Here is a 57671-nt window from a genome sequence, read left to right as displayed (position 1 = left end):
GCCGCTGCACCCCCGATCGACCGCCTGGTCGTGGCGCACGGCGACGCGTGTGCCCCGAACACGCTCATCGACTCTCGAGGGCGCTTCCTTGCGACGGTGGATCTCGGGCGTCTCGGTCTCGCGGATCGTTGGGCGGACCTCGCCGTCGTGACGATGTCGTTCGCGTGGAACTACGACCACTTCTCCGAGGAGCTTTTCTGGCGAACCTATGGCGTGGAGCCCGATGCTGAGCGCATCGCCTTCTATCGGGCGCTCTGGGACGCGACGTAGCAACCGGTCGACCGGCTCGCCGGCTCGCCCGCTCAGAACGGGTGACGGGTGTCATCGGTGTCGCGCGGGTGGCGCCTGAATTTCACGCGGCTGCGGCGCCGTGCGCTTGAGCCTGGCGGGCCCGTGTCGGAGCCGTCGTCTCGCGGTCGGTGCACCGTCGGCGATGTGGGCCGGTCGTGGATGACGGCGCCGAGCGGGGTGGTCCACCGGATCTCCCCATCGGGGTCCAGACGCATGCGGATGCCGGCGTGGTGCTTGTTCGTGTGGTGGTGCCTGCACAAGGCAGTGAGGTTGTCGGTGGAGGTGGGCCCTCCGTGCGCGGCGTCGAGCGTGTGGTCGAGGTCTCCGCGATGCGCAGGAACGGTGCACCCGGGTGCCCGGCAGTGCTGGTCCCTGGCATGGATGAACCGCGTGATCTCCGCCGAGGGCCGGTAGCGGTCGACGGCGAGCACCTGTCCGGTGGTGGGGTGGCAGCTGATCCGGTCCCAGCCCGCCTGGAGGTCGGTGAGCAGCCGTGCCGTCGTCGGGTGGATCGGCCCGTAGCCGGCGAGCGTGGCCGCCCCCTGGAGTCCTGCAGTCCTCAGGTCGCGGCGAGGCCGGTGATCATCGTCGGGGATCAGCGTGAGCACGGGCACCGTCACCTGGATGCGTGCCCGTATACCCGCGAGGTCGATGGTCCCCTCCGCATGGCCGGTGACGCGGTGCTCGTCGGTGTTCGCCGGAGTTCCGTTGAGCAGCAGGTTCGTGGCGATGTCCGCGCGGATCTGCGCCAGCGGGCGCACCAGGGGCAGATCCGCATCGGCCTGCTCTCGCCGAGCGGCATCGAGTGCGGCGCGTTCGGCGTCCTGGACGAGGCGCGCCTGCCGGCGGACGCGGTCGTCGATCGCGAGAGCGTATGCGGCGTCCATGATGACTCGGTACTCGGCGACGCCGTCGTCGAGTGGGGTGAGCGTGGTTCCGCGACGGGCGAGCGCGTCCGCTTGCCGGTCGGCCCGAGTGGCGTCCGCGTACTTGTGGGCGAGGATCTTCGCGAGATGCCAGGTGCGGCCGACGGTCTCGTGCATGGCGATCTCGAGGATCTCGCGCGTATACGCGGTTCGGGCCTCGTCTTCGGTCACGTCGGTGCCGTGGTGGAGGATCGCGTGCGCGTGGCCGCCGGCGATCGACCCCGCAGTCATAGCGGCGTGGACGCTGGGATAGTCGGCGATGAGCGAGGCGGCGTGCGCGAGAAGCCCGGCCGCGGCGCGATCAGAAGTCGCGAGTGCGTGCCCGGTCTCGATGGCAGCGGCGCGCCGCGGCATCGCTTCGGAGCGGCTATCAGTCGCGAACCGGTCGGCTTCGGCGGCGGCGAGCTGATCGATCTCTGCCAGGACTGACAGTCGATCAGCTTCGATGCGCCTGGCCTCACGGTCGAGAGAGCGGAGCCGATCGACCGCGCGCTGCAGCGCCGCCCGCTGGGGGCTGCGTGCATCGAACGGAAGATCTCTCATGCCCCTATTCTTCCCGGCACCTCTGACATTCCGACCAATGTTGTTCAATTATTTGCGTGCGGGATCGGAACACCGCCTCACCTGCGAGAATCACTGCATGACCGCCCTGTCCGCTCCGTCCGATCCGGCCGCGCCGTCCGACCGCGCCGCCCTCGTGACGATGCGCCGGGTGCGCGACCGGATCGACCGCGAGTTCGCCTCGCCGCTCAATCTCGAGGAGCTGGCGCGCGGCGTTCACGTGTCGGCGGGACACCTGAGCCGAGAGTTCCGCCGGGTCTACGGGGAATCGCCATACTCGTACCTCATGACCCGTCGCATCGAGCGCGCCATGACCCTGCTGCGCCGCGGCGACCTCTCCGTCACCGAGGTCTGCTTCGCAGTCGGGTTCTCCTCGCTCGGCACCTTCAGCACACGGTTCTCCGAACTCGCCGGAGTGTCTCCGAGCGCATACCGCCGCAACCCCGGTCACGTCGTCGAGGGGATCCCGCCGTGCCTCGCGAAGCAGATCACGAGACCGATCAGGAATCGAGAAGTGGGCGGGGAATCATCGGCGTAGCGTGATCCTCATGGACATCAGCATTCACTACACCTTCCTGCCGCACACCGACGCCGAAGCCGCCCTGCGGTTCTACCGCGACCTGCTCGGATTCGAGGTCCGCCAGGACGTCGGGTACGAGAACATGCGCTGGCTCACGGTCGGGCCCGCGGATCGCGCCGAAACCGCCATCGTGCTGCACCCGCCTGCGGTGGATCCCGGCATCACGGACGAGGAGCGGGAGACGATCCTGAACCTCATCGCCAAGGGCGCCTACGGCGCCATCACGCTCGCCTCGGACGACCTCGACGCAGTCTTCGCGAAACTCGAGGGGGCGGGTGCCGATGTCGTGCAGGAGCCCACCGACCAGGACTACGGAGTGCGAGACTGCGCGTTCCGCGACCCCTCCGGCAACCTCGTGCGGATGAATCAGCGCTGAGAGGTCACCCCCGCGAGGTACACGCCCGCGACCACGATGAGCGGGTCGGCATACAGGACGGAGAGCGAAACCATGCACGAAAGCCTGGGGGTGGTGTGGCGTGCTGCTGCAACCGGGGGTACTGCGCTCGTCTGCTGTGAGAGACGCACTAACTATGCTGGGCGCATGGGATCAGGGAGCGTCGATCACGTCTGGATCGTGTGCCACGATGAGACTCCAGACGATACTGTTCTCGGCGTATTTCTCACTGAGGACGAGGCGAGCGCGTACGCCGAGGAGATTCAAGATCAGTTCGAGGATGGTGTGATTTATTCAGCATTCCCCATCGGCTACCGCCACATCGACCAGGCGAGCCGCTACTTCACATACATCCCAGATGAGTGACGATACCGACGTGGTGGAGTTCCTCCGCGAACTGCACCGGCAATCGCGTATGGAGGATATGTTTCCGTTCCCGCTGATCGCGACCGCTGTGACCGGGGACGGGACGGCGATCGTTGTGTTCCGAGCAGATGAGGACGCACCGCTGGTGGGACGCATGTACGACTACACCGCGTTCGCCGCGCTGTTCGACCCTCGCACGCCCGCCGACATCGCCGACGCGGTGATCGTCAACGAGATCATCGGCCCCTCAGGGCCTGGGCAGATTCGAAACTACCCGTGGGAGCGAACATTGACGGGACTGGAGGAGCCGGTGGGATGGTTGGATCCACCGTGGCACCCGATCACCGAGATTCATCCGGTCGTCTGTGATTGAATCACTGCCCGTCGGGCCGAGAGCCAGTCTCCATATATTGTGCGCGAGGGGGGACTTGAACCCCCACGTCCGAGGACACTGGAACTAGTATCTCCGGCCCCGCACCAGTGCGGGTTGCAGGCTCGACGGTGTGGCTCTGGCGCACTACGGGGCTCTGGGCCTCGGCCCGGTGATCCCTGCTCGAGCTATTCAGTTCTCAGTGAACGAATGTTCGCACACGCCCTGTCGATAAGTTGGGCACTCGCGCGCGGACTCTTCGCGTGCCCGTTCGTTCCCCACGTCGAGCGGACCCAGCGGCCGCGGAACTCGGCGGACGCTGTAAGAGCTAGAGCGTGCCTCCATGCTTGGATCCGCCTATCGGACATACTGAACTCATGCGCATATTGATCGTCGGAGCCAGCGCCGGACTGGGACGAGCGTTCATCGATGGTCTACATGCCGACGGTCACGAGGTGATCGGGGTGTCGCGTCGAGTTCCCGCCGAACTGCCTGTTCCATGGATCTCCGCCGACTTCTCCGACCCGGTCGCAGGTACAGCGGCGCTGCGTGCACGCGTGCCCGAATCGCTAGACGTGGTGATCTGGAATTTGGGTGTTTGGGAGCCGACGGCATTCACCGCGGACTACGATTTCGCAGCGCAGTCCGACGCCCTCACCGAGTCGATGGTGGCGACGAATGTAACGGGTCCGCTGCTCGCGTTGCGAGCGCTTGTACCGCGACTATTCCGCTCCTCCGCACCGAAGGTGATTCTCACGGGATCCACCTCCGCGTTGGCACGCAGCGGACGGCCTGAGGTAGCCTTCGGGGCGACCAAGATGGCCTTGAACGGTATCGCTGACGCGCTTCGAGAGCAGTATCGTGATCAGCGACTCGCGGTGACGGTTCTGCAGCTCGGCGATCTCAACACGGATGATGCGCTCGCCGTGCCTCGAGAACAGGCCGCCAGGAATGGGGACGGGGCTCTCATCCCAGTTCATGACGTCGTCGACACCGTCAGGTTCGTGCTCGCGATCTCAGATGCATCGTTCGTGCGCGAGATCGTACTCCCCCCGATCGCCGACGAACGCTTCTAATCGGCGATGGCCCTCACAGAGCGAGCAAGCTCGGCGGCCTCAATTCGTCGCTTCGCTTTCGCGGATCCGAGATTCACTGTCGCGAGCTCACCTGTCGTGATCCGGTCGTAGACCCAGTCCCTGGACCTACCCAGCAGGCGGACGATTTCGGTAATCGGAAGCAGCCTGCCCCCGGGAGAACCTCGGTCGACACTACGAGTACGCGAGGCGTTTTCGGAGGCTCGGGGCAGCGCGCGCGTGAGCGGGCGACCTCTTTCTCAGCGAGTCGCCTGATCGCGGAGGTGATTGAATCGTCCATGCTGCGATGGTGGCAGAGGGTAGGAGGCGGTTGAGGAACTTGCGCGGGAGAGCAAGCTCGTCCCCGTCCTCTCGACTCGAAACAAATCTTGAGGTGCAAGATAAGGGTGCACCGGCAGAGAAGCGAGGGAACCGTATCGCCCTCCTGGCCTTTGTCTATCTACCGTGCGCGAGGGGGGACTTGAACCCCCACGTCCGAGGACACTGGAACCTAAATCCAGCGCGTCTGCCAATTCCGCCACTCGCGCGTGACGGCCGTTGCGGCCGGATATCAGCTTAGCGGGCCCACGGGGTGACACGGCACCTCCCGCGCCCCTCGGCGGAGTAGGCTGGTGGGGTACGCGGCAGAGACGCATGGACAGCACACGAGGAGCATCAGTGACCCGCACGATCAAGCTTGCAGTGATTCCCGGTGACGGGATCGGACCCGAGGTGATCGCGGAGGCGAATCGCGTGCTCGACGCGGCGCTCGTCGGCAGTGATGTCGCGCTGGAGCGTACGGAGTTCAAGCTCGGCGCCGACCGGTTCCTCGAGACGGGGGAGACGCTGCCCGAGATCGAGCAGGCGGCCATCGCCGAGCACGACGCGATCCTGTTCGGTGCGGTCGGGGGCGTTCCCGGTGACCCGCGCCTCGCGGGTGCGAACATCGAGCGCGGGCTGCTGCTGAAGCTGCGCTTTGACTTCGAGCACTACGCCAACGTCCGCCCGTGCACACTCTTCCCCGGGGTGGAGTCGACGCTCCGCGATCCCGGCGAGGTCGACTTCGTGGTCGTCCGTGAGGGCACCGAGGGGCCGTACGCCGGCAACGGCGGTCGCCTCCGCGCGGGCACGCCCGCCGAGGTCGCGACCGAGGTGTCGGTGAACACGGCGTTCGGGATCGAGCGGGTCGTGCGCTACGCCTTCGAGACGGCGCAGCACCGCGAGCGTCAGAAGCTCACGTGGGTGCACAAGACGAACGTGCTCGTCCACTCGGGGGCGACGTGGCAGGGCATCGTGCAGGCGGTCGCTGCTGAGTATCCCGATGTGACGGTCGACTACATGCACGTCGACGCGGCGACGATCTACATGGTGCAGGATCCCGCTCGCTTCGACGTCATCGTGACTGATAACCTGTTTGGCGATATCCTCACGGACCTGGCCGGCGCTATCGGCGGCGGCATCGGGCTCGCGGCGTCAGGGAACATCAATCCCGACGGTGCGTTCCCGAGCATGTTCGAGCCCGTTCACGGTTCTGCTCCCGACATCGCGGGGAAGCAGAAGGCGGACCCGACCGCGGCGATTCTCTCGGCCGCGATCATGCTCGATCACCTCTCACTCACCGCTGAGGCGGAAAGGGTGCGCGACGCGGTACGGGCCGATCTGGTCGACCGCGGTGCCGATCGGCGATCCACCGCTGAGATCGGTGACCGCATCATCGCCCACCTCTCCGCCGGAAGCGACCGGGATTCCCGGAACGACTAGGAAGCACGACACATGACCGACCTCGCATTCACCCGCACCGAAGCCTCGCGCCTGCCGGCCGAGGATCGGCAGCGCATCCTCGCCGACCCCGGCTTCGGCACCCACTTCACCGATCACATGGTCTCGATCACCTGGACCGAGGAGGACGGCTGGCACGATGCGCAGGTCCTGCCATACGGGCCGCTGCAGATCGACCCCGCCTCGTCCGTGCTGCACTACGGGCAGGAGATCTTCGAGGGGCTGAAGGCGTACCGACGCCCTGACGGCTCGATCGTGACCTTCCGGCCGGAGGCGAATGCCCAGCGCCTCAACGACTCGGCGAGGCGGCTCGCGCTGCCCGAGCTGCCGCAGGAGCTGTTCGTGCGCTCCGTCCAGGAGCTCGTCGCGATCGACGCAGACTGGGTGCCGACGGCAGCCGACCAGAGCCTCTACCTGCGTCCATTCATGATCGCTGACGAGGTGTTCCTCGGGGTGCGCTCGGCACGGCGGGCCCGGTTCCTCGTGATCGCGAGCCCGGCAGGACCGTACTTCACCGGTGGGGTCAAGCCCGTGTCGATCTGGCTGTCCGAGCACTGGGCGCGCGCCGGACACGGCGGCACCGGTGCCGCCAAGTGCGGTGGCAACTACGCCGCTTCGCTGCTGCCGCAGAACGAGGCCGCAGAGCACGGCTGCGCCCAGGTGCTCTTCACCGACTCGGAGACCGATGACACGATCGACGAGCTGGGGGGCATGAACCTCTTCCTGGTGCGCTCCGACGGGACGCTCGTGACCCCGGAGCTGAACGGGAACATCCTCGCCGGCATCACCCGCAAGAGCCTGATCGAGCTCGCTCAGGATCGCGGCCACGCGATCGAAGAGCGCCCCCTCACCGTGTCCGAGTGGCGCGAGGGCGTGGCCCAGGGCACCATCACCGAGGCGTTCGCGTGCGGTACCGCCGCGGTCATCACACCGATCGGGCAGCTCCGCACCGCCGACGGCAGGGACATCGACTTCGGTGACCACGCACCCGGTTCGCTCACCATGTCGCTGCGCGAGGAGCTCACCGGCATCCAGTTCGGCACCCGGCCCGATCGCTTCGGCTGGTTGACCGAGATCGTTCCAGCACTCGAGGGGAGCCCCGCACGATGAAGGTCGCACGATTCCAGATCGACGACGAGATCTCATACGGCGTTCTGGACGCCGCCGAGAGCGGAGACGGCATCGAGGTCGTCGAGCTCACGGGCGACCCGATGATGGCCGGGTACGAGACGACCGGCCGGAGGCTCCCGCTCGAGCAGGTGCGCCTGCTCGCTCCGGTGATCCCGCGTTCGAAGATCGTGTGCGTCGGCAAGAATTACGCCGATCACGTCGCCGAGATGGCGGGGCAGACGGGCGACGGCACTGCGCCGCCCGAGCCGCTGCTCTTCCTCAAGCCGAACACCTCGATCATCGGCCCGGACGACGCGATCGTGCGGCCCGAGATCTCTGAGCGCGTCGAATTCGAGGGCGAGCTCGCCGTCGTCATCGGTGCGGTGACGAAGAACGTCTCAGAGGAGGATGCGCTCAGTCGCGTCTTCGGTTTCACCTGCGCGAACGATGTGACGGCTCGCGATCTGCAGTTCTCCGACGGCCAGTGGGCGCGCGCAAAGGGATTCGACACCTTCTGCCCGCTAGGGCCGGTCATCGAGACGGATCTCGACCTCGCAGACGTGGAGCTCGCGACGCGGGTGAACGGCGACGAGAAGCAGCGGACGTCGACTGCGCTCTTCATCCACGACATCCCGAAGATCATCGCGCACGCGTCGCAGGCGTTCACGCTGCTGCCGGGCGACGTGATCCTCACGGGCACCCCGGCCGGTGTCGGCAGGCTCGAAGCGGGAGACTCGGTCGAAGTGGAGATCGAGGGGATCGGGATCCTGCGCAACCCCGTGCGGTAACCCCGCGCGACGGGCGGCCCAGGTTCGTCGCGGTCGGCGTGAGAGAATATCGGGGTGGATCCCTCGAGACTGAATCACCCGGACGGCGACCGCGGCGATCGCGCCGGCGAGCAACCGCGCCTCATCAAGACGCGTCCCGGCGCAGCTAAAACGCGCCCGCAGGTGCGTCCGAAGGCCGAGGGCTGGCAGCAGATCACCAACCCGGACGGTCGGCCGACGCTCCAGTTCGCCTCGCCGCGGGTGAAGCAGCCGGCGACGCATCTCGCCGACCTCACGCTCGCCGAGCGCGAGGCGAAGGTCGTCGAAATGGGGCTCCCGAAGTTCCGCGCGCGACAGATCTCGAAGCACTACTTCGAGCACCACACCACCGACCCCGAGGCGATGACCGACCTGCCGAAGGACCGGCGCGACGAGATCGCCGAGACGTTCTTCCCGCCGCTCCTCTCCGAGGTGAAGCGACTCGTGACGGACGACGGCGCGACCATCAAGTTCCTGTGGCGCCTGTTCGACGGGGCCCTGGTCGAGTCGGTGCTCATGCGGTATCCCGGGCGCATCACGCTGTGCGTGTCGAGTCAGTGCGGGTGCGGCATGAACTGCCCGTTCTGTGCAACGGGTCAGGCCGGCCTCACGCGGAATATGTCGACGGCCGAGATCCTCGACCAGGTGGTGCAGGCAAACCGCGTCATCGCAGAGGGCGGTCTCGGGCACCAGCGCACCGTCGGCAACGGAGCGGAGCCCGAGCGCGTGAACAACATCGTGTTCATGGGCATGGGCGAGCCGCTCGCCAACTACAAGCGCGTGATGAACGCCGTCCACCGGATGATCGATCCGGCGCCCGAGGGGCTCGGCATGTCGGCCCGCGGCATCACGGTGTCAACGGTCGGCCTCGCCCCGGCGATCCGGAAGCTCGCTGACGAGGACATCCCGATCACCTTCGCGCTCTCGCTGCACGCTCCAGACGATGAGCTCCGCAACGACCTGATCCCGGTGAACAGTCGCTGGAAGGTCGACGAGGTGCTCGACGCGGCGTATCACTACTACGAGACGACCGGCAGACGGGTCTCGATCGAGTACGCCCTCATCAAAGACATGAATGATCACGCGTGGCGCGCTGACCTGCTCGCGCAGCGGCTCAACGAACGCGGCCGCGGCTGGGTGCACGTGAACCCGATCCCGCTGAACCCGACGCCGGGTTCCATTTGGACGTCTTCGACGCGCGAGGTGACCCGCGAGTTCGTCGACCGGTTGAACGCGGCCGGGGTGCCGACGACGCTCCGCGATACTCGCGGCAAGGAGATCGACGGAGCCTGCGGCCAGCTCGTGGCGACCGAAGAGGACAAGCGCGAGGCCGAGGCCTACGCCGAGGTCCACTAGCCCCGCGGGCGAGGGGCGCTCAGCGTCGCAGCGCCTCCGCGAGCATGTCGACATCTTCGAGAGTGTTCCAGAGGTGGAACGCGACTCTCGCGTTCCCGGCGCGCCCGGACGCGACGATCCCGTGCGCGCGCATCGCCGCGAGATCGGCGCCCTCGGGATCGGACCAGGTGAGAATCGCGGAATCCCGCCGCGGGAGTTCGAGCGCGTCGCTCGCGGCGTGAGAGAGCGCGATGGCGTGCGCGTGGGCCGCGCGGGGGTCGAGCTCGGCGAAGAGGCGAAGCGCTGGTTCGGTGCCCGCGACGGCCTGCCAGGCCGGTGAAACGTCGAAGCGTCCCGCTCCGACGGCGAGCGGGGTGTGGCCCGCGTAGCACGAAGACCAGACATCGTCGGCCGAGTACCATCCGGCGGCGAGCGGGGTCAGGCGATCCTCGAGCCCAGCCCGGACCGTGAGGAACGCGACGCCGCGCGGCGCGCACAGCCACTTGTACGCGTGACAGACGGTGAAGTCGAATCGGTCGGCGCCGACGGGGAGCCAGCCGAGGGACTGAGTGAGATCGGCCAGCGTGAGGGCGCCGGCGCGGGCGGCCGCTGCGCAGATCGCGTCGACGTCGGCGACCGCTCCAGACGCGGACTGGACGGCGGAGAACGCAACGAGGGCGGTGTCGGGTCCGATCTCCTCGGCGAGCGAATCGAGCGGTGCGTAGCGCACGCGGACGCCGCGGCCGCTGAGCTGCTCGAATGGGTGCGTCAAAGATGCGAAGTCCTGCTCGACGCACAGCACTTCGGCGCCGTCGGGTACCGCGGTCGCGATTACGGAGACGAGCTGCGAAGCCTGCGAGCCCGTCGCGACCTGCGCGGGGTCCACGCGGGCGATGGTCGCGAAGAGCGCGCGACAGCGTTCCAGCTGAGCCCCGGCCTCGCTCGCGTCGAGTCTGCCCGCTGCCCAGACGTCGACGGCGGACCGCATGGCGTCGACCGTCTCGCGCGTGGGGAGCCCGGCGGTGCAGGCGGCGAGGTACCCGGGGACGCGGTCGAACGCCGAGGCCGGTGCGGGGGTGGCAAGGGTGGCTGCTGCGTGCATGCCGCCAGACTAGGGCAGCGCAGGGCATAACTGAAGAGAATGCTTGTGATGATTTACTTCATCTATGCTTATAATGTGCGCATGAGCGCTCAACGTCACGCCGATCCGCTCGGCTCCATCGACTCGACGGAACTCCGTATACTCTACGCCCTCGACACGACGGGCTCGCTGACCGCTGCGGCGGCCTCGCTCGGACTGAGCCAGCCCGCCGTCAGCCAGCGCATCAAGCGCGTCGAGACCCGCCTCGCGGTGCCGCTCATCGAACGCAACGGACGAGGGATCCGACTCACACCTGCCGGTCGTATCCTCGCCGATCACGGCCGCACCGTCGTCACGGAGATCGATGCCGCCCTCGCGGCGATCGACGACCTGCGCGGCGAGCGCGCCGGCACCCTGCGTCTGGTGGGGTTCCCCTCCGCTTCGGCGACCATCGTGCCCGCGATGATGCGCGCCCTCGGCACGGAGGCGCCTGAGGTGTCGCTGCAGTACCGCGAGGCTGAGCCCCCGGCTGCGGTTTCGCTGCTGCGCGACGGCGAGGTCGACTGCGCCCTCGTCTTCGATTACGCGGGAGCCGCTGAGCTTCCCGCGGGGAGCGTCTTCACCCCGCTGTGGCGCGAGGAGGTGCGCCTGGTGGTCTCGGAGGATCGCGCCGCCAGTGGTGCTCCGGCCCTCGATCTCTCCGACTTCGCGGAGGAGCACTGGATCGCCGGCTGCGAGAAGTGCCGGGGACACCTGCTCACGGCGGCGAAGGAGCACGGCTTCGAGCCCGACATCATCCAGGAGACGGACAACGTTCCCGCGATGCTGGCGATGGCGGCCGCCGGCGGTGCGGTCGCCATGGTGCCGGGTCTCGCCCTCGCCGCGGCGCGCACACTGCCAGACGACGCCGTCGCGCTGCCGCTCGCCCCCGCCCGGTATCGCACCATCGGACTCGTTTCGATGGCCACGGCGAACGAGAGCCCGCAGGTACGCCTGGCGAAGCGTCTGCTGCACGCCGTCGAGGGGGAATGCTGGGGCCTGGAGCACGCGGCGTGACCGAGGTGCGCCCCGCCATGGGCGCCCCGGACCGCACGCAGCGGCGCATCGTGGGTGTGCTGGCGCTCGCGACGGTGCTCGGCGGTCTCGGCGTGGGAGCGTCGCTCTCCGCCGGTGCACTGCTCATCGTCGATGTCACGGGCGTCGAATCGCTGTCGGGCTTCGGATCGACGATGAACGCGCTGGGCGCGGCGCTCGCCGGGATACCGCTGGCTCGTCTTGCTGCGCGACGGGGGCGGCGGATCGCCCTCAGCACGGGCAGCGCGATCGCGGTGCTCGGCGCGATCCTCATCATCGCAGCGTCCGCCACGCGCACCCCGGTGGCGCTCTTCATCGGGCTCGCGGTGCTCGGGGTCGCAGTGGCGGTGCAGCTGCAGTCGCGATTTGCGGCCACCGACCTCGCCACGCCGGCCAGACGTGCACGGGATCTCTCGCTCGTGGTCTGGTCGATCACCATCGGAGCGGTGACGGGGCCGAACCTCATCGGACCTGGCGAGGTGATCGGGGAGTCGCTCGGGATCCCGCCACTCGCCGGAATCTTCGTATTCACGGTGGCGGCGCAGGCGGCCGCCGGACTCGTCGTCTGGATCGGATTGCGGCCCGACCCGCTGCTCGAAGCCCGGGCGATCGCGGCGGCACCGAAACCGGCCGGTGCCGGTCCCGACGCCGACCCCGCGGCAGGCATCCGCTCCGCGTCCGCTACGCCGCAGTTCCTCGCGATGGCGGTCGTGGCGCTCGGGCACGCCGTGATGGTCGCCCTCATGGCGATGACCCCGCTGCATCTCATGCACCACGGCGGCAGCGTGACGCTCGTCGGATTCACGATCAGCATGCACATCGCCGGGATGTACGCGCTCTCGCCGGTCTTCGGCGTGCTGACGAGCCGGATCGGGCCGCTCCCGGTGCTCCTCGGCGGATTCGCGGCGCTGACACTGGCGGCGCTCGGCACCGGCTTCGGCGGGGACACGGTGTGGGTGATCCAAGTGGCGCTGATCCTGCTCGGCATCGGATGGAGCATGGTGACCATCTCAGGGGCATCCCTGCTCACCTCGCTCGCACCGGCTGACGTCCGCCCGAAACGACAGGGGCAGTCGGACACGATGATGAACGCCGCAGGGGCGACAGTCGGCGCCCTTTCCGGACTTGTGTTCGCGACCGGAGGCTTTCCGCTGCTCTCCTCCGTGATGGGGGCGTGCATCGTGCTCGGCGCGCTCGCGACGGTGCGGCTCGCGGTGGCCGCACGGCGATAGACTGGGGAGCGATGTCAGAGCCAACGATTCCCCAGTTCTCCTCCGCAACCGGCAGCGATGTGCGGGTGCGATTCTGCCCATCGCCGACGGGCACGCCGCACGTCGGCATGGTCCGGACGGCGCTCTTCAACTGGGCGTACGCTCGGCACGTCGGCGGAACATTCGTGTTCCGCATCGAAGACACCGATGCGGCCCGTGACAGCGAGGAGAGCTACGGGCAGATCATCGATTCGCTGCGCTGGCTCGGTCTCGACTGGGACGAGGGAATCTCGACCGATGGCTCATCGGAGGGGGGACCCCACGCTCCGTACCGTCAGTCGCAGCGCGGTGAGATCTACCGCGAGATCATCGAGCGTCTCCTCGCAGAGGGCTATCTCTACGAGAGCTACTCGACCGCCGAGGAGATCGACGCGCGCAACGAGGCGGCCGGACGGCCGAAGCAGCTCGGGTACGACAACTTCGATCGCGACCTCACGGACGAGCAGCGTGCCGCCTTCCGCGCGGAGGGGCGGAGCCCCGCTCTCCGGTTCCGGGTTCCCGACATGGATCTCTCGTTCACCGACCTCGTCAGAGGCGACATCACGTTCCCGGCGGGTTCGACCATCGACTTCGTCGTCGTGCGGCCGAACGGAGCGCCGCTCTACACGCTCGTGAACCCGGTCGACGACGCCCTGATGGGGATCACGCACGTGCTGCGCGGCGAGGACCTGCTCTCGTCGACGCCGCGACAGATCGCACTGCACCACGCACTCGTGCAGATCGGCGTCTCCGCCGCCATTCCGCAGTTCGGCCACCTCCCGTACGTCATGGGCGAGGGGAACAAGAAGCTCTCGAAGCGAGACCCCGAGTCGAACCTGCTGCACCATCGCGACCGCGGGTTCATTCCAGAGGGACTGCTCAACTACCTGTCGCTGCTCGGCTGGTCGATCTCGGCCGATCGGGACGTGTTCAGCCGTGACGAGATGGTGGCGGCGTTCGACATCGCCGACGTCAACCCGAACCCGGCGCGCTTCGATCAGAAGAAGGCCGACGCGATCAACGCCGACCACATCCGGCTGCTCGCCGAAGACGACTTCGAAGCCAGGATCCTGCCCTACCTCATCGCCGGGGGAGCACTCCCGATCGAGCCCTCACCCGAGCAGCTCGACATCGTGCACCGGGCGGTTCCGCTCGTGCAGAGTCGGGTCACGGTCCTGAGCGAGGTCGTCGGAATGCTCGGCTTCCTGTTCGTCTCAGGCGACGCGCTCACGTACGAACCCGACGCGCTCAAGTCGCTGAAGGGCGATGCCGTGGACGTGCTCGAGGCCGGCGAGCGCGCGCTTACAGCAGTCGCCGAGACGGAGTGGCAGACCGAGCGGATCCAGGCGGCGCTGCAGGTCGTACTCATCGACGACATGGGGCTGAAGCCGCGACTCGCGTACGGTCCGCTTCGAGTCGCGGCATCGGGCCGTCGCGTGTCGCCGCCGCTCTTCGAATCGTTCGAACTGCTCGGACGCGAGGAGACGCTCAGCCGTCTCAATCGTCTGCGCGCGTACCTGGCCGACCAGCAGGAGGGATAGTCCTCATGACCGCCGTTGAACAGCTGCCGATCGGGGTCGCCATCATCGGCGGGGGCCCTGCAGGGCTCTCGGCTGGACTGCAGCTCGTGCGAGCGAATCGCCGCATCGCGATCCTCGACAGCAACCGCCCGAGGCACTCCGCCACGCTCCAGTCGCACGGCTTCCTCACCCGTGACGGGGCGCCCCCGCTCGAGCTGCGCAAGCTCGGCAGGGAAGAGTTCGAGGCGTACCCGACTGCGACGTTCGCGCAGGCGATGACCCGCGAGATCACCCCTCTCAGCGAGGCGGAAGCGCTCGCGGTCGGCTTCCCCGACGGTATCGGCTTCCGCGTTCGGGGCACCGGAATCCGCGGGGCGGCCGACGTGGAGTTCGTTTCGCGCCGGGTACTCATCGCGGCGGGCCTCACGGAGGAACTGCCGGCGCTGCCGACGATCCGCGCCTACTACGGGACGGCACTGCACAGCTGCGTCGAGTGCGACGGGTTCGAGAAGACCGACAAACCGCTCGTGCTCATCGGCGAGACCAGCGACCTATTCGCCCGGGCCTTGCTCATCAGCCGATTCAGCTCCGACCTCATCGTGTTCACCAACGGAGCCGACACGATCCGGCCCGAGCAGGAGGAGCAGCTTGCGCGGATCGGGATCCACGTCGAGCGGCGGGCGATCGACGACGTCGTGGGCGAGCGAGCCGGTATGACCGGAGTGCGGCTCGTCGATGGGACGGTGATTCCGCGGGTCGGGGGGTTCATCCGACCTCGGTGGCACGCACCCGTCGAGTTTCTCGACGCACAGTCGGTCGAGCGGGATGACTGGGGGCTCATCACGGTCAGCGATCAGGGCGAGACCTCGATCCGCGGGGTGTATGCGGTCGGAGACATCGTGCCGCCCGGACCGCAGCAGCTCATCATCGCGGCGGGCAACGGGGCGCGAGTCGCCGCGCGCCTGAACATGGATATGATCCGCGGAGCGCTCGGAGTGGGACAGATCGATGACTGAGCCGGCAGGGCAGCACGCTGCCCGTGTCGGATCCCGCTACGCGATCGTCGCGGCCGCGTTCGTGGGGCTGCTGCTCATCTCGAACATCGTGGCGGTGAAACTCATCGCCTTCGGGCCTTTCATCGTGGACGGCGGCGTCTTCCTCTTCCCGCTCGTGTACATCGTCGGCGACGTGCTCGCCGAGGTCTACGGGCTGAAGGCCGCCAGACGAACGATCTTCACCGCATTCGCGCTCTCGCTACTCACGTCGCTCACCATCTGGGTCACGCAGCTCTCGCCGGCCGCGGACGGGTGGGAGAACCAGGAGGCGTTCGAGACCATTCTCGGATTCGTCCCCCGGATCGTCGCCGCCAGTCTCTGCGGTTTCCTGGTGGGTCAGCTCATCAACGCCTGGGTACTCGACCGGATGCGTCGCTGGACCTCGGGCAGGTTCCTGCGCACGCGCCTCATCGGTTCGACCCTCGCCGGGCAGCTCGCCGATACGGTGGTGTTCTGCACCATCGCCTTCTTCGGCGTGCTGGAGGGCTGGGACTTCATCGGCTACACCGCCCTCGGCTACGCGATCAAGTGCCTCGCCGAGGTGGTGCTCCTCCCGATCACGACGCGCGTGATCGCCGCGGTCCGGCGCGCCGAGACCCGTCAGACCGAAGTTCGACCAGCCGCAAGCGCCGCCTCGCGCGCGAACTCGGGGCCGTAGAGGCGGCCGAGCACCGTCTCACGGAACTCAGCGAACGTCCCGTCGACGATGCTTGCGCGGATCTGGTCGACGAGTCGCACGATGTATCGCTCGTTGTGGATCGTGGCGAGGGTCGAGGCGAGCATCTCCTTCGCCTTGAACAGGTGGTGGAGGTACGCCGCCGTCGTGTGCTCGCACGTGTAGCAATCGCACTCGGGGTCGATCGGTTCGAAGCGACGGCGGTGCTTCGCCGCCTTCGCGTTGATCCGGCCACCGCTCGAGTACAGCGTGGCACCCCGTGCCTGACGTGACGGTGCGACGCAGTCGAAGGTGTCGGCCCCGGCCGCGATGCTCGCGAAGAGGTCGTCCGGCTCGGAGATGCCGAGCAGGTGTCGAGGCTTCGCCTCCGGCAGCTCATCGGTGACCCAGCCGACGATGGTGCTCAACTCGGTCTTCTCGAGTGCCCCGCCGATGCCGAAGCCGTCAAAGCGTTGCTCCGTGTGCTCGGCCCCCGACATCTCCGCGAGCTCACGCGCCGCCCGGCGACGGAGGTCCTCGTACTGGGCACCCTGCACGACGCCGAAGAGCGCCTGATACGGGCGATGCTGACGGGCAGCCGTCTGCTCCGCGTGCTCATCGAGGCAGCGCACCGCCCACCGTGACGTTCTCGCCACCGAATCCTCCTGGTACGGGCGCGTGTTCAAGAGCGTGGTGCACTCGTCGAAGGCGAACATGATGTCCGCGCCGAGTCGGTGCTGGATCTGCATCGAGATCTCGGGAGTGAAGCGATGGCGGTCGCCGTTGATGAACGACTTGAAGGTGACGCCGTCCTCATCGACCTGTGCGAGACGGTCCTTCGTCTTCGCGATGACCTCGGCGTCGACGTACGCCTGCTCGGACATCGAGATCACCTTCTTGAAGCCGACCCCGAGTGACATCACCTGGAAACCACCGGAGTCCGTGAACGTCGGTCCGTCCCAGTTCATGAACCGTCCGAGTCCGCCGGCCTCGTCCACGATGTCGCTGCCGGGCTGCAGGAACAGGTGGTACGCGTTCGCCAGCACCGCCTGGCCGCCGAGCTGGGACACCGTCTCGGGAAGCATGGCCTTCACCGTCGCTTTGGTTCCCACAGGAATGAACGCGGGCGTCTGAATGTCTCCGTGCGGGGTCCGAATGACCCCGGTTCTACCGAGAGGCTGCCCCGCGCTCCCGGTCGCGCCTCCGCTCTCGAGTCGGTGTTCGACATCGAAGCCGAAGTCAGCCGGAGAGGGCGGGGGAGTGAGGGAAGCCGAGTGTTCCGTGAGATCTGACACGGAGACCATTCAAGCAGGAACCGGGCTCGAGAGAGCAGATCCGCGGAATTATGCGGAGACACGCCCGGCGTACGGGGTGTGTTTGCTGGTGGGGGCCGGGCCCGCGTAATGTATTCCCTTGTCAGCGAGACGGAGTGAGACACGGAAGTGAGTCACTCGGAATCGCGGGAGGAGCCTTCGGGTACTGCTCGGATCATGACTTGTGTGTTGTGGTGCGGTGGGGTATCGTGGAGATCCGCTTCTGCTCTCTGGGTCGAGAGCTTCACCGCTTCGGGGGTGAGGGAATATCGGCCTGCCGGTCTTCGGATTGGTGTTGTATGAGCTGCGAATCACGGTTTGCGGTGAGTGAGAGAGTCTGGTAAGCTTGACAAGTTGCCTATCGGAGGCCCTGGTGAGGGGTTACGGTGGGTGTCTGGTCCTTGAGAACTCAATAGTGTGCACTTGATTGTCAAATGCCAATTTATTATCCCCGGCATCGATCATTTTTGGTTGGTGTTGGTGATTCCTTTTTTGGACAAATTATTGAAATCGTCAGTTTTGATTGGTTTCTGTTTGTCAGGTCAAACTCGCAGTTCTTCTGGCTTATTCCGCTGGAGGGGTTGCATCAGTTTTTTACGGAGAGTTTGATCCTGGCTCAGGACGAACGCTGGCGGCGTGCTTAACACATGCAAGTCGAACGCTGAAGCCCCAGCTTGCTGGGGTGGATGAGTGGCGAACGGGTGAGTAACACGTGAGTAACCTGCCCATCACTCTGGGATAAGCGCTGGAAACGGCGTCTAATACTGGATACGAGCAGCGACCGCATGGTCAGTTGCTGGAAAGACTGGTTCGGTGATGGATGGACTCGCGGCCTATCAGCTTGTTGGTGAGGTAATGGCTCACCAAGGCGACGACGGGTAGCCGGCCTGAGAGGGTGACCGGCCACACTGGGACTGAGACACGGCCCAGACTCCTACGGGAGGCAGCAGTGGGGAATATTGCACAATGGGCGCAAGCCTGATGCAGCAACGCCGCGTGAGGGATGACGGCCTTCGGGTTGTAAACCTCTTTTAGTAGGGAAGAAGCCTTCGGGTGACGGTACCTGCAGAAAAAGCACCGGCTAACTACGTGCCAGCAGCCGCGGTAATACGTAGGGTGCAAGCGTTGTCCGGAATTATTGGGCGTAAAGAGCTCGTAGGCGGCTTGTCGCGTCTGCTGTGAAAACCCGAGGCTCAACCTCGGGCCTGCAGTGGGTACGGGCAAGCTAGAGTGCGGTAGGGGAGATTGGAATTCCTGGTGTAGCGGTGGAATGCGCAGATATCAGGAGGAACACCGATGGCGAAGGCAGATCTCTGGGCCGTAACTGACGCTGAGGAGCGAAAGCATGGGGAGCGAACAGGATTAGATACCCTGGTAGTCCATGCCGTAAACGTTGGGAACTAGATGTAGGGCCTGTTCCACGGGTTCTGTGTCGTAGCTAACGCATTAAGTTCCCCGCCTGGGGAGTACGGCCGCAAGGCTAAAACTCAAAGGAATTGACGGGGGCCCGCACAAGCGGCGGAGCATGCGGATTAATTCGATGCAACGCGAAGAACCTTACCAAGGCTTGACATATAGAAGAACGGGTCAGAAATGATTCACTCTTTGGACACTTCTATACAGGTGGTGCATGGTTGTCGTCAGCTCGTGTCGTGAGATGTTCGGTTAAGTCCGGCAACGAGCGCAACCCTCGTCCTATGTTGCCAGCACGTAATGGTGGGAACTCATGGGATACTGCCGTGGTCAACACGGAGGAAGGTGGGGATGACGTCAAATCATCATGCCCCTTATGTCTTGGGCTTCACGCATGCTACAATGGCCGGTACAATGGGCTGCGATACCGCGAGGTGGAGCGAATCCCAAAAAGCCGGTCTCAGTTCGGATTGGGGTCTGCAACTCGACCCCATGAAGTCGGAGTCGCTAGTAATCGCAGATCAGCAACGCTGCGGTGAATACGTTCCCGGGCCTTGTACACACCGCCCGTCAAGTCATGAAAGTCGGTAACACCCGAAGCCGGTGGCCTAACCCTTGTGGAGGGAGCCGTCGAAGGTGGGACTGGTGATTAGGACTAAGTCGTAACAAGGTAGCCGTACCGGAAGGTGCGGCTGGATCACCTCCTTTCTAAGGAGCAACTCGCAGCCCTTGTGGTTGCGCAGAGAAAAGCTCAGATCATCACCGAATGTGTGGTGCTGAGTGCTCATGGGTGGAACATTTGACAAAGCAAGCTTTGATTTGCTCGCCTGTGCTAGTACATCTGCCTCGTTTTGCGGGGTCTGGTCGGAACGTGTGGGTGTGTGAGTGAAAGTTTCACGAGTGCATACTATTGGGTCCTGAAGGCCCAGGCCCTCTTGCTGGGATCATCGCTTCGGTGGTGGTGCTGGTTGGGGGTGTTGGTCTTCGGGCCGCGCTCACGGAACGTGTTGTTCGTGGGGGTGGTACCGGTTGTACGTTGAGAACTACACAGTGGACGCGAGCATCTTCGCGAATCGTTAAGCATGCATGACCTTTTGCGGGGTTGTGGGTGTGATTCGCGAAAATTCTTTATTCATTGGTTTCACACACTTTCGGGTGTGTGTTTCTGATTACTTATGTGATTTCAAGTTGCTACGAGCAAACGGTGAATGCCTAGGCATCTGGAGCCGAAGAAGGACGTCGTAATCTGCGATAAGCCTCGGGGAGTTGATAAACGAGCCGTGATCCGAGGATTTCCGAATGGGGAAACCCCGCCAGCCCCTTTATGGGAGCTGGTGACTCCCGCCTGAATATATAGGGCGGGGTGAGGGAACGTGGGGAAGTGAAACATCTCAGTACCCACAGGAAGAGAAAACAATAGTGATTCCGGGAGTAGTGGCGAGCGAAACCGGATCAGGCTAAACCGTGCATGTGTGATACCTGGCAGGGGTTGCATGCGCGGGGTTGTGGGACATGCCTGGGGGCGCTGCTGAGCCTCCAACGTGAGCGTCATGCTATAGGAGAACGCCTTGGAATGGGCGGCCGGAGTGGGTGAGAGTCCCGTATCCGAAATGGTGTGGCCGCGTGGTGTGTATCCCAAGTAGCACGGGGCCCGAGAAATCCCGTGTGAATCTGTCAGGACCACCTGATAAGCCTAAATACTCCCAGATGACCGATAGCGGACAAGTACCGTGAGGGAAAGGTGAAAAGTACCCCGGGAGGGGAGTGAAATAGTACCTGAAACCGTTTGCTTACAAACCGTCGGAGCATCCTTGTTGGTGTGACGGCGTGCCTTTTGAAGAATGAGCCTGCGAGTTAGCGATACGTGGCGAGGTTAACCCGTGAGGGGGAGCCGGAGCGAAAGCGAGTCTGAATAGGGCGATTCAGTCGCGTGTCCTAGACCCGAAGCGAAGTGATCTATCCATGGCCAGGTTGAAGCGTCGGTAAGACGTCGTGGAGGACCGAACCCACTTAGGTTGAAAACTGAGGGGATGAGCTGTGGATAGGGGTGAAAGGCCAATCAAACTTCGTGATAGCTGGTTCTCTCCGAAATGCATTTAGGTGCAGCGTTGTGTGTTTCTTGCCGGAGGTAGAGCTACTGGATGGCCGATGGGCCCTACAAGGTTACTGACGTCAGCTAAACTCCGAATGCCGGTAAGTGAGAGCGCAGCAGTGAGACTGTGGGGGATAAGCTTCATAGTCGAGAGGGAAACAACCCAGATCACCAGTTAAGGTCCCAAAGCGCGTGCTAAGTGGTAAAGGATGTGGAGTTGCTGTGACAACCAGGAGGTTGGCTTAGAAGCAGCCACCCTTGAAAGAGTGCGTAATAGCTCACTGGTCAAGTGATTCCGCGCCGACAATGTAACGGGGCTCAAGCACGCCACCGAAACTGTGGCATTTAACGTATAGACAAGCCTTCGTGGTTCAGTCCGTTGGATGGGTAGGAGAGCGTCGTGTGGCGAGTGAAGCGGCGGAGTGATCCAGCCGTGGATGCTACACGAGTGAGAATGCAGGCATGAGTAGCGAAAGACGGGTGAGAAACCCGTCCTCCGGAAGACCAAGGGTTCCAGGGTCAAGCTAATCTGCCCTGGGTAAGTCGGGACCTAAGGCGAGGCCGACAGGCGTAGTCGATGGACAACGGGTTGATATTCCCGTACCGGCTGTAAACCGTCAAAGACCTAACCAGTAGTGCTAAACAAACCAAGCGTTACACGGATCCTTCGGGTGATGTGTGGTGTGCGGCTGTGAACCCGAACTGGGGTGGTGAGCGTATTAACAGGTGTGACGCAGGAAGGTAGCTGGTCCCGGGCGATGGTTGTCCCGGGCTAAGCATGTAGCCCGTCCCCGAGTAATATTTGGGGGCTTTGGGTGAGATGTGATGGGGACCCGTAAAGGGGAAGTCAGTGATCCTATGCTGCCGAGAAAAGCATCGACGCGAGGTTTACGGTTGCCCGTACCCCAAACCGACTCAGGTGGTCAGGTAGAGAATACTAAGGAGATCGAGATAATCACGGTGAAGGAACTCGGCAAAATGCCCCCGTAACTTCGGGAGAAGGGGGGCCATCCACTTATTAGGATTTACTCCGAAAGGGTGTGGTGGCCGCAGAGACCAGTGGGAAGCGACTGTTTACTAAAAACACAGGTCCGTGCGAACACGCAAGTGGATGTATACGGACTGACGCCTGCCCGGTGCTGGAAGGTTACGAGGAGCGGTTAGATCTTTCGGGATCGAAGCTGTGAATTTAAGCCCCAGTAAACGGCGGTGGTAACTATAACCATCCTAAGGTAGCGAAATTCCTTGTCGGGTAAGTTCCGACCTGCACGAATGGCGTAACGACTTCCCAGCTGTCTCCACCGTGAACTCGGCGAAATTGCACTACGAGTAAAGATGCTCGTTACGCGCAGAAGGACGGAAAGACCCCGTGACCTTTACTACAGCTTGGTATTGGTGTTCGGTGTGGCTTGTGTAGGATAGGTGGGAGACTGTGAAGCTGACACGCTAGTGTTGGTGGAGTCGTTGTTGAAATACCACTCTGGTCATATTGGATATCTAACTACGGACCCTGATCGGGTTCTGGGACAGTGCCTGGTGGGTAGTTTAACTGGGGCGGTTGCCTCCCAAAATGTAACGGAGGCGCCCAAAGGTTCCCTCAACCTGGTTGGTAATCAGGTGGCGAGTGTAAGTGCACAAGGGAGCTTGACTGTGAGACTGACGGGTCAAGCAGGGACGAAAGTCGGGACTAGTGATCCGGCAGTGGCTTGTGGAAGCGCTGTCGCTCAACGGATAAAAGGTACCTCGGGGATAACAGGCTGATCTTGCCCAAGAGTCCATATCGACGGCATGGTTTGGCACCTCGATGTCGGCTCGTCGCATCCTGGGGCTGGAGTTGGTCCCAAGGGTTGGGCTGTTCGCCCATTAAAGCGGTACGCGAGCTGGGTTTAGAACGTCGTGAGACAGTTCGGTCCCTATCCTCTGCGCGCGTTGGAAATTTGAGAGGATCTGACCCTAGTACGAGAGGACCGGGTTGGACGGACCTCTGGTGTGCCAGTTGTTCTGCCAAGGGCATGGCTGGTTGGCTACGTTCGGGATGGATAACCGCTGAAAGCATCTAAGCGGGAAGCCGGCCTCGAGATGAGATTTCCTTGCGCCTTCGGGCGTGTGAGGCTCCCTACAGATGATGGGGTTGATAGGCCAGATGTGGAAGCATAGTAATGTGTGGAGCTGACTGGTACTAATAAGCCGATGACTTGATAACACTTTGTTCCCTGGATCAAGAGCTGGGGAAGAGTGATCAGCGTAATGATGAAGCCTTGATGGTGTTCGCGTCTACTTTGTGGTTCTCGATGTATGACCACATGCCCGCATATCCCGGTTAGGGGTGTGGGTGTGGGTTGTGTCGATAGTGTTACGGTGGTTATAGCGTCAGGGAAACGCCCGGTTACATTCCGAACCCGGAAGCTAAGGCTGACAGCGCCGATGGTACTGCACTCGGGAGGGTGTGGGAGAGTAGGACACCGCCGGACCTCTTCACTGGGGGTCACCATGAGTCAATGACGGCTCACGGTGACCCCCTTTTTTTATGCCCAAATTGCGCATGCCTCGATCGGTATGCACGGTTCGAAGTTCCGGGCCCAGTTCCGGTAGACTAGTTGCCAGCGAGATACGGATCACGGATCGGGGTGTGCATGGGATTGATGACGAGCACACTGCTCGCCCTCGGAATCCTTTCGCTTCTGATCTATCCGGTCATTCGCCGTTTCGGGCGCCGGTCGTTCTTCCTCATCGCCGCAGCGCCGCTGGTCGCGACGGTGGCTTTCGCGACGCAGGCGCCTCGGGTGCTTGCCGGCCACGTCGAGGTCGAGTCCATCGCCTGGGTGCCGCAGGTCGACCTCAGCTTCACCTTCCGGCTCGATGTCGTCTCGCTCGCGTTCGCGCTGCTGGTGACCGGCGCAGGCGCGCTGGTGCTGCTGTACTGCGCTCGGTACTTCGATCGGAATGAGTCGGGGCTCGCCCGATTCGGAGCGGTCTTTCTGGGGTTTCTGGCGTCGATGCTCGGGCTGGTGCTCGCTGACGACGTGTACCTGCTCTTCATTTTCTGGGAGAGCACGACGATCTTCTCGTTCCTCCTGATCGGCCACTCGTCGAAGCTCCGTACGAGCCGGGCGGCGGCGCTCCAGGCGCTCATCGTGACGACGCTGGGCGGCCTGGCGATGCTCGTCGGGCTGGTGATTCTGTCGGCCGGCGCCGGGAGCTCACTGCTCTCAGACATCGTCGCGCACCCGCCGCAGGGGCCAGCCGCCGTCGCTGCGGTCTACCTGGTGCTGGTCGGCGCGCTGTCGAAGTCCGCGATCTTCCCCTTCCACTTCTGGCTGCCCGGCGCGATGGCGGCGCCGACGCCGGTGAGCGCATACTTGCACGCCGCGGCGATGGTGAAGGCGGGTATCTACTTGATCGCCCGCATCACCCCGGCATTTGCCGACGTGCCGGGATACCGCGAGACGCTGGTGATCCTCGGCGGCATTACGATGCTCAACGGAGGCATCCGTGCGCTCCGCCAGTACGACATCAAGCTCATCGTTGCGCACGGCACCGTGAGTCAGCTCGGATTCCTGGTGATGGTGTTCGGCATTGGTGATCCTCGTGCCTCGTTCGCCGGCTTCGCGCTCCTCTTCGCGCACGCGGTCGCCAAGGCCCCGCTCTTCCTGACTGTGGGTATCATCGATCACCGGACGGGCACCCGCGACCTCCGAAAGCTCAGCGGACTGGGTGGCCAGGCTCCGCTGCTCACCACTGTCGCCGTGTTCGCGTCGCTGTCGATGGCGGGCGTCCCGCCCTTCATCGGATTCGTCTCGAAGGAGGCGGGTCTCGCTGAAATGCTCGAGATCGGGCACGAGCTCCCGATCGCGTACCTGGCGCTCGGCATCGCGGTGCTCGGCAGTGTGCTGACCGTCGCGTACATGGGCCGCTTCCTTTGGGGTGCGTTCGCTGCGAAGTCCGGCGTGCAGACCTGCGGGGTGAAGCACGAGATGGGAACGTCGATCCTGATCGCCCCCGTCGTATTCGTGCTGCTCGCGCTGGCAGGCGGTCTGTTCGCAGGGGCGCTCGACCCCTGGTTCCAGGCCATGGTCGACGGTGTGCCTTCGGCAGAGCCCGAACATCTCGCGCTCTGGCACGGGTTCACTACCGCGCTCGTCATCTCCGTACTGGTACTGGGCGTCGGTGTCGTGCTCGCGAAGCTGTTCTCGCGGACCGACCCCCTGCTGCCGGCACCATCGGAGCGCTTCTCCGCCTCCCACGCCTACTGGGTGGTGACCTACTGGGTGGACAGCTTCGCCGTGCGCCTCACCGCGGTGACGCAGCGTGGATCGCTGCCGTTCTACCTCTCGGTGATCCTCATCGTGCTCGTCGGCGTCGTCGGCGGCACGCTGATCGGCACCCAGACCTGGCCCGTCTCCATCGAATGGATGTCGTCGCCCGCGCAGGTTCCGATCGCGATCATCATGATCGCCGCGGCGATCTTCGCGCTGCGAGCCCGCACTCGGTTCCAGTCGCTCGTGCTCGTCGGCGTCACCGGGTACGGGATGGCCGCGATCTTCGCCCTCCACGGTGCGCCCGACCTCGCGGTCACTCAGGCGCTCGTCGAGACCGTGACGCTCATTGCGTTCGTGCTGGTGATCCGCAGGCTCCCGCAGCACATCGGCGGCTCTCGTCCGACGGCTCGAGTCCGCCTGACGCGAGCGCTCATCGGCGGCGGCGTCGGACTGCTGATGGGCGTGGTCGCACTCATCGCTCTCGGCGCACGGGTCGCCGATCCGATCTCGCTGCTCTTCCCCGAGCTGGCGTACGGCGGCGGGCACGGTTCGAACGTCGTCAACGTGACCCTCGTCGACATTCGCGGTTGGGACACGATGGGGGAGCTCTCCGTCATCCTGGCAGCGGCCACCGGTGTGGCTTCGCTGATCTTCTTGAAGAGCCGCGTGGACATGAGTCCGAAACTCAGTCGCCGCGACGCTCGGACGCAGGCCCGGGAGCACCTCGCGCGCATCGCGGACCCGAACGATCAGACCCGCCGTGAGGCATGGGTGCTCGCGGGGCGCATGCTCGACCCGGCGCACCGCTCGATCTTCCTCGAGGTCGTCGTCCGGCTGATCTTCCACGCGCTGATCATTCTCTCGATCTACCTCTTGCTGACCGGTCACAATACGCCAGGCGGCGGATTCGCAGGGGGCCTCGTCGCCGGACTTGCGCTCGTCGCCAGGTATCTCGCCGGCGGCCGCCATGAGCTCCGCGCGACGGTCCCGCTCGACGCGGGCAAGATCCTGGGCACCGGCCTGAGCCTCGCGGTATCGATGGCCATCATTCCGCTGTTCTTCGGACAGAGCGCACTCGCGTCCGCGTGGGTCGATATCGACCTCGGCTTCCTCGGCGACCTCCCGCTGGTGACCTCGACGGTGTTCGACATCGGCGTCTACCTCGTGGTGTTCGGCCTCATCCTCGACGTGCTGCGGAGTCTCGGTGCCGAGATCGATGAGCACGAGATGGAGGACAACAAGGGATTGGTGATCGGGGAGGTGCCGAAACGATGAGTATGCCACTGGTCCTGGTCGCTGTCATGGTCGTCATGTTCGCGTGCGGCATCTATCTGATGTTGGATCGCGCGCTGACGCGCATTCTGCTCGGGTTCCTGCTCGTGGGCAACGCGACGAACCTGCTCATTTTCCTGATGTCGGGCAGCTTCGGTGCCGCTCCGCTCGTCGGCGGCGCGGACCCCTCCGACATGAGCGATCCGCTCCCGCAGGCGTTCATCCTGACCGCGATCGTCATCACGTTCGGCATCAGCGCGTTCATGCTCGCGCTGATCTACCGCTCCTGGCGTCTCGCTCACGAGCACGAGGACCGCGTGCGCGACGACGAGGACGACGTCGAACTGCCGACTTCGACTCAGCAGCTCACGACCGAGGAGGTCACCGACGAGGACCTCGCGGAGTCGCGGGAGTTCTCGGATGACTCGGAGGCTGCCGAGCCGGATACATCCACGCAGCCGACGCAGGTCGTCGACCGGTCGCACACGAGAGGGGAGGGCAAGTCATGAGCATGACCGCGCTTGTTCCGCTCGTCGTCCTCGTCCCGCTGCTCGGCGCGGCAGCGGCCCTGATCGTTCCCGGTCGACGGCGCGTGCAGCAGGGTGTCACCCTCGTGTCGCTCATCGTCGTGACGGCGCTCGGCGGCACCCTCATGTGGGCTGTCGACGTGCACGGGATGCTCGTGATGGAGGTCGGCGGCTGGGCCGCCCCCTTCGGTATCGCGCTGGTGGTGGACCGCGTGTCCGCGCTCATGATCACCGTCTCCGCGGTGGTCCTGCTCGCGGTGTTCGTGTTCTCGCTGGGTCAGGGTCTCGCCGACGGCGACGAGGAGACTCCCGTCTCCATCTACTATCCGACGTACCTGGTACTCGGCGCAGGCGTCTGCAACGCGTTCGTCGCCGGCGACCTCTTCAACCTCTACGTGAGCTTCGAGATCCTGCTCGTGGCCAGTTACGTGCTCATCACGCTCGGCGGCACGACCGCGCGGATCCGCGCAGGCATCACCTACGTGGTGGTCTCGTTGGTCTCTTCGATCCTGTTCCTCGCGACCATTGGACTTGTCTACGGTGCTACGGGCACCGTGAACATGGCGCAGCTCTCCGTGCGCATCGCCGAACTGCCGGACAACATCCAGTTGATCCTGAACCTGATGCTCGTGATCGCCTTCGGGATCAAAGCTGCAGTCTTCCCGCTGGCATTCTGGCTGCCGGATTCCTACCCGACGGCTCCCGCACCGGTGACGGCTGTCTTCGCCGGCCTGCTGACAAAGGTCGGCGTCTACGCGATCATCCGGACCCAGACCCAGATGTTCCCCGAGTCGAGTATCGACGGCCTCCTGCTCGTCGTCGCTGGGCTGACGTTGGTCGTCGGCATTCTCGGTGCGGTCTCGCAGCTCGACATCAAGCGATTGCTATCGTTTACGCTGATCAGTCACATCGGCTACATGATCTTCGGTATTGGCATGGCGAACGCCGCAGGGTTCGCTGCCACGATCTACTACATCGCTCACCACATCATCGTGCAGACGACGCTGTTCCTCGCCGTCGGCCTGATCGAACGCCATGGCGGTTCGACCTCGCTCGCAAGCCTCGGCGGTATGCTCCGGAGCGCCCCGATCATCGCGATCCTCTTCTTCATCCCCATGCTGAACCTGGGCGGCATCCCTCCGTTCTCGGGCTTCATCGGGAAGCTGGGGCTCTTCACGGTCGCAGCAGACCTCGCCTCTCCCGGCGCGTACTGGCTGATGGGGATCGGTGCCGCGGTCTCCCTGCTGACGCTCTACGCGCTCGCCCGCGTCTGGGTCCTCGCCTTCTGGCGACCTCGGGTGACTTCCGATGCGCAGCCGTTGAAGACCGCATCGTCCGAGGCCATCATGCTCCGCGAACGTGAAGAAGCGATGCTCGAAACGCTGCACGATGCGCCGGATGCTCAGCCGCAGCGCGAGCAGCGAGAGACCCCGAAGCTCATGACGGCCGCCACGGCAGGCATGGTCGGCATCAGCGTGCTGCTTACGGTCTTCGCCGGTCCGCTCTACGGGTATGCGACCAGGGCCGGAGACAATATGGCTCACCCCTCGCAGCTGCTCCAGGCAGTGCTCGGAGACCACGACGGCCCGGGTGGCGGAAGCGGCACGACAGAGCCGGACGACTCGTCGCCGATCGACATCACCGAGGAGATCGAGGGGAGTGACATCCCATGAGCGCAGACACCGGACGACTGAGTCGCGGTAAGCGGCGCTTCCGGGCAGGACGCATCGAGCGCGTGGTGCGGCTGCATGAGCTGCCGCTGCTCATCGGGCTCATCGTGACCTGGATGGCGCTCTGGCACGAGGTCTCGTGGATGTCCTTCATCAGCGGCGTGGTGGTCTCCATCACGGCGACGCGCGTGTTCTACCTCCCCCCGGTGACGCTCGCCGGCCGGTTCAATCCCTGGTGGGCGCTCGTCTACCTCGGATACTTCCTCTGGCATGTGGCCGTGGCATCCTTCCAGGTGGCGTGGCTCGCGGTTCGCCCGGGGCCGGTGCCGATGACCTCCATCATCGCGGTCCACCTGCGCACGCGGTCGGACTTCATCATGACCATGGTCGGCCTGACCAACTCGCTCATCCCCGGATCGCTCGTAGCCGAGGTGGATCGTGCTCAGTCGATCCTCTACCTCCACGTCATCAACACGCCGACGCAGAAGGAGATCCGCGAGATGCGTCGAGAGGTCTACCGCATCGAACGGCTCCTGATCCTCGCCGTGGGCTCGCGCAGCGAGATGGAGGCGACCGCATGAGCGTTTTCACCCTCACTCTCTGCATCGCCGCCGGCGTCGGCCTCACCGTGACGGCGCTCTGCGCGATCGTCAGGATCGTCCGGGGCCCGACGATCCTCGACCGCATGGTCGCCTCGGACGTTCTGCTGACCACACTGGTCCTGGCCGCCGGCATGGACATGGTCATCCGCGGGCATACCGACTCCATTCCGCTGATGACCGTGGTCGCGGCGACCGCCACCCTCGCGACCATCGTCGTGGCGCGGTACGTGCGTCGGCGCGGAGTGAACGAGACGGGTCCTCCCGGACTCGACGATCAGCCGGGCGAGACGAGCCAGGGGGCGAGCAATGTTTGAACAGATCCTCGACACGCTCGCGATCATCTGCGTCTTCCTCGCCGCACTCCTCTCGGTCGCTGCGGGAATCGGCCTCCTGCGCTTCACCGATGCGCTCAGCCGGCTCCACGCGGCGACCAAGCCGCAGATCTTCGGCCTGCTCTTGATGATCACAGCGATCGCCCTGGAGGACCGCTCGTTCGCAACGCTCATCGCGCTCGTCCCGGTGTTCGTCTTCCAGTCGCTCACGGCCCCGGTCGCCGCCCACATGGTGGGACGGGCGGCCTATCGAGCGGGGCAGATCGACGAGGAGACGCTGGTGATCGACGAGCTCGGTCCCGCGATCGAGGCTGCTCAGCGTGCAGAGCGCGAACAGGGCTCGTGACACGTTTGCACGACACGCCGGAGGGCATGTTCGGGGGCGGCGCGAGATGCGGGGGAGCGTCCGCTGCGGTAGCGTAGATGGTGCGACAGCTCTGTCATGACGAAGCAAAGGAATAGGGGTGGGTGAACCAATGAACGCAGCAGATAAGGCTCACCACGCGGGTGATACCGAGGCCCGATCGACCCAGCAGTTCCGGGATGATCTCGGCGCGATGATCCGGGCACGGGTCGTCGACCTGAGCATCGATGAGCAGGAGGCCGTGAAGGCCCTGCCGTCCGGCGCCGCTCTGCTCGTCGTGCGCCGTGGCCCCGACCTCGGAGCCCGCTTCCTGCTCGACCAAGACGTCACCGTTGCCGGGCGTCACCCCGCGGTCGACATCTTCCTCGACGATGTGACGGTGTCGCGCCGTCACGCCGAGTTCGTGCGCAGCGGCACGCAGTTCGCGGTGCGTGACCTCGGGTCCCTGAACGGGACGTTCTGCGATGGCAAGCGCATCGACGGCGAGGTCGCGCTCGACGACGGTATCGAGGTGCAGGTCGGCAAGTTCCGATTCACGTTCTTCGCCTCGCGCTTCGACCTTTCCGACGAGCGCTGACGTGGGAGCCGCGAACGCTCGCACCGCGCATGGCGGCCTCCTCAGCATCGGCCAGGTACTCGCGCGCCTCCAGGACGACTTCTCCGACCTCACCCCGTCGAAGCTCCGGTTCCTCGAGGAGCAGGGGCTCGTGACTCCGGAGCGCACGCGATCCGGATACCGCAAGTTCGCGCAGAGTCACATCGAGCGGCTCCGACTGATACTGACCCTGCAGCGCGATCACTACCTGCCGCTCAAGGTTATCGCCGAGGTCCTCGAAGAGGTCGACGCGGGGCGCGACCCGGTCATTCCCGGCGCTTCGTCTCGCAGCGCGTCGTCGATCCTAGCGCCGCGACGCGTGTTGAGCAGTGACGAGCTGCAGCGCTTGACCGGTGCCAGTGCGAAGTTTCTGGGTGAGATCATTGCCGCCGGTCTGCTTCCCGCGTCGGAGGTGTTTCCGCAGGACGCCGTTGCCCAGGTCACGGCGCTGCTGCGCCTCGCGGAACGCGGCATCACGCCTCGGCATCTGCGATCCCTCCGCGTTGCAGCCGAGCGCGAGAGCGAGCTCATCGCGCAGGCGGTGGCCACGCGGGGCGTGAAGACCGGTTCTCCGCACTCCACCGAGGACTCGTTGGAACTGGCCGGCTATCTCGAGACGGTGCGATCCGGGGTCCTCAGACACCGGCTGACCGGAGGCACCTGACGCGTCTCGAGCGAGTGGGACCGAACTGGCCGAATCGAGGCCCGACACCCGCCTCCGGTGATTGCAGTGAGCGCTCCCGGTGAGTACCGTAGTGTGAGTCTGAAGCAGCGAGCTTCAGCCCGAGAAAGGACCGGAATTGGACAAGCCCCAGGATGCGACGGGTGAACCGGAAGTCCTTTCGGAGGGAGTTCTGGAGGAGCTCGCCAGCGCCTCGGGTGCAGACATGCTGTTCGCGGACGGCCTGCCGCAGATCGACCGGAACGCCGGGTTCAAGGGAGCGGTCGCGGCGCGCGCTGCCGGGATCAGCTACCGCCAGCTGGACTACTGGGCTCGTACCGGTCTCGTCGAGCCCTCGCTGCGCAGCGCCAAGGGCTCGGGGTCGCAACGCCTCTACGGCTTCCGCGACATCCTCGTCTTGAAGCTCGTCAAGCGCCTGCTCGATACCGGCATCTCGCTGCAGCAGATCCGCACCGCCGTGTCGCAGTTGCACGAGGCCGGCGTGCACGACCTCTCGCAGACCACGCTCATGAGTGACGGGGCGAGTGTCTACCTGTGCACCTCGAACGATGAGGTGATCGACCTCGTGAGCCGGGGGCAGGGAGTCTTCGGTATCGCCGTGGGCAAGGTCCTCCGCGAGGTGGAGACGTCGCTGACCGATCTGGACGAGCACCGCAGTGCGACGGCGTCGGACGATGCAGACGCCGTCGACGAACTCGCGGCACGACGCAAGACCCGCAAGATCTCCTGATCAGCGGGCCCGCGCGGGCGCCTACTCCTTGTCGGTGACGACCTCCGCGGTGTCCTTGACTTCGTCGGGCAGCTGATCGTTTACGACGGTCGTCATGCGGCCCGCCGCGGCGGCCGACGGGGCGTCGATTCCGCCTGATCGCAGGACACGGTCCAGGATCTGGTCGAAGTACCCGGACATCTCGCGTGCGGCGTCGCCCGGCCAGACGTGGACCGGCTTCGCGGCGCCCTGCGCCTGCTGCAGCGAGGTGCGCTCGGGCAGCTGCGGATTCAGGACGAGCGGGCCGAACATCTCGCGAAGCTCGCGCGTGCGGAACTGGTGCTCCATGGACTGGGGCCGCGTACGGTTGATCACAATGCCGAGCGGCTGGAGTCGCGGGCTCACTCCGCGACGCAGCTCCTCGATGGCGCGCAGGGCGCGGTCGGCCGCGGCGACGGCGAAGAGGCCGGGCTCCGTCACGACCAGCACGCGGTCACTCGCCGCCCAGGCGGTGCGCGTCAGGGCATTGAGCGACGGCGCGCAGTCGATCAGCACGAGATCGTAGTCGGACTCGACGTGCGCGAGCGCCTCCTCGAGCTTCCAGATGTCGCGCACCGACGGGTGCGGGCCGTCGAAGTTGATGGCGGAGGGGCTCCCGATGAGCAGGTCGATCGCTCCGCCTTCGTGGTGGCGGTTCCAACCGCTCGGCGCGATGGCGCTGCGCACGGTGTTCTCTTTCGGGCTCTCGAGTACATCGGCGACCGTGCCGCGACCCTCCGGATCAATATCCATGCCCGTCGAGACATCCGACTGCGGGTCGAGATCGACCACAAGCGTGCGGAGGCCGCGCGAAAATGCCGCAGATGCGAGGCCAAGTGTCACGGTCGTCTTACCGACGCCGCCTTTCAGGGAACTGACGCTCAATACATGCACGCGTCAAGTTTAGTCCATGACGGCTGTGCGTCCACCGCGGCGATTTGGGCGTGGTGTGGGGGAGCACTTGCGGTGGGAGTGGTGGGTGCCAGTATTCTGTCTGCGGGCGCAAATAGAAAATATGGGCACGACATGCATGGGAGCTTCGTCTATGTTCGAAAAGATTCTGGTGGCCAATCGCGGCGAGATCGCGATTCGCGCGTTTCGCGCCGCGAGCGAGCTCGGAGCCGCAACGGTTGCGGTGTTCCCGTATGAGGATCGCAACTCGCTCCATCGTCTGAAGGCGGACGAGGCGTACCAGATCGGCGTCGAAGGGCACCCGGTGCGCGCCTACCTCGACATCGACGAGGTCGTGCGGGTCGCGCGCGAGTCCGGGTGCGACGCGATCTACCCCGGGTACGGGTTCCTGTCGGAGAACCCCGGCCTGGCCGAGGCGGCCGAGGCGGCGGGCATTCGTTTTATCGGACCGGGCCGTCAGGCTCTGGAGATGGCGGGGAACAAGGTCGCGGCGAAGGAGCATGCGATCGCCGCTGGGGTCCCCGTGCTGCGTTCGACACCGCCGACGACCGACGTCGACGCCTTGATCGCCGGAGCGGAGGAGATCGGGTTCCCCGTCTTCGCGAAGGCGGTAGCGGGCGGTGGAGGCCGAGGTATGCGACGGGTCGAGCGGCCCGAGGATCTGCGCGACGCCCTCGAGGCGGCCATGCGGGAGGCCGATGCGGCGTTCGGCGATCCGACGATGTTCATCGAGCAGGCTGTGCTCAGACCTCGGCACATCGAGGTGCAGATCCTCGCTGACCGCACCGGGGCGACAGTGCACCTGTTCGAGCGGGACTGCTCGGTGCAGCGGCGACATCAGAAGGTCGTCGAGATCGCACCGGCGCCGAACCTCGATCCCGCCGTGCGTGATGCCCTCACGAGGGACGCGGTCGCGTTCGCGAAGTCGATCGGGTACGAGAATGCGGGAACGGTCGAGTTCCTGCTCGACACCGAGGGCGAGCGAGCGGGGGAACACGTCTTCATCGAGATGAACCCGCGTATCCAGGTGGAGCACACCGTCACGGAAGAGATCACCGACGTCGATCTGGTGCAGTCGCAGATGCGGATCGCGGCAGGGGAGACGCTGGAGGATCTCGGCCTGCGGCAGGAAGACCTGTACATCCGCGGGGCGGCGCTGCAGTGCCGGATCACGACGGAGAATCCCGAGGACGGGTTTCGGCCCGACCTCGGCCGGATCACGACGTACCGGTCGGCCGGCGGCGGCGGGGTGCGCCTGGACGGCGGCACGATCAACCCGGGTGCCCACATCAGTCCCCACTTCGATTCGATGCTCGCCAAGCTCACCTGCCGCGGTCGCGACTTCGGTGCGGCGGTCACGAAGGCGCAGCGCGCGCTGACCGAGTTCCGGATCCGGGGCGTCGCGACGAACATCCCCTTCCTGCAGGCCGTGCTGGACGATCCCGACTTCCAGGCCGGTGATGTCTCGACCTCGTTCATCGAGGAGCGTCCCGAGCTGCTGTCGCGGAACAAGCCGCAGGACCGTGCCACCAAGCTGCTGCAGTACCTCGCCGATGTCACGGTGAACCAGCCCCACGGCGACCGTCCGGTGGGCGTCGATCCCGCGGTCAAGCTCCCCCAGGTCGATCTCTCCGCTCCGGTGCCCGACGGGAACCGGCAGCGTCTGCTCGAGCTCGGGCCCGAGGGGTTCGCGCGCGCGCTGCGCGAGCAGACGGCGCTCGCGGTGACGGAGACGACGTTCCGTGACGCGCACCAGTCGCTGCTGGCGACGCGAGTGCGCTCGCGCGACCTGGTGGCCGCAGCCCCGCACGTGGCACGGCTCACGCCGCAGCTGCTGTCGGTCGAGGCGTGGGGCGGTGCGACGTACGACGTCGCCCTCCGGTTCCTCGCCGAGGACCCCTGGGAGCGGCTCGCTGCGCTCCGAGCGGCGATGCCGAACGTGCCCATCCAGATGCTGCTGCGCGGGCAGAACACCGTCGGCTACACGCCGTACCCGGCGAAGGTCGCGAACGCGTTCGTCGCGGAGGCCGCCGGCACGGGCGTCGACGTGTTCCGCATCTTCGACGCGCTCAACGATGTGAACCAGATGCGCGTCGCGATCGATGCGGTCCGCGAGACCGGGACCACGGTCGCGGAGGTCGCGATGTCGTACACGGGGAACCTGCTGAGCCCGGCAGAGGACAAGTACACCCTCGATTACTACCTCGGTCTTGCCGAGCAGATCGTCGAGGCGGGAGCGCACGTGCTCGCGATCAAGGACATGGCCGGCCTGCTGCGCCCTGCGGCGGCGGCGAAGCTCGTCACCGCGCTGCGCGAGCGGTTCGATCTCCCGGTGCACCTGCACACCCACGACACCCCTGGCGGGCAGCTCGCGACGCTTCTCGCGGCGTCGCAGGCCGGAGTCGATGCCGTCGACGTCGCCTCGGCGCCGATGTCGGGGACGACCAGCCAGCCCTCCCTCTCGGCGCTGGTGGCCGCGCTGACCGACACCGATCGCGACACCGGGATCGATCTCGACGCGGTCTTCGCGCTCGAGCCGTACTGGGACGCCGTACGCAGCGCGTACCGGCCGTTCGAGTCCGGCCTCCCCTCGCCGACTGGCCGCGTGTACACCCACGAGATCCCCGGTGGTCAGCTGTCGAACCTCCGCCAGCAGGCGAACGCGCTCGGTCTGGCGGACAACTTCGAGAAGATCGAGAACATGTATGCCGCCGCCGACCGGATCCTCGGCAGGATCCCGAAGGTCACGCCGTCATCCAAGGTGGTCGGCGACCTCGCCCTGCACCTCGTCGCCGTCGACGCGGACCCGGCCGATTTCGAGGAGAATCCCGGCAGTTACGACATCCCCGACTCGGTCGTGGGATTCATGGCTGGAGAGCTCGGCGACATCCCAGGCGGGTGGCCCGAACCCTTCCGGTCGAAGGTGCTCGCCGGCCGGACGCCGAAGATCGGCGTCGCCGACGTCTCATCCGAGGACGAGGCTCGCCTGAACGAACCGGGTGCGGTGCGGCAGGAGACCCTCAACCGTCTGCTGTTCCCTGCGCCGGCGCGTTCGTTCGCCGATGCCAGGGAGCGCTTCGGCGACCTCTCGGTGCTGACGACGGGGGACTACCTCTACGGACTCGAGGTCGGTGCCGAGCACGCCATCGATCTTGCGCCAGGGGTGCGGCTCTACGTCGGGCTCGAGGCGATCGGCGAAGCCGATGACAAGGGTGTGCGCACCGTCATGACCCGTGTGAACGGGCAGCTGCGCCCGGTCTTCGTGAAGGACGAGTCCGTTGCGGTGGCTTCTGCCGCTGCGGAGAAGGCTGACCGCACAGTTCCCGGCCAGGTCGGTGCGCCGTTCTCCGGCACCGTCACGCTGAAGGTTGAAGCCGGAAGCCGGGTGGAGACTGGGGAACCCATCGCGACGATCGAAGCGATGAAGATGGAGGCGGCGATCACCGCCCCCGTGTCGGGTAAGATCGAGCGGTTGGTATTCGAGGGGGCGCGCGCCGTGGACGCGGGCGACCTGCTCGCGGTGATCGCGGAGGAGTGAGCGTGGCGGTACGTGAGATTCGGTTGTTCGGCGATCCGGTCTTGCGTACCGTCTGCACCCCGGTCGACCGCATCGACGACGGAGTGCGCGCCATGGTCGCGGACCTGTGCGACACCGTCGACTTCGACGGTCGGGCGGGGCTCGCCTCGACCCAGATCGGGTACACGCAGCGTGCCTTCAGTCTCAACATCGACGGGGAGGTCAGCTACGTGATCAACCCGGAGATCATCGAGCTTTCGGGAGAGCCCGTGCCCACCGGGGAGGGGTGCCTTTCGGTGCCAGACCTCTGGTTCCCGGTGCTGCGGTACCCGCGCGCCTCTGTTCGCGGTATCGATCTCGACGGCGAAGAGATCGAGATCGCCGGAGAGGGACTCATGGCGCAGGCGCTGCAGCACGAGTGCGATCATCTTGACGGCAAGCTCTACCTCAGTCGTCTTGATCGTGAGACGCGCGGCGAGGCGATGCGCCAGGTGCGCAGCGCGGCCTGGTTCTAAGGCCGCGCTGCGCCACGGCTACTTCAAGGAGACGGCCTCGGTCTTCGGGTTGTCCCCGTAGAGCTTGTGGATCTCGCCGGCGTAATCGCGCAGGATGTTGTCGCGCTTGATGCTCAGCTTCGGTGTCAGATGGCCGCTCTCCTGAGTGAACTCCGTGGGCAGGACCACGAACTTTCGCACCGACTCCGCCCGTGAGACGAACGTGTTGCCGTGATCGACCGCACGCTGCACCTCGGCCTGGACCTTGGGGTGCGCAGCGGCTTCCTCGAGCGTCATGTCTGGATCCTCGCCCTGATTTTCGAGCCAGGCCGGCAGCATTTCGCGATCGAGCGTGACGAGGGCCGCGATGAACGGCTTCTGTTCGCCGACGACGACGACCTGGCCGATGATAGAGTTCGAGCGGATCGGATCCTCGAGGATAGCGGGCGCCACATTCTTCCCGCCCGCCGTGACGATGATCTCCTTCTTGCGTCCCGTGATCGTGAGGTAACCATCGGCGTCGAGCGTGCCGACATCGCCGGTCTTGAAGAACCCGTCCTCGGTGAAGGCGGCCTGGGTGGCCTCGGGATTCTGCCAGTACTCGCGGAAGACATCGATTCCGGCGACCTCGATCTCGCCATCCTCGGCGATCCGCACGCGGTGACCGGGGAGGGGCGGGCCGACGGTGCCGATCTTGAAGCGATCGGGCAGGTTCACCGTGACCGGAGCGGTGGTTTCGGTGAGACCGTAGCCCTCGAGGATCTTGATTCCGAGACTCCGGTAGAAGTGACCGAGGTAGCGGCCGAGCGGGGCTGAACCCGAAACGGCGTAGGCGACCTGGCCGCCGAGGCGCGCACGGAGCTTCGAGAACACGAGCTTGTCGAAGAGACGGAACTTGAGGTCGAGCATGAGCGGAACGCGACCAGCGTCCTGGGCCTCGGAGTAATCGACGGCGACCTGCGCGGCCTTGCGGAAGATCTTGCCCTTCCCGTCGCCCTCGGCCTTCTGCTCGGCCGAGTTGTAGACCTTCTCGAACACGCGGGGAACGGCCAAGAGGAACGTGGGGCGGAACGACCCGAGAGCGGGGAGCAGCTGGCTGGTGTCGGCCTGGTGCCCGACCCGGACGCCGCCGTAGACGGCCAGCACCGAGATGAAGCGGGCGAACACGTGCGCGAGCGTGATGAAGAGGAGGGTCGACGACCCGGGTCGCACGACCTCGCCGAGAGCGGAGGCCGAGTTTCGGGCGAGCCCGACGAAGTTGGCGTGCGTGAGTACGCAGCCCTTGGGGCGCCCGGTCGAGCCGGAGGTGTAGATGAGGGTGGCGATGTCGTCGCCGTTCGCGATCGAGCGGCGACGCTCGATCTCCTCGTCTGGCACCTCGGTGCCATCCGCGATGAGGCGGTCGACCGCGCCGCGATCGAGGTTCCACTTGAGCGTGACCCTCGGCAGGTCGGCCTCGACCTCGTCGAACCGCGCCGCGTGATCCGGCGTCTCCGTGATCATGCCGCGCGCGCCTGAATCCTCGAGGATCCAGTGCACCTGAGAGGGTGACGACGTCTCGTACACCGGGACCATGACGGCGCCGGCGTAGAAGAGAGCGAAGTCGATGAGGGACCACTCGTACTTGGTCTTGCACATGAACCCGATACGATCACCCGGTTCGACACCCCCGGCTACGAGACCCTTCGCGACGGCGACGACCTGCTCCTTGAACGCCGCGGCGGAGATGTCGCGCCAGCCGTCGCCCTCGGGGACGGCGAAGAGCGCACCCGTCGGAGTCGCAGCCACCCGTTCTTCGAGGAGGTCGGTGACGTTGTCGTCGGCGGACTCCGGGACGATGATGGGGGTTTCGGCCAGATTCACGATAGCTCCTTTGGTACCCGTTGGCAGGCAGTGCGACCGGGAAGATAGGCCCCCGGTACCCTCGTTCACTCAACCCTATATGCACCTCTCATCGCATGCTCGCCAGCGCACCGGAGCTCGGGTAAGCTGGCACAGGTCGAAGGGCGGTTCTCGTTGTTGTACTGGTTTTTCAAGCATCTCGTCTTCGGTCCCTTCCTGAAGACGATCTATCGACCGTGGGTCGAGGGGGCCGAGAATATGCCGACCTCAGGGCCGGTCATCATCGTCGGCAACCACCTCTCGGTGATCGACTCCTTCTTCATGCCGCTGATGGTTGATCGTCGCGTGTACTTCCTCGCGAAGAGCGAGTACTTCAGCGGGAAAGGCCTGAAGGGCTGGATCGTCAAGAACTTCATGTTGTCCGTCGGTCAGCTCCCCATCGACCGCTCGGGCGGCAAGGCCTCGGAGGCGTCGCTCAATACCGGCCTTGCGGTGCTCGACCGCGGTGATGTGCTCGGCATCTATCCCGAGGGCACGCGGAGCCCTGACGCGAGGCTGTATCGCGGTCGCACGGGCGTCGCCCGTCTCGTGATCGAATCGGGCGCCGCCGTCGTGCCCGTCGTCATGATCGACACCGAAAAAGCCATGCCGATCGGGGCGAAGATCCCGAAGATCCGTCGCATCGGCACCGTGATCGGCAAGCCGCTCGACTTCTCCCGCTTCGCGGGCATGAGCGCTGATCGCTTCGTCCTCCGCAGCGTCACCGACGAGATCATGCTCGAGATCCAGCGGCTCAGCGATCAGGAGTACGTCGACGTCTACGCTTCCAGCGTCCGCGCTGCCCAGGCCTGACGCGCCGATCGGCGGTCGCGCCTGGGAACATCGGTGTGAGCTCGCAGGCGGAGAAGTGAAGTACGCTAGGACGGTTGCGGCGTTTCGGTCGCGACGTATGGAAACGAATCACTCAAGGAGTCACCAGTGGGCCAGACGGATCGACGCGCAGCAGAGGACGTTCTGAAGAGCCTCGACGCGTATCAGTCGCTCGAGGCGAAACAGCAGCCCACATGGTCGGATCCCGGGGCCGTTTCTGCCGCCAGGGCGGACCTCGCCTCGCAGCCCCCACTCGTGTTCGCCGGTGAAGTGGATCAGCTGCGGGAACGGCTCGCAGCGGCGTCGCGGGGAGAGGGATTCCTCCTCCAGGGCGGCGACTGCGCCGAGACCTTCGCGGCAGCGACCGCAGACAAGATCCGCGACCGGGTCAAGACTCTGCTGCAGATGGCAGTCGTACTCACGTACGGCGCGTCGATGCCGGTGATCAAGGTCGGCCGGATGGCCGGCCAGTTCGCGAAGCCGCGCTCGAGCAATACGGAGACGCGCGAGGGTGTCACCCTTCCCGCCTACCGCGGCGACATCGTCAACGGATACGACTTCACGCCGCAGTCGCGCGAAGCCGACCCCTCGCGCCTGGTGCGCGGCTACCACGTCTCGGCGTCGACGCTGAACCTGATCCGCGCGTTCACGCAGGGCGGGTTCGCCGATCTCCGTCAGGTGCACGAGTGGAACAAGGGATTCGTCTCGAACCCGGCGAACCAGCGCTACGAGTCGCTCGCGGGTGAGATCGACCGCGCCCTCCGCTTCATGGATGCGTGCGGCGTCGACCACACGGCGCTCAAGCAGACCGAGTTCTACGTCAGCCACGAGGCGCTGCTGCTCGACTACGAGCGGCCCCTCGTCAGGATCGACTCCCGGACGGGCGAGGCCTACGACACCTCGGGCCACTTCCTGTGGATCGGCGAGCGCACCCGCGACATCGACGGCGCCCACGTGGAGTTCCTCTCGCACGTGCGCAACCCGATCGGGGTCAAGCTCGGCCCGACCACCACTGCCGACGATGCGATGCGTCTCATCGACAAGCTGGATCCCGAGCGCGAGCCGGGCCGGCTGACCTTCATCACCCGCATGGGGGCGGGCAAGATCCGCGACGCGCTCCCGCCGATCCTCGAGGGCGTTCGCGCCGAGGGGGCGCAGCCCCTGTGGGTCACCGATCCGATGCACGGCAACGGCATCACCACGGCGACCGGGTACAAGACGCGCCGGTTCGATGACGTGATGGACGAGCTGCTCGGGTTCTTCGAGGCGCACCGCGCCGTCGGCACGATTCCCGGTGGCATCCACGTCGAGCTGACCGGTGACGATGTCACCGAGTGCCTCGGCGGATCCGAGAACATCGACGAGGCGACCCTCGAGACGCGGTACGAGTCGCTCTGCGATCCGCGCCTCAATCACATGCAGTCGCTCGAGCTCGCGTTCCGCGTGGCTGAAGAGCTGAAGCGCTTCACAGCGTAACCGCTGCGGGCTCCGCAGGCCGGGTAATCGTCGGCTCAGCCGATGACGATCTCGACCTCGGAGCCCTTCGGTAGTTCGGTGCCCGAGTCGGGATCGATGCGATCGAAGCTGAGTCGCCCGAGGAGGCGTTCCGGGATTGCCCCGAGACCCTTGACCTTCGGCTCGAAGCCGGCATCGCGCAGGATCTTCATGGCGTCTTCGACGTTGTCCGCGTCCGAGACGTCCGGTACGGGGAAGCGTTCTGGACCGAGTGAGATCTCGAGACCTACGGGGTCTCCGGTGCGCACGGTCTCCGACTGGGGGAGCAATCGGATCACCGCGCCTTCGTCGACCTCGTCCGAGTAGGCCTCGCTGCGCGGACCGTCTGCGGTGAGCCCGGCGTCGGCGAGGGCGGCGGTCGCGTCGTCGACGCTCATGCCGCCGACGTTCGGGAGCGGGCCGGCCGAGACGACGAGGTCCACGAGGCCCTGCTCGGCGTAGCTGTCACCGAGTCCCTCGCCGTTCTCGTCGAGCGCCGCGAGCACGATGCCGGGTTCCGCATCGTCGAACCGCTCCTCGCTCACCTCGCCGAACGTGAAGCCGGCGTCGGCGATGGTCCGCTCGGCATCGGCCTCGGGCAGTCCGACGAGCGTCGGCACGGGAAGCATCTCCGGCCCCGTCGACCGGCAGACCCGCACCGTCGACTCGCGATCGACGCGAGCGCCCGGCTCGGGCTCACTCGATACGGCGAGCCCAGCGGCGACATCGACGCTGGAGCAGTCGAAGAAATCGGGGGAGAGGTGCAGGTCGGTGAACGTCTGCTCGACCTCCGCGATCTCCTGGCCGGCGATGTCTGGCACCGTCACACGTGCGCCGGGACCCTGGCCGAACCACCACGCGGTCGTGCCGATCGCGGCGGTGGCGACGAGTACGAGCAGTGCCGCGAGGCGCCCGCGTCGCAGTCGGCGATCCGCGGCGACGCCCGCCGCGTCGATCGGCGAGGGCGGATCCGATGGGTCGGCGGCAGAGGTGGCGTCGAGCCCCGCGGGCTCCGAGTGGGCGGCAGCACCGCCCAGCACGGTAGTTGCCGCGGTCACTCCCGGCTCGTCCAAGTCGTTCACCGGAAGTACGCGGGTCGAGCCGAGCGGAGTTCCGTCCGCCTCCCGGATTCGGTGCAGCTGGTCGAGGACCACCCCAGCGTCACGCGGCCGCGTGTCGGGATCGCGCTGCGTCGTCCACCTCACGAGTTCGTCGAGCTCCGGGGTGGCCTCGCTCGACTGCGATGACGGGGCAGGCACGTCGGAGTGCGCGTGCTGGTAAGCGATCTGCATCGGCTGCTCGCCGCGGAACGGCTGCGCACCCGTGAGCATCTCGAAGAGCATGATGCCGAAGGCGTACACATCGCTCCGCGCATCCGCGATGCCTCGGGTGACGAGCTCGGGGGACAGGTAGGCGATCGTGCCGAGCAGCGCCTGCCCCGTCGTCGTGTTCGCTCCGGCAGCCCTGGCCAGCCCGAAGTCGCCGATCTTGATGCGGCCGTCATCGGCCAGCAGCACGTTCTCGGGTTTGAGATCGCGATGCACGATCCCGGCGCGGTGCGCGGCGGCGAGACCGGAGAGCGTCGCCTCGGCGATCTCGAGCGACTGGTCGCCCGTAAGCCGCTGCTGCTGCTTCAGGAGATCGCGCAACGTGATGCCGGGCAGATACTCCATGACGAGGTACGGTCTGCCGGCGTCATGGCCCTGGTCGAAGACGTTGACCACGTTCGGGTGGGCGAGTCGCGCCGCGCTCCGCGCCTCCTGCTCGAAGCGGCGCGTGAAGTTCTCGTCATCCGTGAGGTGGTCGTGCATCATCTTCACCGCGACCCGGCGTTCGAGTCGGAGGTCACTCGCCAGGTACACGACCGCCATCCCGCCGCGGGCGATACGGGAGCGCAGCACGTATCGCCCGTCGAGGGTCTGCCCGATCAGCGGATCGGCGGGGGCTGAAGTCACGTGGAGAGTCTACGGAAGGCCGGCTGCGAGTACATGAGCGCACGCCGAGGCACGCCAAAGAACCGCGGTGGGTGCGGGCGCGTCGGGAGCGTCCATCTTGCGGAGCGGCCGAGGCGCTGGCACAGTGGGAGGGTGGTAGATGCATCCCCGCTCAGCGGTGAGTTCCTGACGGTCCCCGATCTCGTCGAGCTGTTCGACATCTCGCCTGGCAAAGTCCACCGGCTGATCGAGGAGCGGCACCTGGCTGCGGTCCGGATCGACGGCGTGCTGCGGGTGCCCGCAGAGTTCGTCCGCGACGCCGAGCCGCTGCCAGCGCTGCGCGGCACGCTGATCGTGCTCGCCGACGCCGGGTTCTCGGAGGAGGAACAGGTCGAGTGGCTGCTCTCGGAGAACGAGGAGCTGCGGGCGCGGCCGATCGACGTCCTGCTCTCCGGTAGCAAGAGCGCGGTGCGCCGCGCGGCTCAGTCGCTCTTCTGAGCTGGGCGATCGTGCCGGGCTGAGTGCGCTAGGACGTCCGTCGCGTCGCTCGGCCGGCCAGTGCGACGAGATCGGCGACCGCGTCCTTCGCGAGCGGAGCGTGCGTGATGCCCTCCGTCGCTGCCTCCACGTTGCGGCCGATCATCCCCTCCACCTGGTCGACCGCGCCGCTGTCGCGAATCGTCTGCTGCAGGAGCGTGATGCTCTCGGGCTCGAGGTTCGCCCGGCCATGGAGACCGTCGAAGATCGCGCGCTGACCTCCGGGGAGCTCCTCGCGCGCCAGCGCGACGAGCACCGTCCGCTTCCCCTCGGTCAGGTCGTCTCCCGTCGGCTTGCCCGTCACCGCCTCGTCTCCGAAGACGCCGAGCAGGTCGTCGCGCAGTTGGAAGGCGACCCCCACTGGGAGCCCGAACTCGGCGAGCGCCGACTCCTGCTCGGGTGAGGCGCCGGCGAGAGCGGCGCCGATGAGGAGCGGGGCTTCGACGCTGTACTTCGCCGACTTGTAGACCAGCAGGCGGGTCGAGCGTTCGAGTTGTTCCTCGTGCGGTGCGAACTGCGGACGCTGCTCCTCCAGCACATCCAGGTACTGGCCGACAGCGACCTCAGTGCGCATGCGGTTGAAGTGCGCCCGAGTGGCGATTGCCGCCCCGCGATCCTCCAGCGAGTCGCAGGACGACTGCAGGAGTTCGTCGGCCCAGGACTGCAGCAGGTCGCCGAGCAGGATCGCGCCCGCCATCCCGAAGTGTTCTGCCGCTCCCCGCCAGCCGGCCTGTTCGTGGGCGGTCGTGAACACGCGATGCGTCGCCGGTCCGCCGCGTCGCGTCTCGGACCGGTCGACGATGTCGTCGTGGATGAGCGCCGCGGCGTGGAAGAACTCGAGCGCGACGGCGACGTCGAGGAGGCGCGAGGCCGGGTTCTGCTCATCGATCGGAACGCGCACGCTGAACTCCAGCGGGCGCACGGAACGGTAGCCGAGCACGGCGAACTGTGCGCGCAGGCGCTTGCCTCCCGTCAGGAAGCGCGACGCCTCGTCGATGAGGGGGAGCGCGTCCGGGCCGAGCGGCTCGACGGCGGATCGGTGCTCCGCCAATCGCTCGGCGATTCGCCCCTGAATAAGCCCTGCGAGTCCCGTTGTTTCCTGCACGTAACTAGCTTAGCGGCGCGGTGTCGCCGTAGAATGTAATCATTCACGAGTCGGTTCCATCGAGGAGGTCGCCATGGCACTGTCTGAAAACGAGCAGCGTCTTCTCGAAGAGATGGAGCGCAGCTTCTACCAGAGCGAATCCGATGTCGTGCAGACTTCCACCGGGACGCGGGGAGCCATCAGCTACCGGTTCCTCGTCATCGGCATCGTCGTAGTGCTGGCCGGTCTGGGCGTCCTCGTCGCCGCTGTGGCGACTCAGCTGCCGTGGCTCGGGGTCATCGGATTCGCGGTCATGCTCGGAGGCGTCGTGCTCATGTTCCGCCGCGACAAGTCCGGCCCGACGCCGGACGACGTGAAGCGTGCCAGGCCCTCCACATCCGGGGGTTCGCCTGCCGCGCGGGAGAGCATGAACGATCGCATGCAGCGCCGCTGGGATCAGCGCATGGGTGGCGAACGCTGAACCTCCGCCTTTCCTGAGGGTCGTGACTTCGGTCACGGCCCTTTTTCGTGCGTGCAGTTCTGCTTTTCGCGCGCGGTGCCGCTCCACTCTGCCCCACTCCACTCCGCTCCACCGGCGCCTCGCCCGCGCCCCCGCCTGCGCCCCGCCTGCGCCCCGCGGGCATCTTCGCGCCGAGGCTGCAGTTCGGCAGCATTCAGGGGACTTCAAGCGTGAGTTTCCGCACTCTCGGCGCGCGGGCGGGAGGGTGAGCGGGCGGGCGCGATCGGGCGCGGGGGCGCGGGCGGGGCGGAGCACCTCCACTTCTCTCCACCACCGCTGTCGCGCGGCATTCCGCGGGATTCCGAGGGGTGTGTGGCCCTCGGGGGAGACCAGTGGAGGAATTTCTCCTTCTGGATGGGTGATGTGGAGGAAAGTGGAGTAAAGTGGCGTCATTGGTCCGACGCGTGGGGGAGGTGATCCGTGTTTCTCGGCACCTTCACGCCCAAGCTCGACGACAAGGGTCGGTTGATCCTGCCCGCGAAGTTCCGCGACGAGCTCTCCGAGGGACTGGTGATCACTCGTGGGCAGGAGCGCTGCCTCTACGTCTTCAGCGAGCGTGAGTTCGCCGACATGCACGATCGCATCAGACAGGCGCCGATCACCTCGAAGCAGGGCCGCGATTACCTGCGTGTGTTCCTGTCGGGGGCGCACGCCGAGACTCCGGACAAGCAGAGCCGGGTCACCATCCCATCCGCGCTGCGGGAGTACGCGGGTCTCGGACGCGAACTCGCCGTCATCGGCGCAGGCACGCGTGCGGAGATCTGGGACGCCGAAGCGTGGCAGGAATACCTCACGGAGCAGGAGCAGGCGTTTTCGGCAGTCGAAGAGGAGGTGATTCCGGGCATGTTCTAGCCCGGCATCCGATGACTGAAGACACCAGAGACCCCAGCAGCATGCACACGCCTGTGCTCCTCGAGCGCTGCGTCGAGCTGCTCGCGCCCGCACTGGACCGACCCGATGCGGTCGTGGTTGACGCCACGCTCGGCATGGGAGGCCACTCCGAGCGACTGCTTGAGACGTTCCCCGATGTCACCCTGATCGGACTCGATCGCGACCCCGAGGCGCTCAAGCTCGCGGGGCGCCGACTGAGCCGGTTTGGCGAGCGTGCAGTACTCGTGCACGCCGTGTACGACGAGATTGCCGAGGTCGTCGAGGACCGCGGCTTCCCCGGGGTCGACGGCGTGCTGTTCGATCTCGGTGTTTCTTCGCTGCAGCTCGACGAGGCCGAGCGCGGCTTCGCCTACGCTCAGGACGCGCCGCTCGATATGCGGATGGACCAGAGTGCCGGAGAGACGGCTGCGTCGGTCATCGCCACGGCACCCGAGGGCCGCCTCCGCGCGATCTTCGAGCGGTTCGGCGAAGAGCCGCTGGCCGGCCGCTATGCGCGTGCGATTATCGCCGCGCGTGAGCAGGAGCCGATCGAGCGGAGCGGACAACTGGTCGAGGTGCTGCAGCAGGCGACCCCTGCGGCGGTCCGAGACCAGCGCCACCCGGCGAAGCGCGTGTTCCAGGCGTTGCGGGTCGAGGTGAACGCCGAGCTCACGGTGCTCGAGCGCGCCATTCCCGCTGCCCTCGGCGCGATCCGCACGGGCGGTCGTCTGGTGGCGATGTCGTATCAGTCGCTGGAGGACCGCATCGTGAAGCGCGCGCTCGCCGCACGGAGCCGGTCGACGGCGCCGGCGGGGCTCCCCGTTGAGCTTCCCGAGCACCGGCCCGAGTTCCGTCTGCTGACACGGGGCGCCGAGCAGGCCTCCGAGACGGAGCGCGAGACCAACCCGCGGGCGATTCCGGTTCGCCTCAGGGCCGCAGAACGTATCAGGGAGACATCGTGACGAGCACTGTTCCCTGGAACCGCGACGCGATGCGCGACGCGGCGACGGCTCCGGGCACTGAGGCCCCGCGGGAACGCCACCTCAGGATTGCGGGGACGCCGGCGCGGCGCCAGCGACGCGCGGCGCTGAGCCCCCTCATCGGTGCGCTCACTGCGGTCGGCGTGGTGCTCGCGATCCTCGGCGTACAGCTGGGGCTGAGCATCATGGTGTCTCAGGGGGCGTACGAGACCCGTGCCCTCGAGATCGAGCAGCGAGATCTCATGCGCGTCGAGCGCGTGCTGCAGCAGAATGTCGAGAAGCTCTCGTCTCCGCAGAATCTCGCGGAGAACGCTGCCGCCCTCGGTATGGTCCAGAACTCGCACCCAGCCTCCCTGCGACTGAGCGACGGGGCGGTGCTCGGCGACCTCGACTCTCCGACCACGGAGGCGGCGGACAACCTGATCCCGAACGCAACCCTGGAGAACATGCCGGTCGTCGACGCCGACGGGCTGCTCGTCGACCGGGGTTCAGGACAGGCCGGTGCTGCTGCCGCTGCATCTCAGGACCCGCCGGTACCTTGGGAGGGGAAACTGCCGGCACCGTCCACCCGCTGAGCGAGCACACGAACGAACGAGGAGCGCACCGAGTGATGAGGAACGACTGATGCGATCGCTGCGGATTCCCCGCGGTCGGCGCCTGCTCGCGCTGGTGGCGATTTTCGCGGTCGCGATCATCTTCGTCATCCGGCTCGCCGACGTGCAGCTCGTCTCGGCAGCGGCGCTCAACGCCGATGCACGCGACAAACGGGCCGTGCCGGTGACGATCCCGAGCGTGCGCGGCGACATCCTCGATCGTAACGACAGTGTGCTGGCGAGCACTGATGAGCTCTACGATGTGCAGCTCTCCCCGAAGAACACCCGCATCAACGGTGGCAAGTTCTACCGGCAAGAGGTCGACGGCGGCATCGGCACCGTCGAGGTGACGAACGCCGAGGCCTACGCGGAGATCGGTGAGATCACCGGGCAGTCCGCAGACGAGATCGCGAAGATCGTGGACGATGCGCTGGAGAACGATCCGAAATCCGACTTCGCCTACGTGACTCGCTCGGTGGACCTCACTCAGCTGAACCGTCTCAAGGAGCTCATGATCCCCTGGCTCACCTTCGAGAGCCACCACGAGCGCAGCTTCCCGAACGGCGCCGTCGCCGGCAACCTCATCGGGTTCTCGGGGTACGGCGAGGAGCCGCAGTCCGGAGTGGAGCTCTCCCAGGACGCCTGCCTGACCGGCAAGGACGGCCAGGAGGAGTACGAGCGCAGCGAGGACGGCGTTCCGCTGCCGGGCAGCGTTGTGGTGACCGAGCAGGCCGAGGACGGCGGGGACGTCAAGCTCAGCATTGACCGCGACCTCAACTGGCAGGCGCAGCAGATCATCAACGAGCAGGTCGAGGAGGTCTCCGCCGAGTGGGGCTACCTCGTCATCATGGACGTGCGGACGGGCGAACTCGTCGCCGTGGCGGAGGACGGATCGGTGGATCCGAACGATGTCTCGGCTTCGGATCCCGCGAAGCGCGAGTCGCGCTCCTTCGTCTCGCCCTACGAGCCGGGTTCGACGTTCAAGGCGGTGACCGCGGCCGCGCTCATCGACCAGGGCCTCGCCGACCCGTCGACGCAGCAGCTCACGCCCGGCCAGTGGGAGCCGGAGCCCGGCGTCCGCTTCGGCGATGCCACCGCCCACGGCGAGGAGCGATGGACCCTGAACGGAATCATGGTGAACTCGTCGAACGTCGGCATCTCGATGCTCGGCGACCGTCTGGACTCGGCGACGCTCTACGACTACATCACGAAGTTCGGCGTCGGCGAGTCGACGCACGCCGGCATGCCGCTCGAGGATTCCGGCATGCTCTTCCCGGCCGACCAGTGGGACCGCCAGACGTCGTACAACATCCGTTTCGGTCAGGGCGTCTCCACCACCATCGTGCAGACGGCCGGTATCTACCAGGCGATCGCGAACGGGGGAGAGCGGATTCCGCCGACCCTCGTCGAGAGTTGCACGAAGCCGGATGGAACGGTCACGAAACCGGACCACGGGGATCCCGTTCAGGCGATCTCGGGTGAGACCGCGGGTACGATGATGCACGTGCTCGAGTCAGTGGCGAACGAGTCCTGGGTGAAGGACCACGTCTCGATCCCGGGGTACCGCATCGCCGGAAAGACGGGAACCGCCGAGCAGTCGGACGGTCAGGGCGGATACCGGTCAGACTACGTGAGCAGTTTCGCCGGGATCTTCCCCGCGGACGACCCGCAGTACGTCGCCGTCGCTTCGGTCGCCTTCCCCGCGAATCCCGAGAACGGCGGCCTCGCGGCGACGGCTGCGTTCCGGGAGGCGGCGGAGGCGACGATCCGCACGTTCCACATCCCGCCGTCCAGCGGGAAGTACGATCCGCTCCCGGTGAACTACTAACCGAGCACCCGACCTGATCAAGCCCTGGAGGACCACGACGTGAGCATCGACCCAGCCCCCGGCATTCGCCCGGCGCGGCCCCGTGCCACCCCGCTCGCGCGGGTGGCGGATCGATTCGACCTGACGAGCGCCGACGCGCTCGCGGGGCTCGAGGTGACCGGTGTGGCCATGAGCACGCGCGACGTGGTGGCCGGAGACCTGTACGTCGGGGTGCCAGGTGCGCGGCGGCACGGGGCGGAGTTCGCCGGACGCGCGCGGGAGAGCGGTGCTGTCGCCATGCTCACGGACGCGGCAGGCGCGGAGATCGCCTCCGACGTCGACTTCCCCGTGCTGGTCACGCGCGATCCGGTGAGGGATATCCTCGGGGACGTCGCCGCGTTCGTGTTCGGAACCGACGAGTTCTCGGCGCTCACTTTCGGCGTCACGGGCACGAATGGTAAGACGAGCGTCGTGTATCTGCTCGATATCCTGCTCCGTGCAGCTGAGCTGAAGACGGGACTGAGCTCGACGGCCGAGCGACGGGTCGGGGAGTCGGTCGTGACCAGCACGCTCACCAGCCCGGAGAGCCCCGAGCTGCACGGACTGCTCGCCCGCATGTCGGAGGAGGGCGTCGAGGCGGTGTCGCTCGAGGTCTCGGCCCACGCGACGGCGCGGCGCCGCATCGACGGTGTCACGTTCGATGTCGTGGCGTTCAACAATTTCTCGCAGGACCATCTCGACGACTTCGGAGACCTCGAGACGTACTTCGCCGCCAAGCAGCAGCTCTTCACCCCCGAACATGCCCGACGCGGCGTCGTCGTCGTCGACTCGCCGTACGGGGTACGCATGGCGCGGGAGTCGCGGATCCCCGTCGTGACTCTCGCCACCGAGTACGGGCATGAAGCCGACTGGCACATGGCCATCACCCGACAGGATCTCGAGGGAGTCTCCTTCGTGCTGCAGGGGCCGGGGAGCGTGCGGTTCACCGGTCGTGTACCCGTGTTCGGACGGTTCATGGCCGAGAACGCGGCGCTCGCACTCATCATGCTCCACGAGGCGGGGATCTCGGTCGAGCGGGTCGCAGCGGGGCTCGACCGCGGCCTGATCCCCGTGTACATTCCCGGACGCCTCGAGCGCGTGAGCGCCGAGGGAACCGGCCCGCACTTCTACGTCGACTACGGTCACACCCCTGGCAGCTTCACGGCCATGCTCGACGCGCTCGACGAGGTGGCGACCGGGCGGATCATCTTCATGTTCGGGGCCGACGGCGACCGCGACACGACAAAACGGGAAGAGATGGGACGCATCGCGGCCGCGGGCGCCGACATCCTCATCATCTGCGACTACCACCCGCGCACCGAGGATCCCGCGGAAATCCGCGCGCAGCTGATCGCGGGGGCGCAGCTCGGCGGACGAGCCGAGATCATGGAGGTGCCGGATCCGCGCGCCGCGATTCGCACCGCCGTTTCGCTCGCCGGTCCCGAAGACGTTATTCTGTACGCTGGTCCAGGGCATGAGGACTACCAGGAAGTCGACGGGCAGCAGCTTCCCTACTCTGCTCGCGAAGAAGTACGCGGAGCCCTCCGCGAGGCAGGACTCCTTTCGTGATCACACTCACACTCGCTGACATCGCCGCCGCGCTGGGCGGCCGGATCGTTCCAGGTGCCGATGGCTCCGGGCCGGAATCCACGGTGTCCGGCATCTCCCAGACGGACTCCCGGATCGTCCAATCCGGAGAAATCTTCTTCGCCAGACGGGGTGACGAGACCGATGGGCACCGCTTCATCGGTCAGGCGATCGACCGCGGAGCGGCACTCGTTGTCGCCGAGCGCGAGGTCGACGACCGTGTCGCGCAGATCATCGTCGATGACGCGACGACCGCCCTCGGCGCGCTCGCGACCGAGGTCGTACGGCGTGTGAATGCGCTCGGCCGGCTGCGGATCGTCGGCATCACCGGCTCCAACGGCAAGACCACGACCAAGAACCTCGTGCGCTCGATGGCGGAACGGCTCGGACCGACAGTGGCGTCGGAGAAGTCCTTCAACAACGAGGTCGGCGGGCCGCTCACGATGCTCCGGGTGACCGAGGAGACCGAGACCCTCGTCGCCGAGATGGGTGCGAGCGGTATGGGCGAGATCGCCCGCCTCACCGCGATGGCGCCGCCGCACATCGGCGTGGTCCTGTCGGTCGGTCTCGCCCACGCGGGCGAGTTCGGCGGGATCGAGCAGACGTTCCGCGCGAAGAGCGAGATGGTCACCGGGCTGCCCGAAACGGCGGTCGCGGTGTTGAACCGCGACGATCCGCGGGTGGCGCAGATGGCGCAGCTCACCCGGGCGCGCGTGCTCTGGTTCGGCCTGAGCGACGACGCCGACGTGCGCGCCGTCGACGTGACCTCGAGCGCCGAGGGAACCCGGTTCACGCTGCATGCCGCAGGTGAGTCGCACCCGGTCTTCTTCCGCGTGCTCGGCGAGCACCACGTCATGAACGCACTCGCCGCGACGGCCGTCGCGCTCGAGCTCGGTCTGGGACTCGCCGACGTGGTCGCCGCGCTCGAGGCGACGACCGTCGCCGCGCGCTGGCGCATGGAGGTCATGGGCGGCCGCGACGGCACCGTCATCATCAACGACGCCTACAACGCGAGCCCCGATTCCATGAGCGCCGCGCTGCGTACCCTCGCGCAGATCGCGCGGCCAGAGGGACGCACCGTCGCCGTATTGGGCGCCATGAGCGAGCTGGGCGAGTTCTCCGGCGAGGAGCACGATCGGATCGGCCTGCAGGCCGTGCGGCTCGGCATCTCGGAGGTCGTGGTGGTCGGCGCCGAAGCGCGACGTCTGCACATCAGCGCGATCAACGAGGGTTCCTGGGACGGTGAGAGCGTGTTCTTCGAGGAGCAGGATGCGGCCTACGACTACCTGATGGAGACCCTGCGGCCGCACGACACGGTGCTCGTCAAGTCGTCGAATGCGGCGGGCCTGCGCCTGCTCGGCGACCGACTGGGGGAGGCGTTCGCATGATCGCACTGCTCGTCGCGGGCGGCATCTCCATGCTGTACTCGCTGTTCCTGACTCCGCTGTTCATCCGCGGGTTCCGTCGACTGCGCTGGGGCCAGTTCATCCGCGAGGACGGTCCGCAGTCGCACCACTCGCGGCGCGGCACGCCGACGATGGGCGGGCTCATCTTCATCTCGGGCACTGTGGTCGCCTACTTCGGCGCGAAGCTGCTCATGCGCGAGACGCCGTCGATCTCCGCCATGCTGGTGCTGCTGCTCGCCGTCGGATGCGCGGCGATCGGTTTCATCGACGACTACCTCAAGGTGCGCAAGCAGCAGTCGCTCGGACTCGGCGGATGGTCGAAGATCATCGGCACGATCGTGGTCTCGATCGCCTTCGGTTTGCTCGCGCTGAACTTTCCGAACCGTCTCGGGCTGACTCCGGCCTCCACCGAGATCTCGCTCTTCCGCGACCTCGGGTTCGACTTCATGTCGCTCGGCGTGGTCGCCGGCATCGGACTGTTCCTCATCTGGATCATCGCGATCGTGACCTCGGCCACGAACGGCGTCAACTTGACCGACGGTCTGGACGGTCTCGCCGGCGGCGCATCGATCCTCGTCTTCAGCGCCTATCTCGTGATCGGATTCTGGCAGAACTCTCAGCGCTGCTTCGCGACGGTCGCGGAGCCCGGCTGCTACCTCGTGCGCGATCCGATGGATCTCGCCGTCGTCTCGGCGGCCTTCGTGGGGGGCCTCATCGGCTTCCTCTGGTGGAACACGAGTCCGGCGCACATCTACATGGGCGACACCGGTTCATTCGGCCTCGGTGGCGCGATCGCGGCACTCGCGATCCTGAGCCGCACCGAGCTCCTGCTCGTCCTGCTCGGCGGTCTGTTCATCATCGAGGTCGGCTCGGTCATTCTGCAGCGGGCCTATTTCAAGGTCACGAAGGGCAAACGTATCTTCCTCATGAGCCCCATCCACCACCACTTTGAGCTCAAGGGATGGGCGGAGGTCACGGTGGTCGTCAGATTCTGGATCATCGCAGGAGTGTGCGTCATGGCGGGCGTCGGCCTCTTCTACGCCGAGTGGGTGCTGGCGCAATGACGGTGGCAGCGCGCGAGCGGGTGCTCGCACTCAGCAGCTGGCACCACGACTGGTCCGGGCTGCGGGTCGCCGTGCTCGGTCTCGGCGTCACCGGGTTCTCCGTCGCCGACACGCTCGTCGAGCTCGGCGCGCGCGTGCGCGTCATCTCCGGGAAACCCGATCCCGATCGCGAACGGCTGCTCGACGTCATCGGCGCCGAGCGCATCACGCTCGAGGGCGACGCGGCGCAGCTCGAGGATCTGCGAGCGTTCGACCCCGAGCTCGTGGTGGTGTCGCCTGGATACCGGCCGGATCACCCGCTCACGACATGGGCCGCCGACCGGGGCACTGTCGTCTGGGGCGACATCGAACTGGGTTGGCGACTGCGCGACAAGACCGATCGCATCGCGGATTGGATCTGCATCACCGGGACCAACGGCAAGACCACGACGACGCAGCTCACCGCCCACATGCTCGTCGCCGGCGGGCTGCGGGCGACGCCGGCCGGCAACATCGGCACCCCCATCCTCGACGCCGTCCGCGACCCGGAGGGGTACGACGCCATCGTCGTGGAGCTCTCCAGCTTTCAGCTCGACCGTCTCGGCGAGATCTCGCCGTATGCGTCGGTCTGCCTGAACATCGCTGACGATCACCTCGACTGGCACGGCAGCGCTGAAGCGTATCGGGCAGCGAAGGCGAAGGTCTACGCGGGCACCCAGGTCGCCTGCGTGTACAACCGCGCGGATCGCGCCACAGAGCAGATGGTCGAGGAGGCCGACGTCGTCGAGGGGGCGCGCGCCATCAGCTTCGGCCTCGACGTGCCGCCGCCGAGCGGATTCGGCGTCGTCGAGGGCCTGCTCGTCGACCGTGGCTTCCACGCAGAGCGACGCGACAACGCGTACGAGCTCGTCTCGCTCGACGAGCTGCGCAACCGTGGCCTCGGGGCCCCGCACATCGTGCAGGACATCCTCGCGGCCGCCGCCCTCGCACGCGCTCGGGGTGTGGAGCCGTCCGAGATCGCTGCCGCGGTGCTCGCCTTCACCCCTGACCCGCACCGTTCCGAGCTCGTCGCGACGATCGAGGGCGTCACCTGGATCGACGATTCGAAGGCGACGAACGCGCACGCCGCGAACGCCTCGCTGCAGGCGCTCGACCGCGTGGTGTGGATGGTCGGCGGGCTGCTCAAGGGCGTCGACATCGACGACCTCGTCCGTACGCACGCGCGCAGGCTGCGCGGAGCGGTCGTGATCGGCGTCGAGCGGGCCGAGGTGCTCGCAGCGCTCGAGCGGCACGCGCCAGGAGTACCCGTGACGGAGGTCGCCCACGGCGACGCCGGAACGGTCATGGACGCTGCGGTGTCGGCCGCGCGCCGCATCGCCGGACCGGGGGACACCGTGCTCCTGTCGCCGGCCGCCGCTTCGATGGACCAGTTCTCGGACTATGCGGATCGGGGACGGCGCTTCCAGCACGCCGTCCGCGGTCTCGGCGGAGGTGAGGCGGATGACCAGTCCGCGGACGGCGACATCGGCTAGCGGCGCCGGCGGGCGCGCCCGCATTCGGCTCGCGGGCATGCGGCTCGCGGCCGATCCGACGGTCGCCCTCATCTACTCGATCACCTTCCTCCTGGTGGGCATCGGGCTCATCATGGTGCTCTCCTCGTCCTCGATCTCCTCGTACCTGGACGACCAGGGGTTCTTCGGCGGATTCTGGCGGCAGTTCACCTACGCGGTCATCGGCGTCCCGCTCATGTTCATCGCGGCGGCGATGCCGCTCTCGTTCTGGAAGCGCTGGGCCTGGTGGCTCTTCGCGCTGGGACTCGCGCTGCAGACCCTCGTATTCACCCCGCTCGGGGTGGAAGTGTGGGGGAACAGGAACTGGGTGCAGATCGGCGGTATCGGGGCGCAGCCTTCCGAGGTGCTGAAGCTCGCGCTCATCGTGTGGATCGGGACAGTGCTCGCACGGAAGGAACCGTTGCTCGGGCAGATGAGGCACGAACTGATCCCGGTCATCCTGCCCGGTTCGATCATCGCGCTCGGACTGGTCCTGCTCGGCCACGACCTCGGCACCACCATGATCATGGGCGTCACCGTCTTCGGGGCGATGTTCTTCGCCGGGACGAGCTGGAAGTCGCTCGGTGTGATCGCGGGCGGCGCCGTCGCGGCGACCCTGTTCTTCGTTCTCTCGAGTCCCAACCGTCTCGCCCGCATTCGGAGCGACGGCGGCGACTACAGCGGACTGGACTGGCAGCCGCTGCACGGCCTCTGGGCGCTCGCGGGCGGCGGCATGTTCGGGGTGGGGCTCGGCGGGTCGAAGGCCAAGTGGTCCTGGCTGCCCGCTGCGGAGGACGACTACATCTTCGCGATCATCGGCGAGGAACTCGGCATGATCGGTGCTCTGCTCATCATCGTGCTCTTCATTGCCCTCGCCATCGCGCTCATGCGGGTCATCGCCCGTGCGCGTGACCGGTTCGGCCGCGCAGTCGTCGGCGGCATCATGGTCTGGATCGTCGGTCAGGCGTTCGTGAACATCGGCGTCGTCATCGGTATCTTCCCGGTGCTCGGCGTTCCGCTCCCGCTCATCAGCTCGGGCGGAACCGCGCTGATCGCCTGTCTGCTCGCCATGGGAGTGGCGGTGTCCGTCGCGCGGGACACCGCGCAGTATCAGGCCGAACTGGCGGCGCAGTCGCCCCACGGAGGAGGATCCACCGCATGACCACCTATCTGCTCGCCGGAGGCGGTACTGCCGGGCACGTGAACCCGCTCCTCGCGCTCGCCGACCTGATCCGCGCCAGAGAGCCGGGGGCTGACATCGTCGTGCTCGGCACGAGAGAGGGACTCGAAGCGCGGCTCGTGCCCGAGCGTGGATACGAGCTCCAAACCATCGCGAGGCTCCCGTTCCCTCGGCGCCCCAACCTCGACGCGCTCCGCTTCCCGCTGCGGTTCCGCCGCGCGGTGGGGGAGGTGCGGACACTCATCCGCAAGCGCGGCGTCGACGTCGTGGTGGGGTTCGGTGGCTACGCCTCGGCTCCCGCGTACCGTGCGGGCCGTGCCGAGGGGGTGCCGGTCGTGATCCACGAGGCGAACGCCAAGCCGGGCCTCGCCAATCGCTGGGGCGCGCGGAGCACCCCGTACGTCGGCGTGACGTTCGCGGGGACGCCGATTCGCGGAGCGCGGGTGACGGGTATGCCGCTCAGGCCGGAGGTCGCGCAGCTCGATCGCGCGGCGCTCCAGCGCGAGGCGCGCGAGCACTTCGGCCTCGATCCCGATCGGACGACGCTCCTCGTGACCGGCGGATCGCTCGGCGCTCGCGCCCTGAACCAGGGGATTTCGCGGTCAGCGTCCGACATCGTCGCGGCTGGCGTGCAGGTGCTGCACGTCTGGGGCGGCCTCACCGAGGTCGAGGATCCCGGAGTCGACGGGTACTCGGTGATCACCTACTGCGACCGGATGGACCTCGCGTTCGCGGCGTGCGACCTCGTGGTGTCGCGCGCCGGGTCGACGACCGTGAGCGAGATCTCAGGACTCGGGATCCCCGCGGTGTTCGTGCCGTACGCGGTCGGGAACGGCGAGCAGCGGTTCAACGCCGCTGGAACCGTCTCGGCAGGCGGAGCGCTGCTCGTCGAGGACGGTGAACTCACGAGCGCGTGGGTGCGCGACACGCTGATCCCGCTCCTCGGCGACGATTCGCGCCTTGCCGACATGTCCGAGAGGTCCCGCTCCGCGGGACGGCTCGACGGGACCGAACAGCTGTTGGATCTGGTGGATGAGGCGATCCGCGCAGCCTGAGCGCGGTTCCCGGCGATGCCGCGGTACCCTGGAGAGTCGATTGCCCCGCTAGGAGGACCCATGATCTACCCAGACCTCGAGATGGAGCTTCCCGGCCACCTGGAGCGGGTGCACTTCGTCGGTATCGGCGGTTCGGGAATGAGCGGTATCGCCCGCATGATGCACGCCGCTGGCGTGGCGGTCTCCGGTTCTGACCGGAGCGAGAACTACAACACGAGAGCCCTCCGCGAACTCGGGATCACCGTCTCGATCGGCCATGATG

48 protein-coding genes, 1 tRNA gene and 3 rRNA genes (2 of these 52 running past the window's edge) are annotated in these 57671 nt (G+C 66.3%); 44 read left to right on the top strand and 8 right to left on the bottom strand.

All coding sequences use genetic code 11. The features are described from left to right. Positions 1-270: the 3' end of an aminoglycoside 3'-phosphotransferase gene (locus K8P10_RS09635; RefSeq protein ID WP_224778712.1), read on the top strand. It extends 465 nt beyond the left edge of the window; the window shows 270 of its 735 coding nt (coding positions 466-735); the start codon falls outside the window, past its left edge; its stop codon occupies positions 268-270. A 32-nt stretch (positions 271-302) separates the two neighbouring features. On the opposite strand, the gene K8P10_RS09630 is transcribed toward K8P10_RS09635, so the two are convergent. Further along, positions 303-1760, bottom strand: coding sequence for an HNH endonuclease signature motif containing protein (locus K8P10_RS09630; protein ID WP_224778711.1), 1458 nt, complete (start codon positions 1758-1760; stop codon positions 303-305). A 97-nt stretch (positions 1761-1857) separates the two neighbouring features. On the opposite strand from K8P10_RS09630, the gene K8P10_RS09625 reads away from it, so the two are divergent. The 5 genes from K8P10_RS09625 to K8P10_RS09605 all read left to right on the top strand — a co-directional run bounded on the left by K8P10_RS09625 (position 1858) and on the right by K8P10_RS09605 (position 4564). Continuing rightward, positions 1858-2316: a helix-turn-helix transcriptional regulator gene (locus K8P10_RS09625; protein WP_370631844.1), complete on the top strand. Its 459-nt coding sequence runs from the start codon at positions 1858-1860 to the stop codon at positions 2314-2316. Between the two features lie 10 nt (positions 2317-2326). Beyond that, positions 2327-2734, top strand: coding sequence for a VOC family protein (locus tag K8P10_RS09620; protein ID WP_224778710.1), 408 nt, complete (start codon positions 2327-2329; stop codon positions 2732-2734). 165 nt (positions 2735-2899) lie between these two features. After that, positions 2900-3118: a hypothetical protein gene (locus tag K8P10_RS09615; protein ID WP_224778709.1), complete on the top strand. Its 219-nt coding sequence runs from the start codon at positions 2900-2902 to the stop codon at positions 3116-3118. After that, on the top strand, positions 3111-3491 hold the full coding sequence (locus K8P10_RS09610; RefSeq protein WP_224778708.1) for a hypothetical protein: 381 nt from the start codon (positions 3111-3113) through the stop codon (positions 3489-3491). The genes K8P10_RS09615 and K8P10_RS09610 overlap by 8 nt, the downstream gene beginning before the upstream one ends. 374 nt (positions 3492-3865) lie before the next feature. Next, the gene (locus tag K8P10_RS09605; RefSeq protein ID WP_224778707.1) at positions 3866-4564 is read left to right on the top strand and encodes an SDR family oxidoreductase; all 699 of its coding nucleotides are present in this window, start codon (positions 3866-3868) and stop codon (positions 4562-4564) included. Between the two features lie 463 nt (positions 4565-5027). On the opposite strand, the gene K8P10_RS09600 is transcribed toward K8P10_RS09605, so the two are convergent. After that, positions 5028-5109, bottom strand: a tRNA-Leu gene (locus K8P10_RS09600). 130 nt (positions 5110-5239) lie between these two features. Here K8P10_RS09600 and K8P10_RS09595 point away from each other — a divergent pair. The 4 genes from K8P10_RS09595 to rlmN are packed head-to-tail and all read left to right on the top strand — an operon-like array spanning position 5240 to position 9612. After that, entirely contained in the window at positions 5240-6322 is a 1083-nt protein-coding gene (locus tag K8P10_RS09595; RefSeq protein WP_224778706.1) for a 3-isopropylmalate dehydrogenase, read from the top strand. A 12-nt stretch (positions 6323-6334) separates the two neighbouring features. Then, positions 6335-7450, top strand: coding sequence for a branched-chain amino acid aminotransferase (locus K8P10_RS09590; RefSeq protein ID WP_224778705.1), 1116 nt, complete (start codon positions 6335-6337; stop codon positions 7448-7450). Next, a complete protein-coding gene (locus K8P10_RS09585; protein WP_224778704.1) occupies positions 7447-8238 on the top strand; it encodes a fumarylacetoacetate hydrolase family protein in 792 nt (263 codons plus the stop codon). The genes K8P10_RS09590 and K8P10_RS09585 overlap by 4 nt, the downstream gene beginning before the upstream one ends. Before the next feature lie 54 nt (positions 8239-8292). Then, complete coding sequence (gene rlmN / locus K8P10_RS09580; RefSeq protein WP_224778703.1) at positions 8293-9612, top strand: 23S rRNA (adenine(2503)-C(2))-methyltransferase RlmN; 1320 nt, start codon at positions 8293-8295, stop codon at positions 9610-9612. A 19-nt stretch (positions 9613-9631) separates the two neighbouring features. On the opposite strand, the gene K8P10_RS09575 is transcribed toward rlmN, so the two are convergent. Next, positions 9632-10693: an aminotransferase class V-fold PLP-dependent enzyme gene (locus tag K8P10_RS09575; protein WP_224778702.1), complete on the bottom strand. Its 1062-nt coding sequence runs from the start codon at positions 10691-10693 to the stop codon at positions 9632-9634. Positions 10694-10774: 81 nt separating this feature from the next. Here K8P10_RS09575 and K8P10_RS09570 point away from each other — a divergent pair, with 81 nt between their 5' ends. From K8P10_RS09570 to K8P10_RS09550, 5 genes are read left to right on the top strand one after another with little or no spacing between them, the layout of a single operon-like run. After that, positions 10775-11728 (top strand): LysR family transcriptional regulator, encoded by a 954-nt coding sequence (locus tag K8P10_RS09570; protein ID WP_224778701.1) that lies wholly within the window; start codon positions 10775-10777, stop codon positions 11726-11728. Beyond that, complete coding sequence (locus K8P10_RS09565; protein ID WP_224778700.1) at positions 11725-12978, top strand: MFS transporter; 1254 nt, start codon at positions 11725-11727, stop codon at positions 12976-12978. Before K8P10_RS09570 ends, K8P10_RS09565 begins: the two co-directional genes overlap by 4 nt. 11 nt (positions 12979-12989) lie before the next feature. Next, positions 12990-14537 carry a glutamate--tRNA ligase gene (gltX, locus tag K8P10_RS09560; RefSeq protein WP_224778699.1) on the top strand — a complete coding sequence of 516 codons (1548 nt, stop codon included), beginning with the start codon at positions 12990-12992 and terminating at the stop codon, positions 14535-14537. 5 nt (positions 14538-14542) lie between these two features. Then, positions 14543-15532, top strand: coding sequence for an NAD(P)/FAD-dependent oxidoreductase (locus K8P10_RS09555; protein WP_224778698.1), 990 nt, complete (start codon positions 14543-14545; stop codon positions 15530-15532). Then, positions 15525-16229, top strand: coding sequence for a queuosine precursor transporter (locus K8P10_RS09550; RefSeq protein WP_224778697.1), 705 nt, complete (start codon positions 15525-15527; stop codon positions 16227-16229). The genes K8P10_RS09555 and K8P10_RS09550 overlap by 8 nt, the downstream gene beginning before the upstream one ends. Here the strand turns inward: K8P10_RS09550 and tgt are convergent. Further along, on the bottom strand, positions 16172-17530 hold the full coding sequence (gene tgt / locus K8P10_RS09545; protein ID WP_224778696.1) for a tRNA guanosine(34) transglycosylase Tgt: 1359 nt from the start codon (positions 17528-17530) through the stop codon (positions 16172-16174). The two genes, K8P10_RS09550 and tgt, sit on opposite strands and share 58 nt — an antisense overlap. Before the next feature lie 602 nt (positions 17531-18132). Here tgt and K8P10_RS09540 point away from each other — a divergent pair. The 12 genes from K8P10_RS09540 (at position 18133) to K8P10_RS09485 (ending at position 32077) form a co-directional block, all read left to right on the top strand. After that, a 16S ribosomal RNA gene (locus K8P10_RS09540) occupies positions 18133-19660 on the top strand. Between the two features lie 473 nt (positions 19661-20133). Next, positions 20134-23247: ribosomal RNA gene (locus K8P10_RS09535) — 23S ribosomal RNA — on the top strand. Between the two features lie 151 nt (positions 23248-23398). Next, positions 23399-23515: ribosomal RNA gene (gene rrf, locus K8P10_RS09530) — 5S ribosomal RNA — on the top strand. The 16S, 23S and 5S rRNA genes sit together here, the layout of an rRNA operon. Before the next feature lie 162 nt (positions 23516-23677). After that, entirely contained in the window at positions 23678-26578 is a 2901-nt protein-coding gene (locus tag K8P10_RS09525; RefSeq protein ID WP_224778695.1) for a Na+/H+ antiporter subunit A, read from the top strand. Then, positions 26575-27084, top strand: coding sequence for a Na(+)/H(+) antiporter subunit C (locus K8P10_RS09520; RefSeq protein WP_224778694.1), 510 nt, complete (start codon positions 26575-26577; stop codon positions 27082-27084). The genes K8P10_RS09525 and K8P10_RS09520 overlap by 4 nt, the downstream gene beginning before the upstream one ends. A gap of 2 nt (positions 27085-27086) precedes the next feature. Then, a complete protein-coding gene (locus tag K8P10_RS09515; protein WP_224781259.1) occupies positions 27087-28775 on the top strand; it encodes a Na+/H+ antiporter subunit D in 1689 nt (562 codons plus the stop codon). Continuing rightward, positions 28772-29353: a Na+/H+ antiporter subunit E gene (locus K8P10_RS09510; RefSeq protein WP_224778693.1), complete on the top strand. Its 582-nt coding sequence runs from the start codon at positions 28772-28774 to the stop codon at positions 29351-29353. Before K8P10_RS09515 ends, K8P10_RS09510 begins: the two co-directional genes overlap by 4 nt. Continuing rightward, entirely contained in the window at positions 29350-29688 is a 339-nt protein-coding gene (locus K8P10_RS09505; RefSeq protein ID WP_224778692.1) for a monovalent cation/H+ antiporter complex subunit F, read from the top strand. The genes K8P10_RS09510 and K8P10_RS09505 overlap by 4 nt, the downstream gene beginning before the upstream one ends. Next, positions 29681-30052, top strand: coding sequence for a monovalent cation/H(+) antiporter subunit G (mnhG, locus tag K8P10_RS09500; protein WP_224778691.1), 372 nt, complete (start codon positions 29681-29683; stop codon positions 30050-30052). The genes K8P10_RS09505 and mnhG overlap by 8 nt, the downstream gene beginning before the upstream one ends. Before the next feature lie 130 nt (positions 30053-30182). Beyond that, positions 30183-30647, top strand: coding sequence for an FHA domain-containing protein (locus K8P10_RS09495; RefSeq protein ID WP_224778690.1), 465 nt, complete (start codon positions 30183-30185; stop codon positions 30645-30647). 1 nt (position 30648) lies between these two features. Next, positions 30649-31329, top strand: a complete 681-nt coding sequence (locus K8P10_RS09490; RefSeq protein WP_224778689.1) for a MerR family transcriptional regulator — start codon at positions 30649-30651, stop codon at positions 31327-31329. A gap of 223 nt (positions 31330-31552) precedes the next feature. Further along, entirely contained in the window at positions 31553-32077 is a 525-nt protein-coding gene (locus K8P10_RS09485; protein ID WP_224781258.1) for a MerR family transcriptional regulator, read from the top strand. 21 nt (positions 32078-32098) lie between these two features. On the opposite strand, the gene K8P10_RS09480 is transcribed toward K8P10_RS09485, so the two are convergent. Continuing rightward, a complete protein-coding gene (locus tag K8P10_RS09480; RefSeq protein ID WP_224778688.1) occupies positions 32099-32989 on the bottom strand; it encodes a ParA family protein in 891 nt (296 codons plus the stop codon). A gap of 151 nt (positions 32990-33140) precedes the next feature. On the opposite strand from K8P10_RS09480, the gene K8P10_RS09475 reads away from it, so the two are divergent. Continuing rightward, complete coding sequence (locus tag K8P10_RS09475) at positions 33141-36545, top strand: pyruvate carboxylase (protein ID WP_224778687.1); 3405 nt, start codon at positions 33141-33143, stop codon at positions 36543-36545. Positions 36546-36547: 2 nt separating this feature from the next. Continuing rightward, entirely contained in the window at positions 36548-37039 is a 492-nt protein-coding gene (gene def, locus K8P10_RS09470; RefSeq protein WP_224778686.1) for a peptide deformylase, read from the top strand. An 18-nt stretch (positions 37040-37057) separates the two neighbouring features. Here the strand turns inward: def and K8P10_RS09465 are convergent, their stop codons facing one another. Next, on the bottom strand, positions 37058-38881 hold the full coding sequence (locus K8P10_RS09465; RefSeq protein WP_224778685.1) for a long-chain fatty acid--CoA ligase: 1824 nt from the start codon (positions 38879-38881) through the stop codon (positions 37058-37060). A 153-nt stretch (positions 38882-39034) separates the two neighbouring features. Here K8P10_RS09465 and K8P10_RS09460 point away from each other — a divergent pair, with 153 nt between their 5' ends. Both K8P10_RS09460 and K8P10_RS09455 read left to right on the top strand, forming a co-directional pair. After that, positions 39035-39712, top strand: coding sequence for a 1-acyl-sn-glycerol-3-phosphate acyltransferase (locus K8P10_RS09460; protein WP_224778684.1), 678 nt, complete (start codon positions 39035-39037; stop codon positions 39710-39712). Positions 39713-39874: 162 nt separating this feature from the next. Continuing rightward, on the top strand, positions 39875-41206 hold the full coding sequence (locus K8P10_RS09455; protein ID WP_370632007.1) for a class II 3-deoxy-7-phosphoheptulonate synthase: 1332 nt from the start codon (positions 39875-39877) through the stop codon (positions 41204-41206). A gap of 35 nt (positions 41207-41241) precedes the next feature. On the opposite strand, the gene pknB is transcribed toward K8P10_RS09455, so the two are convergent. Further along, positions 41242-43179, bottom strand: a complete 1938-nt coding sequence (pknB, locus tag K8P10_RS09450; protein WP_224778682.1) for a Stk1 family PASTA domain-containing Ser/Thr kinase — start codon at positions 43177-43179, stop codon at positions 41242-41244. Between the two features lie 132 nt (positions 43180-43311). Here pknB and K8P10_RS09445 point away from each other — a divergent pair, with 132 nt between their 5' ends. Then, entirely contained in the window at positions 43312-43656 is a 345-nt protein-coding gene (locus tag K8P10_RS09445) for an Rv2175c family DNA-binding protein (protein WP_224778681.1), read from the top strand. A gap of 28 nt (positions 43657-43684) precedes the next feature. On the opposite strand, the gene K8P10_RS09440 is transcribed toward K8P10_RS09445, so the two are convergent. Then, positions 43685-44800, bottom strand: a complete 1116-nt coding sequence (locus K8P10_RS09440; RefSeq protein WP_224778680.1) for a polyprenyl synthetase family protein — start codon at positions 44798-44800, stop codon at positions 43685-43687. 73 nt (positions 44801-44873) lie between these two features. Here K8P10_RS09440 and K8P10_RS09435 point away from each other — a divergent pair, with 73 nt between their 5' ends. The 12 genes from K8P10_RS09435 to murC all read left to right on the top strand — a co-directional run. Further along, the gene (locus K8P10_RS09435) at positions 44874-45260 is read left to right on the top strand and encodes a DUF3040 domain-containing protein (RefSeq protein WP_224778679.1); all 387 of its coding nucleotides are present in this window, start codon (positions 44874-44876) and stop codon (positions 45258-45260) included. 459 nt (positions 45261-45719) lie between these two features. Further along, complete coding sequence (mraZ, locus tag K8P10_RS09430) at positions 45720-46151, top strand: division/cell wall cluster transcriptional repressor MraZ (protein WP_224778678.1); 432 nt, start codon at positions 45720-45722, stop codon at positions 46149-46151. A gap of 11 nt (positions 46152-46162) precedes the next feature. Next, complete coding sequence (gene rsmH / locus K8P10_RS09425; protein WP_224778677.1) at positions 46163-47131, top strand: 16S rRNA (cytosine(1402)-N(4))-methyltransferase RsmH; 969 nt, start codon at positions 46163-46165, stop codon at positions 47129-47131. Further along, positions 47128-47724 (top strand): hypothetical protein, encoded by a 597-nt coding sequence (locus K8P10_RS09420; protein ID WP_224778676.1) that lies wholly within the window; start codon positions 47128-47130, stop codon positions 47722-47724. Before rsmH ends, K8P10_RS09420 begins: the two co-directional genes overlap by 4 nt. Before the next feature lie 49 nt (positions 47725-47773). After that, on the top strand, positions 47774-49570 hold the full coding sequence (locus tag K8P10_RS09415; RefSeq protein WP_224778675.1) for a penicillin-binding protein 2: 1797 nt from the start codon (positions 47774-47776) through the stop codon (positions 49568-49570). 39 nt (positions 49571-49609) lie between these two features. Then, a complete protein-coding gene (locus tag K8P10_RS09410) occupies positions 49610-51157 on the top strand; it encodes a Mur ligase family protein (protein ID WP_224778674.1) in 1548 nt (515 codons plus the stop codon). Beyond that, positions 51154-52563 (top strand): UDP-N-acetylmuramoyl-tripeptide--D-alanyl-D-alanine ligase, encoded by a 1410-nt coding sequence (murF, locus tag K8P10_RS09405; RefSeq protein WP_224778673.1) that lies wholly within the window; start codon positions 51154-51156, stop codon positions 52561-52563. The genes K8P10_RS09410 and murF overlap by 4 nt, the downstream gene beginning before the upstream one ends. Beyond that, the gene (gene mraY, locus K8P10_RS09400) at positions 52560-53645 is read left to right on the top strand and encodes a phospho-N-acetylmuramoyl-pentapeptide-transferase (protein WP_224778672.1); all 1086 of its coding nucleotides are present in this window, start codon (positions 52560-52562) and stop codon (positions 53643-53645) included. The genes murF and mraY overlap by 4 nt, the downstream gene beginning before the upstream one ends. Beyond that, on the top strand, positions 53642-55156 hold the full coding sequence (murD, locus tag K8P10_RS09395; protein ID WP_224778671.1) for a UDP-N-acetylmuramoyl-L-alanine--D-glutamate ligase: 1515 nt from the start codon (positions 53642-53644) through the stop codon (positions 55154-55156). The genes mraY and murD overlap by 4 nt, the downstream gene beginning before the upstream one ends. Continuing rightward, positions 55125-56336, top strand: a complete 1212-nt coding sequence (locus tag K8P10_RS09390) for an FtsW/RodA/SpoVE family cell cycle protein (protein ID WP_224778670.1) — start codon at positions 55125-55127, stop codon at positions 56334-56336. The genes murD and K8P10_RS09390 overlap by 32 nt, the downstream gene beginning before the upstream one ends. Then, complete coding sequence (locus K8P10_RS09385) at positions 56333-57409, top strand: glycosyltransferase (RefSeq protein ID WP_224778669.1); 1077 nt, start codon at positions 56333-56335, stop codon at positions 57407-57409. Before K8P10_RS09390 ends, K8P10_RS09385 begins: the two co-directional genes overlap by 4 nt. Before the next feature lie 60 nt (positions 57410-57469). Further along, positions 57470-57671, top strand: partial view of a UDP-N-acetylmuramate--L-alanine ligase gene (gene murC, locus K8P10_RS09380; protein ID WP_224778668.1) — the 5' portion only. It continues 1220 nt past the right edge of the window; the window shows 202 of its 1422 coding nt (coding positions 1-202); its start codon is at positions 57470-57472; its stop codon lies off the right edge, out of view.

Origin of the sequence: Leucobacter sp. Psy1 (assembly GCF_020096995.1) — a bacterium.
GTDB lineage: Bacteria > Actinomycetota > Actinomycetes > Actinomycetales > Microbacteriaceae > Leucobacter.
This window is presented reverse-complemented; position numbering and strand designations above follow the sequence as displayed.

What these genes read in the sequence shown, in the direction of transcription:
- K8P10_RS09630 (WP_224778711.1), bottom strand. Translation starts at nt 1,760, where the DNA reads ATGAGAGATCTTCCGTTCGATGCACGCAGCCCCCAGCGGGCGGCGCTG.
- K8P10_RS09625 (WP_370631844.1), top strand. Translation starts at nt 1,858, where the DNA reads ATGACCGCCCTGTCCGCTCCGTCCGATCCGGCCGCGCCGTCCGACCGC.
- K8P10_RS09620 (WP_224778710.1), top strand. Translation starts at nt 2,327, where the DNA reads ATGGACATCAGCATTCACTACACCTTCCTGCCGCACACCGACGCCGAA.
- K8P10_RS09615 (WP_224778709.1), top strand. Translation starts at nt 2,900, where the DNA reads ATGGGATCAGGGAGCGTCGATCACGTCTGGATCGTGTGCCACGATGAG.
- K8P10_RS09610 (WP_224778708.1), top strand. Translation starts at nt 3,111, where the DNA reads ATGAGTGACGATACCGACGTGGTGGAGTTCCTCCGCGAACTGCACCGG.
- K8P10_RS09605 (WP_224778707.1), top strand. Translation starts at nt 3,866, where the DNA reads ATGCGCATATTGATCGTCGGAGCCAGCGCCGGACTGGGACGAGCGTTC.
- K8P10_RS09590 (WP_224778705.1), top strand. Translation starts at nt 6,335, where the DNA reads ATGACCGACCTCGCATTCACCCGCACCGAAGCCTCGCGCCTGCCGGCC.
- K8P10_RS09585 (WP_224778704.1), top strand. Translation starts at nt 7,447, where the DNA reads ATGAAGGTCGCACGATTCCAGATCGACGACGAGATCTCATACGGCGTT.
- K8P10_RS09575 (WP_224778702.1), bottom strand. Translation starts at nt 10,693, where the DNA reads ATGCACGCAGCAGCCACCCTTGCCACCCCCGCACCGGCCTCGGCGTTC.
- K8P10_RS09570 (WP_224778701.1), top strand. Translation starts at nt 10,775, where the DNA reads ATGAGCGCTCAACGTCACGCCGATCCGCTCGGCTCCATCGACTCGACG.
- gltX (WP_224778699.1), top strand. Translation starts at nt 12,990, where the DNA reads ATGTCAGAGCCAACGATTCCCCAGTTCTCCTCCGCAACCGGCAGCGAT.
- K8P10_RS09555 (WP_224778698.1), top strand. Translation starts at nt 14,543, where the DNA reads ATGACCGCCGTTGAACAGCTGCCGATCGGGGTCGCCATCATCGGCGGG.
- K8P10_RS09550 (WP_224778697.1), top strand. Translation starts at nt 15,525, where the DNA reads ATGACTGAGCCGGCAGGGCAGCACGCTGCCCGTGTCGGATCCCGCTAC.
- tgt (WP_224778696.1), bottom strand. Translation starts at nt 17,530, where the DNA reads ATGGTCTCCGTGTCAGATCTCACGGAACACTCGGCTTCCCTCACTCCC.
- K8P10_RS09525 (WP_224778695.1), top strand. Translation starts at nt 23,678, where the DNA reads ATGGGATTGATGACGAGCACACTGCTCGCCCTCGGAATCCTTTCGCTT.
- K8P10_RS09520 (WP_224778694.1), top strand. Translation starts at nt 26,575, where the DNA reads ATGAGTATGCCACTGGTCCTGGTCGCTGTCATGGTCGTCATGTTCGCG.
- K8P10_RS09515 (WP_224781259.1), top strand. Translation starts at nt 27,087, where the DNA reads ATGACCGCGCTTGTTCCGCTCGTCGTCCTCGTCCCGCTGCTCGGCGCG.
- K8P10_RS09510 (WP_224778693.1), top strand. Translation starts at nt 28,772, where the DNA reads ATGAGCGCAGACACCGGACGACTGAGTCGCGGTAAGCGGCGCTTCCGG.
- K8P10_RS09505 (WP_224778692.1), top strand. Translation starts at nt 29,350, where the DNA reads ATGAGCGTTTTCACCCTCACTCTCTGCATCGCCGCCGGCGTCGGCCTC.
- mnhG (WP_224778691.1), top strand. Translation starts at nt 29,681, where the DNA reads ATGTTTGAACAGATCCTCGACACGCTCGCGATCATCTGCGTCTTCCTC.
- K8P10_RS09495 (WP_224778690.1), top strand. Translation starts at nt 30,183, where the DNA reads ATGAACGCAGCAGATAAGGCTCACCACGCGGGTGATACCGAGGCCCGA.
- K8P10_RS09485 (WP_224781258.1), top strand. Translation starts at nt 31,553, where the DNA reads ATGCTGTTCGCGGACGGCCTGCCGCAGATCGACCGGAACGCCGGGTTC.
- K8P10_RS09475 (WP_224778687.1), top strand. Translation starts at nt 33,141, where the DNA reads ATGTTCGAAAAGATTCTGGTGGCCAATCGCGGCGAGATCGCGATTCGC.
- K8P10_RS09435 (WP_224778679.1), top strand. Translation starts at nt 44,874, where the DNA reads ATGGCACTGTCTGAAAACGAGCAGCGTCTTCTCGAAGAGATGGAGCGC.
- rsmH (WP_224778677.1), top strand. Translation starts at nt 46,163, where the DNA reads ATGACTGAAGACACCAGAGACCCCAGCAGCATGCACACGCCTGTGCTC.
- K8P10_RS09415 (WP_224778675.1), top strand. Translation starts at nt 47,774, where the DNA reads ATGCGATCGCTGCGGATTCCCCGCGGTCGGCGCCTGCTCGCGCTGGTG.
- mraY (WP_224778672.1), top strand. Translation starts at nt 52,560, where the DNA reads ATGATCGCACTGCTCGTCGCGGGCGGCATCTCCATGCTGTACTCGCTG.
- murD (WP_224778671.1), top strand. Translation starts at nt 53,642, where the DNA reads ATGACGGTGGCAGCGCGCGAGCGGGTGCTCGCACTCAGCAGCTGGCAC.
- K8P10_RS09390 (WP_224778670.1), top strand. Translation starts at nt 55,125, where the DNA reads ATGACCAGTCCGCGGACGGCGACATCGGCTAGCGGCGCCGGCGGGCGC.
- K8P10_RS09385 (WP_224778669.1), top strand. Translation starts at nt 56,333, where the DNA reads ATGACCACCTATCTGCTCGCCGGAGGCGGTACTGCCGGGCACGTGAAC.